The 45,615-nt window shown below is 65.2% G+C and carries 42 protein-coding genes; 9 read left to right on the top strand and 33 right to left on the bottom strand.

Going from position 1 to position 45,615, the window contains the following annotated elements; all coding sequences use genetic code 11:
* Positions 1–341: 341 nt before the first annotated feature.
* From CVM73_RS34545 to CVM73_RS34505, 9 genes are all read right to left on the bottom strand, one after another.
* Positions 342–1,511: a Gfo/Idh/MocA family protein gene (locus CVM73_RS34545; RefSeq protein ID WP_100236234.1), complete on the bottom strand. Its 1,170-nt coding sequence runs from the start codon at positions 1,509–1,511 to the stop codon at positions 342–344.
* Between the two features lie 44 nt (positions 1,512–1,555).
* Entirely contained in the window at positions 1,556–1,873 is a 318-nt protein-coding gene (locus CVM73_RS34540; protein WP_100236233.1) for a septal ring lytic transglycosylase RlpA family protein, read from the bottom strand.
* 103 nt (positions 1,874–1,976) lie between these two features.
* Entirely contained in the window at positions 1,977–2,822 is an 846-nt protein-coding gene (locus tag CVM73_RS34535) for a CmcJ/NvfI family oxidoreductase (RefSeq protein ID WP_100236232.1), read from the bottom strand.
* Between the two features lie 333 nt (positions 2,823–3,155).
* Complete coding sequence (locus tag CVM73_RS34530; protein ID WP_100236231.1) at positions 3,156–4,094, bottom strand: ABC transporter substrate-binding protein; 939 nt, start codon at positions 4,092–4,094, stop codon at positions 3,156–3,158.
* Positions 4,091–5,191 (bottom strand): LLM class flavin-dependent oxidoreductase, encoded by a 1,101-nt coding sequence (locus CVM73_RS34525; RefSeq protein WP_100236230.1) that lies wholly within the window; start codon positions 5,189–5,191, stop codon positions 4,091–4,093. The genes CVM73_RS34530 and CVM73_RS34525 overlap by 4 nt, the downstream gene beginning before the upstream one ends.
* Before the next feature lie 17 nt (positions 5,192–5,208).
* Positions 5,209–6,390 (bottom strand): acyl-CoA dehydrogenase family protein, encoded by a 1,182-nt coding sequence (locus tag CVM73_RS34520; protein ID WP_100236229.1) that lies wholly within the window; start codon positions 6,388–6,390, stop codon positions 5,209–5,211.
* The gene (locus tag CVM73_RS34515) at positions 6,384–7,181 is read right to left on the bottom strand and encodes an ABC transporter ATP-binding protein (RefSeq protein ID WP_100236228.1); all 798 of its coding nucleotides are present in this window, start codon (positions 7,179–7,181) and stop codon (positions 6,384–6,386) included. The genes CVM73_RS34520 and CVM73_RS34515 overlap by 7 nt, the downstream gene beginning before the upstream one ends.
* Positions 7,175–8,197: an ABC transporter permease gene (locus tag CVM73_RS34510; RefSeq protein ID WP_100236227.1), complete on the bottom strand. Its 1,023-nt coding sequence runs from the start codon at positions 8,195–8,197 to the stop codon at positions 7,175–7,177. The genes CVM73_RS34515 and CVM73_RS34510 overlap by 7 nt, the downstream gene beginning before the upstream one ends.
* Positions 8,175–9,275 (bottom strand): ABC transporter substrate-binding protein, encoded by a 1,101-nt coding sequence (locus CVM73_RS34505; protein WP_100236226.1) that lies wholly within the window; start codon positions 9,273–9,275, stop codon positions 8,175–8,177. Before CVM73_RS34505 ends, CVM73_RS34510 begins: the two co-directional genes overlap by 23 nt.
* A gap of 478 nt (positions 9,276–9,753) precedes the next feature.
* Here CVM73_RS34505 and CVM73_RS34500 point away from each other — a divergent pair, with 478 nt between their 5' ends.
* Entirely contained in the window at positions 9,754–10,734 is a 981-nt protein-coding gene (locus CVM73_RS34500; protein ID WP_100236239.1) for an ABC transporter substrate-binding protein, read from the top strand.
* Between the two features lie 123 nt (positions 10,735–10,857).
* Here the strand turns inward: CVM73_RS34500 and CVM73_RS34495 are convergent, their stop codons facing one another.
* Positions 10,858–11,292: a hypothetical protein gene (locus tag CVM73_RS34495; RefSeq protein WP_100236225.1), complete on the bottom strand. Its 435-nt coding sequence runs from the start codon at positions 11,290–11,292 to the stop codon at positions 10,858–10,860.
* 333 nt (positions 11,293–11,625) lie between these two features.
* Between CVM73_RS34495 and glgC the strand changes: the two genes are divergently transcribed.
* From glgC to CVM73_RS34480, 3 genes are all read left to right on the top strand, one after another.
* Complete coding sequence (glgC, locus tag CVM73_RS34490) at positions 11,626–12,888, top strand: glucose-1-phosphate adenylyltransferase (protein WP_100236238.1); 1,263 nt, start codon at positions 11,626–11,628, stop codon at positions 12,886–12,888.
* Positions 12,885–14,342 (top strand): glycogen synthase GlgA, encoded by a 1,458-nt coding sequence (gene glgA / locus CVM73_RS34485; RefSeq protein ID WP_100236224.1) that lies wholly within the window; start codon positions 12,885–12,887, stop codon positions 14,340–14,342. Before glgC ends, glgA begins: the two co-directional genes overlap by 4 nt.
* Before the next feature lie 64 nt (positions 14,343–14,406).
* A complete protein-coding gene (locus tag CVM73_RS34480; protein ID WP_100236223.1) occupies positions 14,407–14,667 on the top strand; it encodes a SemiSWEET transporter in 261 nt (86 codons plus the stop codon).
* Between the two features lie 255 nt (positions 14,668–14,922).
* On the opposite strand, the gene CVM73_RS34475 is transcribed toward CVM73_RS34480, so the two are convergent.
* Positions 14,923–15,717 carry a DODA-type extradiol aromatic ring-opening family dioxygenase gene (locus CVM73_RS34475; protein ID WP_100236237.1) on the bottom strand — a complete coding sequence of 265 codons (795 nt, stop codon included), beginning with the start codon at positions 15,715–15,717 and terminating at the stop codon, positions 14,923–14,925.
* A 156-nt stretch (positions 15,718–15,873) separates the two neighbouring features.
* Here CVM73_RS34475 and CVM73_RS34470 point away from each other — a divergent pair, with 156 nt between their 5' ends.
* On the top strand, positions 15,874–16,053 hold the full coding sequence (locus CVM73_RS34470) for a hypothetical protein (protein WP_027572935.1): 180 nt from the start codon (positions 15,874–15,876) through the stop codon (positions 16,051–16,053).
* Positions 16,054–16,060: 7 nt separating this feature from the next.
* On the opposite strand, the gene CVM73_RS34465 is transcribed toward CVM73_RS34470, so the two are convergent.
* Both CVM73_RS34465 and CVM73_RS34460 read right to left on the bottom strand, forming a co-directional pair.
* Positions 16,061–17,530, bottom strand: coding sequence for a carboxylesterase/lipase family protein (locus tag CVM73_RS34465; protein ID WP_100236222.1), 1,470 nt, complete (start codon positions 17,528–17,530; stop codon positions 16,061–16,063).
* 75 nt (positions 17,531–17,605) lie between these two features.
* A complete protein-coding gene (locus tag CVM73_RS34460) occupies positions 17,606–17,854 on the bottom strand; it encodes a hypothetical protein (protein WP_100236221.1) in 249 nt (82 codons plus the stop codon).
* 190 nt (positions 17,855–18,044) lie between these two features.
* Between CVM73_RS34460 and CVM73_RS34455 the strand changes: the two genes are divergently transcribed.
* Entirely contained in the window at positions 18,045–20,729 is a 2,685-nt protein-coding gene (locus CVM73_RS34455; RefSeq protein WP_100236220.1) for a flavin-containing monooxygenase, read from the top strand.
* 66 nt (positions 20,730–20,795) lie between these two features.
* Here the strand turns inward: CVM73_RS34455 and CVM73_RS34450 are convergent, their stop codons facing one another.
* Positions 20,796–22,112: an MFS transporter gene (locus tag CVM73_RS34450; RefSeq protein WP_245452509.1), complete on the bottom strand. Its 1,317-nt coding sequence runs from the start codon at positions 22,110–22,112 to the stop codon at positions 20,796–20,798.
* Positions 22,113–22,264: 152 nt separating this feature from the next.
* Between CVM73_RS34450 and CVM73_RS34445 the strand changes: the two genes are divergently transcribed.
* From CVM73_RS34445 to CVM73_RS34435, 3 genes are all read left to right on the top strand, one after another.
* The gene (locus CVM73_RS34445; protein WP_245452508.1) at positions 22,265–23,209 is read left to right on the top strand and encodes a LysR substrate-binding domain-containing protein; all 945 of its coding nucleotides are present in this window, start codon (positions 22,265–22,267) and stop codon (positions 23,207–23,209) included.
* 142 nt (positions 23,210–23,351) lie between these two features.
* Positions 23,352–23,624: a hypothetical protein gene (locus CVM73_RS34440; RefSeq protein ID WP_100236218.1), complete on the top strand. Its 273-nt coding sequence runs from the start codon at positions 23,352–23,354 to the stop codon at positions 23,622–23,624.
* 85 nt (positions 23,625–23,709) lie between these two features.
* Positions 23,710–24,015 (top strand): hypothetical protein, encoded by a 306-nt coding sequence (locus tag CVM73_RS34435; protein ID WP_100236217.1) that lies wholly within the window; start codon positions 23,710–23,712, stop codon positions 24,013–24,015.
* A gap of 69 nt (positions 24,016–24,084) precedes the next feature.
* Here the strand turns inward: CVM73_RS34435 and CVM73_RS40545 are convergent, their stop codons facing one another.
* The 19 genes from CVM73_RS40545 to CVM73_RS34345 form a co-directional block, all read right to left on the bottom strand.
* On the bottom strand, positions 24,085–24,240 hold the full coding sequence (locus CVM73_RS40545) for a hypothetical protein (RefSeq protein ID WP_164934324.1): 156 nt from the start codon (positions 24,238–24,240) through the stop codon (positions 24,085–24,087).
* Positions 24,241–24,343: 103 nt separating this feature from the next.
* Entirely contained in the window at positions 24,344–24,862 is a 519-nt protein-coding gene (locus tag CVM73_RS34430) for a septal ring lytic transglycosylase RlpA family protein (protein ID WP_100236216.1), read from the bottom strand.
* 153 nt (positions 24,863–25,015) lie between these two features.
* On the bottom strand, positions 25,016–25,180 hold the full coding sequence (locus tag CVM73_RS40540; RefSeq protein ID WP_167407226.1) for a hypothetical protein: 165 nt from the start codon (positions 25,178–25,180) through the stop codon (positions 25,016–25,018).
* Positions 25,181–25,209: 29 nt separating this feature from the next.
* On the bottom strand, positions 25,210–26,460 hold the full coding sequence (locus CVM73_RS34425) for a DUF1501 domain-containing protein (RefSeq protein WP_100236215.1): 1,251 nt from the start codon (positions 26,458–26,460) through the stop codon (positions 25,210–25,212).
* Positions 26,461–26,462: 2 nt separating this feature from the next.
* Positions 26,463–27,932, bottom strand: coding sequence for a DUF1800 domain-containing protein (locus CVM73_RS34420; protein WP_100236214.1), 1,470 nt, complete (start codon positions 27,930–27,932; stop codon positions 26,463–26,465).
* Positions 27,933–28,048: 116 nt separating this feature from the next.
* Positions 28,049–30,568 (bottom strand): M56 family metallopeptidase, encoded by a 2,520-nt coding sequence (locus CVM73_RS34415; protein WP_100236213.1) that lies wholly within the window; start codon positions 30,566–30,568, stop codon positions 28,049–28,051.
* Positions 30,565–30,957, bottom strand: coding sequence for a BlaI/MecI/CopY family transcriptional regulator (locus CVM73_RS34410; protein ID WP_100236212.1), 393 nt, complete (start codon positions 30,955–30,957; stop codon positions 30,565–30,567). The genes CVM73_RS34415 and CVM73_RS34410 overlap by 4 nt, the downstream gene beginning before the upstream one ends.
* Before the next feature lie 366 nt (positions 30,958–31,323).
* Positions 31,324–32,976: an NAD-dependent malic enzyme gene (locus CVM73_RS34400; RefSeq protein WP_283809978.1), complete on the bottom strand. Its 1,653-nt coding sequence runs from the start codon at positions 32,974–32,976 to the stop codon at positions 31,324–31,326.
* 314 nt (positions 32,977–33,290) lie between these two features.
* Complete coding sequence (locus tag CVM73_RS34395) at positions 33,291–35,621, bottom strand: mechanosensitive ion channel domain-containing protein (protein WP_167407225.1); 2,331 nt, start codon at positions 35,619–35,621, stop codon at positions 33,291–33,293.
* Positions 35,622–36,420: 799 nt separating this feature from the next.
* Positions 36,421–37,458 carry a patatin-like phospholipase family protein gene (locus CVM73_RS34390; protein WP_100236210.1) on the bottom strand — a complete coding sequence of 346 codons (1,038 nt, stop codon included), beginning with the start codon at positions 37,456–37,458 and terminating at the stop codon, positions 36,421–36,423.
* A complete protein-coding gene (locus CVM73_RS34385; protein WP_100236209.1) occupies positions 37,455–38,384 on the bottom strand; it encodes a polyphosphate kinase 2 family protein in 930 nt (309 codons plus the stop codon). Before CVM73_RS34385 ends, CVM73_RS34390 begins: the two co-directional genes overlap by 4 nt.
* Positions 38,344–39,363 (bottom strand): branched-chain amino acid ABC transporter permease, encoded by a 1,020-nt coding sequence (locus CVM73_RS34380; protein WP_100236208.1) that lies wholly within the window; start codon positions 39,361–39,363, stop codon positions 38,344–38,346. Before CVM73_RS34380 ends, CVM73_RS34385 begins: the two co-directional genes overlap by 41 nt.
* Complete coding sequence (locus CVM73_RS34375; RefSeq protein WP_100236207.1) at positions 39,360–40,241, bottom strand: branched-chain amino acid ABC transporter permease; 882 nt, start codon at positions 40,239–40,241, stop codon at positions 39,360–39,362. Before CVM73_RS34375 ends, CVM73_RS34380 begins: the two co-directional genes overlap by 4 nt.
* A 5-nt stretch (positions 40,242–40,246) precedes the next feature.
* Complete coding sequence (locus CVM73_RS34370; protein WP_100236206.1) at positions 40,247–40,951, bottom strand: ABC transporter ATP-binding protein; 705 nt, start codon at positions 40,949–40,951, stop codon at positions 40,247–40,249.
* A gap of 3 nt (positions 40,952–40,954) precedes the next feature.
* Positions 40,955–41,722, bottom strand: a complete 768-nt coding sequence (locus tag CVM73_RS34365; RefSeq protein WP_100236205.1) for an ABC transporter ATP-binding protein — start codon at positions 41,720–41,722, stop codon at positions 40,955–40,957.
* A 158-nt stretch (positions 41,723–41,880) separates the two neighbouring features.
* Positions 41,881–42,585, bottom strand: a complete 705-nt coding sequence (locus tag CVM73_RS34360) for a hypothetical protein (protein WP_100236204.1) — start codon at positions 42,583–42,585, stop codon at positions 41,881–41,883.
* Between the two features lie 29 nt (positions 42,586–42,614).
* Entirely contained in the window at positions 42,615–43,640 is a 1,026-nt protein-coding gene (locus CVM73_RS34355) for an ABC transporter substrate-binding protein (RefSeq protein WP_167407224.1), read from the bottom strand.
* A 130-nt stretch (positions 43,641–43,770) separates the two neighbouring features.
* Complete coding sequence (locus CVM73_RS34350) at positions 43,771–44,559, bottom strand: ABC transporter permease (protein ID WP_100236202.1); 789 nt, start codon at positions 44,557–44,559, stop codon at positions 43,771–43,773.
* On the bottom strand, positions 44,559–45,377 hold the full coding sequence (locus CVM73_RS34345) for an ABC transporter ATP-binding protein (protein WP_100236201.1): 819 nt from the start codon (positions 45,375–45,377) through the stop codon (positions 44,559–44,561). Before CVM73_RS34345 ends, CVM73_RS34350 begins: the two co-directional genes overlap by 1 nt.
* Between the last annotated feature and the right edge of the window lie 238 nt (positions 45,378–45,615).

The raw sequence follows: 45,615 nt of genomic DNA, 5'->3' as shown, positions 1-45,615 counted from the left end.
TTAAGACGCTCGTCGCCGAAATAGCCGATATCCATCTCCGCCATCGCTCCGCTGCTAGAATCACGACGGCCTACACAGAATCACACGCGATTCATGCAATGCAAGAGATCTGTGCCCAAGCTAGCCCTTGTGGGAGAGGGTGGCTTCGCAGAGCGAAGCCGGGTGAGGGGTTCTATCCGCGAGTCCAACTCTCAGCGAGCGCGCGGAGAAAACCCCTCATCCGGCGCCATAGCCGAAGCTTCGCTTCGGCGTTCTTAAGAACGGCGGCCGAAGGCCGCCTATGCCACCTTCTCCCACAAGGGGAGAAGGATTGCAGCGTGCCTGCGGCAAGAGCACACCCCCTACAACGCCACCCGTCTCCCCTCCTCCGCCGCCCAATACCCCGCGTAGTTCACCTTGATCGTCTCATACGCGAGCGCCAGGTCCGACAGTGGCTGTCGTCCGGTCGCGACACATTCCATGAAATCCTGGATCTCTTGCAGATAGCCGCGCGTCCATTCCTCTTCGAGGCAGACATATTGCCAGCCGGTCTTGCGGTCGACTTTCTCGGTGATGTAGACGCCCGCGAGCTTCTCCTCGCTGGTCTGATAGCTCATCAGATGCGTGTTCGGGGTGATGTTGGCGAACAGCGAGCCGCCTGACGTATAGGTCTCGATCAGGTTGCGCACGCCGCCCATGATCATGTCGCCGGAGAGCACGGTGGCCTTGGTGCCGTCGGAGAAGGTGGCGGTGAGCGTGCCCCAGTCCTCGACATCGACGGGATTGGCCTTGATGTAGGCGCGCTCCTCCGGCTTGAGCACGGCAGTGACGTTGCCGACGTCGCAAGTGACGCTGGCGACGCGGATGCTCTCGCCCCGCGCGCTGGCTTCGACCTGTTTCAGATACAGCACGGCCGAGAGCGGATGACATCCCATCCGGATCAGCGAGCCGCCGCCGGTCATCGCCCATTGCGCCGCGTGCGCGGCGTGCGAGCCGGAATGGCTCTCCTCGCCCTTCATGAACAGGATCTTGTCCTTGGTCGCCTTGATGATCTCCGCGGTCTTGGTCACCGCCGGCGCATAGATCCAGTCCTCGGCATACATGAAGAGCTTATCCGTGCGCTCGATCGCGGCCCGGGTCTTGTCCATCTCTTCGATCACGCGCTCATACATCAGCGCCTTCGGCACGTGCTTGCCGATCGGCTGCTGATCGCGCTCGCGGCCGAAATAGCCGGCGAAGGGCTTTTCGCAGATCACATGCTTGCCGGCCTGCATCGCGCCGACGATCATCCCGGCATGAAGATTGGGCGGGGTGCAGATGTCGACGACGTCGAGATCGGCGTCAGCGATCAGATCGGCGAAGCTGCGATAGACGCGCGGGATGTTGTGTCGATCAGCGAATGCAACGACGTGGTCACCACGCGCCGCAACGGCCGCCACCTCGACATCCACGCCATAGACGCGCCGGAACGCATACATGTGCAGCTCCGACACGAAGCCGCAGCCGACGAGTCCCACCCTGATCCTGGCCATAGCGCCCCCTTGCTTTTGGGCGGCACTATAGCGCGCTCGGAGGCCTAATCCACCGAGACCCGCACCACGCCGTCGCTCATCATGCCAAGCGCGCGGGCGGCAGGCACCGAGAGATCGACGATGCGGCCGCGGATGAAGGGGCCGCGATCATTGACGCGGCACTGGATCGTGCGACCGCTATAGGACACCTTGAGCACGCTGCCGAACGGGCGCGTACGGTGGGCGCAGGTCATTTCCCCGCCCCTGCCGGCCTTTCCATATCCGTAATAGGAGGCAAGCCCGCTTTCGGCATGTGCAACAGAAAAAACAGAAAGCGAGAAAACGGTCAGACAACAAAAGAATAGCGTCGGCTGTGCTCGCACGGCACCGCTCCCCGGTTGGCCCTGCCCCGGCGCTGCAAACGTCGCTTGTTCCCCGGAGTTCCCGGAACTGGCGGGCTGCGCCCGCCCGTTCCATCAAAGATTGTTACTGTTTGTGAAACACCAGCGTGCGAACCTCGATGCTTTCGCGGGGCGCCGCATCGGCCGGCGTGGTCGGATCGACGAAGGCAGTGTGCGGCCCGAAGCGAGTGCGGCCGTCGGTTGCGGAATCGTAGCATTTGAGCAGCAGCGCCTCGTCCGGCGTCATCTCCGGGACATAGAACCAACGATGGTTCGGATTGTACTTCACCGAATAGGTCTCGCCGCGGCGGTTGGGATAGATCAGATCCGAAGCCACGAGATCGTCGGGCGCAACCGTCGTGCCGTCGGCCATTGCGAGCGGTGAATCGCGCAACGGGCCGCGGATCGGCCGCCACAGATTGATCACCTGCACGCGCCCCCTCAGCAACTCTTCGGCTTCATCAGGCAAGTGCTCGCGCACGCGGTTGGCTCCAGAGACGGCGGTCTGGTCGACGTGCACGCGTGTCGCCGGCTGGCGCGGGCCTTCACCACGAATGTCGGCGGCGCCATCGACGCGCTTGCGCACGGTATGGTCGAAAATGACGACGCGATCGGCCTTCAGCGTCGCGCGCAGGAAGGCTTCGACAGCGGGGTAGTAGACTGCCCTCACCTCCTCGTCGTTGTAGAAGTCCTTGACCTGCGTTGGATGGCGCACCAGCGCAAAGCCTTCACGATCGAGAGAGAAATTCTTGGCGATCAGCCGCGCATCGAAGATCGGCACCTGATGCGGCTCCGGCAGCGACGTGCTCTTGGGCTCGCCCGGCGGCGGATCGAAGGCGTAGGTGCGCGGCTTGCCCGTAACAGGCGCGAGATAATTGAGTTCGGCGGTGACGAAGGGAAGCGACTCGATTTTTGTTTCTTGCAGGCACATGGCCGGTCTCCCGATGTGGTCGTCGAATTGATTTCTGCGGGGATGCGACGTGGCGCAAGGGAGGTGGTGCAAATAGCAATAGGGGTGTTGTCAGCGCTGAGGAACATAGAAGGATCGTTTCGAGGATAGCGTTTGCGCTGGAAACCTCCTCCTCACCTCACAGGCGCTTGATGAGTTTGTGAGGTCTCGTGCCCCGGACGCAGCGCAGCGCTCCTTCAGCGATGCGCTGCAGAGCCGCGGCCCATCTCACCGAGAGCAATCTGCGCGGCATGGGTCCCGGCTCTGCGGAGCAGCGTTACACGCTGCGCCGCGTCCGGGACACGAGAGGGTACGCTACAACCCCGCCTTGGCAATTGCGTCCGCGAACGAGCGATCGACGATCTCGGCCGCATCGAGCTTCTGCTTGATCAGCCCCCAGCGGAAATAGAGGTCGATCGTGCTCTGCTCGTCCGCGACCACGCCGTCATCGATCGGCGCAATGCGGATCTTGGCGCGCGAGAGCCAGTTCTGCGGCACGGCGGTCGGGATGTTCATCAGCCTGCCCCAGGTCGCGGCGTAGCTGTCGACATTGTTCAGCGACCACGCCCGCGCCGCGGTGAGACGCCGGATGAAGTCGGCCAGCTCGGCACGCTTGTCTCTGATAGCGTCGGGCCTTGCGACCTGGAAGCTCAGACCCGGTGTCAGGCCTTCCGAGGTGATGATGCGGCGCGACTTGAACAGCACCTCCTCCTGGCTCACATACGGCTCCCAGGTCGACCATGCATCGACCGAGCCTTGCGTGTAGGCGATCTTGGCATCCGAAGGCGCCAGGAACGCGATCTGCACGTCGCTCGCACTCCAGCCGTTCTTCTCCAGCGCAGCGAGGATCAGCTGATGGCCGATCGAGCCGCGGCCGGTTGCGATCTTCTTGCCGCGCAGATCGGCAACGCTCTTGATCGGAGAATTCTCCGGCACGAGGATGGCGAGCCCCTCGCGCGTCTGCCGGATGGCGGCGATCGCCTTCACCGGTGCGCCGGAGGCGGCGGCGAAGGTGAAGGGCGCGTCGCCGACGAGCCCGGTCTCAATCGCACCGGCGCTCAGCGCCTCCAGCAGCGGAGCTGCTGCCGGAAATTCCTTCCACTCGATCTTGTAAGGCACGTCCTTGAGCACGCTGGCCGCTTCCATCACGGCCTGCGCATTGCCCTTCTGGTCGCCGACGCGCAAGGTGGTTTGCGCTGCCGCCAGCTCGAACGAGCCGAACAGCAGCGCACCGGCCAGCATGAGGCGGATCATTCCGCGGCCTCTCCGCGAACCGCCCGGCGCTTGGCGACCAGCTCGCGCGTCAGCGGGATCAGCTCCCGGCCATATTCGATGGCGTCAATCAGGGGATCGAAGCCGCGGATCAGGAAATGGCTGATGCCGAGGTCGTAATAATCGCCGAAGACTTCGGCGACCTGCTCGGGTGTTCCGACCAGCGCGGTGGTGTTGCTGTTGGCGCCGGTGAGCTTTGCGATCTTGGTCCAGAGCCGCTTGTCGATCCGGCTGCCCTGGTCGGCGAGGGCGAGCAGGCGCCGCGCACCGGCGGTGGCATGGCCGTCGGCGGGCTTGCGATAGCCGGTCTTGTCCTGCAGCGCGGTGGCGCACGCCAGAATATCTTCTGCCTTTTCCCAGGCCTGCTTTTCGGTCGGGGCAATGATCGGCCGCACTGAGAGACTGAAGCTCGGCGTCGGCCGGCCCTGCCTCACCGCCGCGTTGTGCACGCGCGAGGTGACATCGCGCACCTGCGCATAGGATTCGCCCCACAGCGCAAACGTGTCGGCGTGCTTGCCGGCGACGTCGATCGCCGCATCCGAGGCGCCGCCGAAATAGACGCGGATGCCCTCCGGGCGATACGGCTTCACCTGCGAGAAAGCATTCTCGACCTGGTAATACCTGCCCTTGTAGCTGAACGGCTTGTCGCTGACCCACTCCAGCTTGAGCACATCGAGGAATTCGGAGGTGCGGGCATAGCGCTCGTCCTTGTCGTCGAGCGTGTTGCCGTCCTGCCGGAGCTCGGTGGCGTTGCCGCCGGTGATGACATGGAGCGCGACCCTGCCGCGTGAAAACTGGTCGAGCACGGCGAACTGCCGCGCCAGCAGCGTCGGCGCGGTGAAGCCGGGCCGCTGCGCGATCAGCACATTGAGCCTCTCAGTGTGGTTGAGCACGTGTTGCGCGACCTGGAGCGCATCGGGCGTCGTCGAATGAAACGCCAGCAGCGCCCGATCGAAGCCGGCGTTCTCGTGCGCCTTCGCCACCGTCTCGATGTGGGTGGGATCGAGGACCGCCCCTTCGCGGACGATGGTCTCGGACGAATTGTTGTTGCTGATGAAGCCGATGAACTCGATCGACATGATCGTCCCCCTGTTTTTCAGAAAGGCTGGAGGCTCAATGCGGCATGGCCGAGGCCGATGCGCGTGGAATCGTCCTGCGGGGTGTGCACGCGCCCGCACAGCACGTCGCGATAATGCCGCTCCAGCGGATTGGTACGAGACAGGCCGTGATTGCCCGTCAGCGACAAGGCATCTTCGACCACGCCCACCGCGTTGTTGGTGACCGTCAGCTTGATCACGTTGGACTCGCCGCTGGAGAGATCGACACCGTCATCGAAATCGCGGGCGAACGTGTCGATCAACCGTGCATTGACCGTGAGCCGCGCCTCGATGGCACCGAGGATCTCCTGCGCGCGGGCTAAGGTCGCGAGTGGCGCACCGAGGCCGGCAGGAACGCGCTGCTTCAGGAACGTGATCAGCCAGTCGCGCGCGGCGCGGGCGACGCCATCGTAGATCGCGGCGACGAACACCGTGTGGACGGTCGCCTGCGTGGCGTCGAGCGTGCGCCAGTCCGCCGGCTTGCGCACGTCGATCTCGGCATCGAGCGGGATCACGACGTCGTCGAAGATGACGTCGTGGCTGCCGCTGGCGCGCAGGCCATGATGGTCCCAGGTCTCGACGATGCGCGTGCCCGGCAGGCCCGCCGGCACGAGGAACTGTCCGACGCGCGGCTCGGCCTCGTCCGTCCGCGTCCAGACCAGGTACCATTTCAGGATCGGCGCCCCCGTCGAATAGATCTTGTGGCCGGTGAGACGCCAGCCGGTGTCGGTACGTCGCGCGATCGTCGCCGGCAGGCCGCCGCGCGACGGCGAGCCGAGCTCCGGCTCGACGCGCAGCGCGTTGACGAGCGCAAGGCCTTCGACGCTCTCATGCGCGAGCTTGCGCGCCTGCCGCGCCGGCCAGGTCGGGCTGCGCGCCATGACGAGATGATTGATGTAGTGCATCGACAGCACCAGCGCGGTCGACGCATCGGCCTTGCCGACGATACCGAGGACGCGCGCGGCGTAGCGCGCGCCCGCTCCGCCGCCGCCATGGACCGCCGGCACCGTCAGCGACAGCAGGCCCGCCTCGGACAGTTCGCGAAAATTCTCGAGGGGAAAGCTGCCGGTACGGTCGTGCTCGGCTGCGCGCGCGGCGAAGACCTCGGCCAGCGCCTCGGCGCGCGCGATGTAGTCGGATTCGCTGCGAGCCGTGCGACCCTTGGCTGCAGAGGTTACCATGTGGCGTCCAGCCCCAACAGGCCGAGGATCTGGCGGCGCAGATCGGCGAGATATGGATCTCCGCGATGGCGCGGATATGGACGGTCCACGCGGATGTCAGCCTTCACGCGCGCGGGGCGCTCGCTGAACACGATGACGCGGTTGGCCAGCACGAGCGCCTCCTCGGCGTCATGCGTGACCAGGAGCGTGGTGAACCCCTTGCGCTGCCACAGCGAGACCAACTCGGCCTGCATGGTGATGCGGGTCAGCGAGTCCAGCTTTCCCAGCGGCTCGTCGAGGATCAGGATTTTTGGATCGTTCACCAGCGCCCGCGCCAACGCGACGCGCTGCGCCATGCCGCCGGAGAGCTGGTGCGGATAGGCGTTGCGGAACGACGACAGCCCGACGAGATCGAGCGCGGCGTCGACGCGGTGACGCTGGCTCTTCAAAATGCCCTGGGCCTCGAGGCCCAGGGCGACGTTGTCCCAGACCGACCGCCAGGGAAACAGGGTCGGATCCTGGAACACGACGACGCGCGAGGGATGCGGGTTTCGAATGCGCGCCTCGTCCTCCCGCAATCTCCCCGCCTTGGGCTTGTCGAGGCCAGCGACCAGCCGCAGCAAGGTCGATTTGCCGCAGCCGGACGGCCCAAGCAGCGCGACGAATTCGCCGGGCTCAACCGAGATGCTGACGTCGCTGAGCACCGGCAGCTCGGTCCCGTCGATGTCGAAGGCGTGGCTGACCTGCTCGATGTCGAGCGCGGCGCCCGCCGCCGGATGCATGACCGCTTCAGCAAGAGCTGTGGCTACCATTTGACGGTCCCCTTCTGCCAGACCAGGAGGCGATCGCGGATCGAAAACAGCAGCGTGATCGCGCCGGAGCAGAGCAGCGACATCACGATCAACGCCGCATACATGTTGGCGTAGGCGGCCCAGCCCTGCGCCCATTGCAGGTACCAGCCGAGCCCGGCCTTGACGCCGATCATCTCGGCGACGACGAGCACGGCGAAGGACGAGCCCAGCCCCATGAACAGCCCGACGAAGACGTGCGGCAACGCCGCGGGGATTGCGACCTTCAGAACCAGGAAGGACGGTTTTGCGCCGAGCGTGCGCGCAACATCGTAATAGGCGTTGCTGACGCTCGCGACGCCCGACCAGGTCAGCACGGTGACGGGAAAGCCCGTCGCCAGCGCAATCAGGAACGTCGAGGCGCTCCAGCTCGAGGGAAACGTGAAAAAGGCGATCGGCAGCCAGGCGGTCGCTGGTAGCGGACCGATAAAGCGCAGCACCGGATGCACCCAATAGCCGACCGCGCGCGACCAGCCGATCGAGACGCCGGTCAGGAAGCCGATCGCGACGCCGATCAGATAGCCGCCAAGCTGCAGCTTGATCGAGGCAAAGACGCTGTCGAGCAGTTTTGGCAGATCGTCGGTATAGACATCGATGATCGCCTGCGGCGGCGGAAAGAATGGCAGTGGCAGCCAGGCGAATTTTGCGGTCGCAACCTCCCAAACCGTCAGGAACGCACCGAGCGCGACCAGCCACGGCGCCCGCTTGTGCAACGCTTGTCCCGCCGCCCCGAGATAGTCGGCGCCGACGGTTCCGAACAGCGCGATCGCCGCGATGACGAAGGCGGCAATGCCGAGCGAGTGCGTGCGCGACCAGTCGCCGACGTCCGCCCACCACAGGCAAGACAGGCCGAAGGCGATCCAGGCGATGCTGGCGAGAACGCCGGCGCCGGAGTCCCGGATCCAGGTCGCAAGCAGCGGCGCGCGCGAGGAGCGCGGCGCGCCGGAGGCAAGGCCGTCAGACAGCGAATACGTCGACATAGATGCGCTCCGCGAATTTGGCCGTGTCGGTGCTCGGCTTGAACACCTGCACGCTCTTGAGATCGTCCGCATAGGCCTTGAGCTCGCGCTTGAGCACATCGCCGACGGGATGATGATGGTGGGTGTGGTAGCGCACCATGCCCTCGATGTCGGCGAGCGTCGCCGCCTTGGGCGCGTAGGGCTGGAACGATTTTGCGGCGACCGCGGAGTTCTGCGAGGTGAACATCGCGGCATCGAGCAGCGCCTGGGTGATGGCACGTGCGACCTGCGGCTCTTCGCGCACCAGGCTGCCGCGCAGGCCGAGGATGCAGCAGCTCTTTTCGCGGTACTCTCCGTCGAGATTGGATGCGACTTCCTTGTATTGCGTGTCCTTGAGCCAGAGATAAGCGAGCGGGTCTGACGAGAGGAACGCCTGCACCTCGCCCTTCTCGACGGCGACGTTGAGCAGATTGCCGGGATAGGCGCGCCAGTCGACATCCCTGACCGGATCGATACCGAGCTTGGCGAGCTGGATCGAGAAGAAGTTCTTGTCGGGCCCCGCGAGATCGCCGACCGCGACGATCTTGCCCTTGAGGTCGGCAAGCTTGCTGACGCCGGAGTCGGTGCGCGAAAGCACGCGCATGCAGCCGCCATGGGTGCCCGCGGCGATCTTGACATCAAACCCCTGCTCCAGCGGCTTCAGCCAACGCAGCGCCATGCCGAGCCCGGCATCGCTCTTGCCCGTCGCGATCGCCTCGAGCAGCTGGTCGGTCGAGCCGGAATAATTGACGAGCTCGACGTCCAGATTGTGCTTCTGGAAGAAGCCGTGCTCGATCGCGACCGGCACCGGCGCGAGACAGACGGCGCCGGCATTCCACGACAGTTTCAGCTTGCGCGGCGCGCCGGTGAGCGCAGGCGCGTCGGAGGCGGTGCGGCACAGCGGAAACTCCGAGAGGTCGACGCCGGGCGCGATCCCGCGCGGTGCGAAGGCCTGCGCCCCGAGCGCACCGAGCGGCGCCGCGAAGGCGGCGGCAAGCCCCGCCTGCAGCAGATGGCGCCGGTCGAATGTCGATCCGCTGCGCTTGTTGTCGTTGGTCATCGGCCCCTGGCTCCTGCGCTGGCACGGCTCCGCCATTTGCGCAACGGTTCGCGTTGCGCATGTTCCGTACGGAGCTGCGTTGAGAGAAAATTTTCCCGCCGGCGCTTCTCGCGCCGCGTTGATGCGATGCGCAAATCATGCGGCGCGTTCGCGGCATCGTCAATGAAATGGAATTTCGAATGTGGTGCGGAGCGAAGTCATTCTCTCCATCGGCGCGCGCGGGAACGATGAAAGGATTTTTGCAGATGCATCGACGTGCAGAGCGCGCCGCTCGCCCCTCGCTTGCTCCATCCGTGTGCATCTTTCCACCGTGCGCGCCGCGCGTTCTCGAAAGCACCGGTTCGTTGAAACGTCCTTGCTCATCGCATTCGCAATACGGTTTGCCATTTCATTGACTGCGTATCGCGCGCTCATAGACTTGATCGTCCCGCTGCATCTTTCGCTCACGCCTCATGAGCCAAGCAACAAGACGGATCCAATGAGCATCATCTCTCACGACCATTCCATCACCCGACGGCTCGCCGCATCGCTGCTCGCCGCCGCCATCACCTTGTCGACGGCCGCCGCGTCCTTTGCCGCCGACACCGTCGTGCTGCGCGTCGGCGACCAGAAAGGCGGCAACCGTTCGCTGCTGGAGATCTCAGGCTATGCGAAGGACCTGCCCTACAAGATCGAATGGTCGGAATTCCCCGCGGCCGCGCCGATCCTGGAAGCGCTCAACGCCGGCGCGCTCGACGTCGGCTACACCGGCGACCTCTCCTTCCTCTCGGTCTATGCGGCGGGCGCACCGATCAAGGCGATCGGCGGAACCAGGTCGGACGCCAAGACGCAGGCCATCCTCGTGCGTCAGGATTCGCCGATCAAATCGGCTGCCGACCTCAGGGGCAAGCGGCTTGCCGGCACGCGCGGCGGCTGGGGCCAGTTCCTGATCAACGCGACATTGGAGAAGGCACAGATCAGGCTGGAGGATGCGACCTTCGCGCCGCTCGGCCCGGTCGATGCCAAGATCGCCCTGGTCGCCGGCTCGATCGACGCCTGGGCGGTGTGGGAGCCCTACGTCTCGTTCGCGACGTTGAAAGACAAGGCCCGCGTGATCGCCGACGGCGAGGGCCTGACACCGACCATTACCTTCATCGTCGCCTCCGACAACGCCATCGCCACCAAACGCGCGGCGGTGCAGGATCTGGTGCAGCGGCTGAACAAGGCGCGGCTGTGGTCGCTGGATCACCTTCCGGAATATGCCAGGAACACGGCCGAGCTGACCAAGCTGCCCGAAGACGTACTGCTGTCAGCCTACACCGCGCAGCGCACCAGCCCGATCGTGATCGACGAGAGCGTGGTCAAGGAGGTGCAGGAAGCCTCGGACCGCTCGACGCGCTACGCAATCCTGCCAAAGAAGATCGACGTCAGCAAAGCCCTCGACCGCAGCTTCACGGCTGCGGCCGCAGGATCGAACTAGGTGGAGGCGGCGGGATGCGCGCACCTCGCCTCAAGCCCGGCCCGCTGCATCTCGCCACGATCGTGCTCATGCATTTCGCATGCATGAGCCTGATCGTGTGGCTCTCGTTCTAGCCGCGCGGTCTCACCAATATCTGTAGTAGCGACGGTGATAAACCCGGTACGGCCGGTAATAGCCATAGCTGTAATACGGACGATAAGGCCGATAGTATCGCGGATAGGCATAGGACGGCCCGTAGCCATAGCCGTAATAGGCCGGGGCATAACCATAGCCGTACCCCGGATAACCATAGCCGCCATAGTACGGTCCGCCATAATAGCCGTAGCCGTAAGGGGCGCCGGCCGCGATGGCACCGCCGATGATCGCACCGGCCGCGAGACCACCAAGACCCCAGCCCCATCCGCCGCCGCGCCAATGCACCTGCGCGACGTCGTCGCCGGCCGCAGCCTTCATCGTCGCGACGTTCGTCGGCATCGGGCCCGCCGTGGCCTGCCCGATCTGGGCCGCCATGACCGCGCCGGCCAGCGAACAGGCAATTGCCGTCTTCCAGATCCTCATCGTCGTACTCCCTGTCTGACCTTTCGCTTGGAGAAGGATCGCAGCGTCATGATCGGGCATCCTTGCGCCAAGTCAAAGCCTGGAATTTGCGTGCACTGCACAAGACGCATGTCTCCGATTGATGAACCGGTGCCCGGCGAGGATTGACGACTTCGTCGCCTGTGACACCCGTGCGACGGCGCCTGAGGCCCGAACACCCGGCAAGGCATTAAGCTTCCGGTGCATTCGCAACCAACAACCACCTTCACGATTTACTATTCGTGCCGTTACTATCGGTTCCAATGTGCGCGGCCGGGAGGCTTCTCGCGAGCGCCAGGGTTGTGGGAGGATGACATGAATGCCGCGAGACCCGAGCCGCTTGCCCGTCAGGCACTGGCGTTCGTCCTGGCCGGAGGACGCGGCAGCCGGCTGCTGGAGCTGACCGACCGGCGCGCCAAGCCGGCAGTCTATTTCGGCGGCAAATCCCGCATCATCGATTTCGCGCTGTCGAATGCGGTGAACTCCGGCATCCGCCGCATCGCGGTCGCAACCCAATACAAGGCGCACAGCCTGATCCGGCATCTCCAGATGGGCTGGAATTTCTTCCGTCCCGAACGCAACGAGAGTTTTGACATCCTCCCCGCCAGCCAGCGTGTCTCCGAGACCATGTGGTATGTCGGCACGGCGGACGCGGTGTACCAGAACATCGACATCATCGAATCCCACGCCTGCCGCTTCATCGTGGTGCTGGCCGGCGACCACATCTATAAAATGGACTACGAGGTGATGCTGCGCCAGCACGTCGAGAGCGGCGCCGACGTCACCGTCGGCTGCCTCGAGATGCCGCGGGCGGAATCCTCGGGCTTCGGCATCATGCATATCGACGAGAACGGCTGGATCCAGCAATTCCTGGAGAAACCGAAAGATCCGCCGCCGATGCCGGGCAAGCCGGACGTCTCGCTCGCCAGCATGGGCATCTACGTGTTCGACGCGAAATTCCTGTTCGACCAGCTCAAGCGCGACGCCGAGGACCCGAACTCGAACCACGATTTCGGCAGGGACATCATCCCCTACATCGTCAAGAACGGCCGCGCGATGGCGCACCAGTACTCGACCTCCTGCGTCCGCTCCGGCAGCGACACCCGCGCCTATTGGCGCGACGTCGGCACGGTCGACGCCTATTGGGCCGCCAATATCGACCTCACCGACGTGGTGCCCGAGCTCGACCTGTTCGACCGCGCCTGGCCGATCTGGTCCTATGCCGAGATAACGCCGCCGGCGAAATTCGTCCATGACGAGGAGAGCCGGCGCGGTCAGGCGGTGAGCTCCCTGGTCTCCGGCGGCTGCATCATCTCCGGCGCCTCGCTGCGCCGCTCGTTGCTGTTCACCGGCGTGCGCATCAACTCCTACGCCAATGTCGAGAACGCCGTGATCATGCCCTATGTGAATGTCGGCCGCGGCGCTCGCCTGAGCAACGTCGTGATCGACCGCGGCGTCGAGATTCCGGAGGGGCTCGTCGTCGGCGAGGATCCCGAGTTCGACGGGAAGCGCTTCCGCACCACCGAGCAGGGCATCTCGCTGATCACCCAGCCGATGATCGACAGGCTCAATACATGACGTCTGTTCGCGTCCTCGCGGTCGCTTCTGAAGTCTATCCCCTCGTCAAGACCGGCGGCCTTGCGGATGTCGCCGGTGCGCTGCCGGCTGCGCTGAAGGCGCATGGCGTCGAGATGCGCACCTTGATGCCCGGATATCCCGACGTGATGCGTCTGGTGTCAGGCGCAGAGGAGCTCCGGCGCTGGCCGGATTATTTCGGCGGCCCCGGGCGGCTGCTGGCGGGCTCCCATGACGGACTCGATCTGTTCGTGCTCGACGTGCCGCATCTCTATGCCCGCCCGGGCAACCCCTATGTCACCACCGAGGGCATCGACTGGCCGGACAACGGCGTGCGCTTCGCAGCGCTGTCGCGCATCGCCGCCGATATCGGCCATAGCCTCGTGCCGGCCTTCGTGCCCGACATCGTGCACGCCCATGATTGGCAGGCGGGGCTCGCGCCGGCCTATCTGCACTACGACGATCGTCCGCGGCCCGGCACCGTGATGACCATTCACAACATGGCCTATCAGGGCAAGTTCGCCCCCGAGCTGATCGGATCAATCGGCCTGCCCTCGGACTCGTTCAACGTTCAGGCCCTGGAATATTTCGGCGGCATCAGCTTCTTGAAGGCCGGCCTGCGATTCGCCGATCGCATCACCACGGTATCGCCGACCTACGCGAAGGAAATCCAGAGCGACGAAGGCGGCATGGGGCTCGGCGGTCTGCTGCGTGAACGTTCGGGCGTGCTGAGCGGCATTCTCAATGGCATCGACATATCGGTGTGGAATCCGCAGCAGGATCCGCACATCGCCTACCGCTTCGGCGCCGAGGACCTGACGTTCCGCGCCGCGAACAAGGCGGTGCTGCAGCGGCAGTTCAACCTCGATTCCTCCGACGAAGCACCGCTGCTCGGCGTCATCAGCCGGCTGTCGTGGCAGAAGGGGCTCGATCTCCTGCTCGAGGCCATTCCGACCATCCTGCGCGAAGGCATGCAGCTCGCACTGCTCGGCAGCGGCGAGCGCGATCTGCAGGAGGGCTACCAGGCCGCCGCGCGCGCGAATCCCGGCCGGATCGGCGTCGTGATCGGTTATGACGAGATCCTGGCGCATCTGATCCAGGCCGGCTCGGACGCCTTGATCGTGCCCTCGCGGTTCGAGCCGTGCGGCCTGACCCAGCTCTGCGCGCTGCGCTATGGCGCCGTGCCGATCGTCTCCCGCGTCGGCGGCCTCGAAGACACCATCGTCGATATCGGCGAGGCCGACACATCCGGCCGCGACGCCACGGGATTCAAGTTCGGCCCCGTGACGGCGGATGCCCTCGCCGGCACGCTGCGCAAGGCCAACATCGCCTTCCACGACAAGCTGACCTGGCGCCGGCTGCAACGCAGCGGCCTTGCCACCGACGTCTCCTGGCGCAACCGCGCCGGCGATTATGCCGCGCTCTATCGCGATCTCATGGCGGCGCGCCGGGCGTAGCGCATTTTCGGAACGGAAAAGGCTGAAGGCATGGCCGTCGTCGAATCCATGCTATAGAGCGCGCATGGAACCGTTCGTGATCAAGTTGATCGGCTTTGCCGCCGCCACCTGCACCACCGCGGCTTACGCGCCGCAAGCCATCAAGGTGTGGAAGACCCGCTCCACGGGAGACATCTCGCTCGGCATGTTCCTGGTGATGGTGCTCGGCCTCGCGCTCTGGCTCGTCTACGGCCTGCTCTCTGGCGACGTCCCGCTGGTCGCCGCCAACGCCGTCACCATGGTGCTCGCTGGCGGCATCCTGTTCATGAAGCTGAAATACGGGTGAGGCTTTTCCTCCTCCTCGCGTGCGGCAGGGCAATCGCATATGCTTCCCGGCGACGACGGAGCAAGCGCCTCGTCCTTCGAGACGACCGCTTCGCAGTCCCTCAGGATGAGGCTCGACTGCGTCGGTGTGCTTTGAAACTGCGGCTGCGCACTCCGCCCTCATCCTGAGGGCCCGCCAACGGCGGGCGTCTCGAAGGATGTGCCGCGAGGAAGCTGCCTCAAATGCGATAGCCCGGCCGCGTGCAAGGAGAGGTCGCTATCCAAACACGTACGACGCCATCGCCACATTCGCGACCTCGTCGACGAAGACGCGGCGTCCGGCGTCGCTGCCGGCGGCGCCGGCCGCCACCATCAGCGGCAGCAGATGATCCTCGCGCGGATGCGCCAGGCGGGCGCTGGGAGCGTTCTCCCAATCGACCAGCATCGCGTTGCGGCGCGCCGCATCCGGGCTGCTGATCGCCTCGTTCAGATAGGCCTCGAAATCATACGAGACAGGCTTCGACTCCGGCCGGTTGAAGCCGCGCATGTTGTGATAGGTCAGGCCGCTGCCGACGATCAGAATGCCTTCGTCGCGCAAGGGTGCGATCGCCTGCCCCACCTTGACGTGCTCGGCCGCATCATAGCTCGACTTCAGCGAGAGCAGCACGATCGGCATGTCGGCGTTCGGATACATCAGCCCGAGCGGAACGAACGTGCCGTGATCAAAACCCTGGTTGGGATCCTCCCGGCAATCGAGACCGGCGCGCATGAGCAGTGCCTTCACTTGCGCGGCGAGCTCCGGCTTGCCCGGCGCGGGATATTTGAGGTGATAGGTATGCTCGGGGAAACCGTAATAGTCGTAGACCATCGGCGGATGCGGCGAGGTGGACACGGTGAAGGCGTCGGCCTCCCAATGTCCGGTGATGACGAGCACGGCCTTCGGCCTCGCGGGCAAGAGCTGCGGCAGACGGCCGAACGCCTCGGCGGTCTTGGCATATTGCACCCGCCTGTCCTCCATGAAGGGCCAGGGGCCGCCGCCATGCGACAGGAAGAGGGTCGGAAATCGCGTCATGGGGCTGGTCTCGTTGACAACAAGCGCGTGCGAGCTGTCCGCACGATCTGCGGTGAGCATAGGCAAAGCAGCATGGTTAGCAAGTCGTTAACGATTTGCCGCTCAGAATCTCCGGTGTGGCCGAAGCAGTCGGCCTGAGGACAAGTGAGACGTGAGATGAGGAAGTTTGCGCTGGGGGACGTCGTCAACAGTGACAAGGGCCGCCGCGGTGTCGTTCGCGCTGCCTTCAAGTCCAGGGAAGGCCAGCAGTTCTATGCCGTCGAGAAGGACGGCGCGATCGACTATCTGGAGGAAGACCGGCTGAGCCCGGCGCCGCGCGTCGAGCTCGCGGCTTAAATCCAACTCATTTCCTGCCCTCACCTGCGAGCCGATCGAGCCGCTCCGCGAACGGATCGTCTCCGCTCGCGATGCGATCGTTCGTGATCAGCAGCAGGCGATCACCGCCCGCCGCGTCCCAGCGCGGCAGGTCGGGACCATTGGGATCGCCGCTCCTGGCGAAATTGATCCAGTAGGCGCGCATGCGGATTGCGACCGCACGATCGCGTCGCGACAAGATGCCTGCACCGGGTACGCCCTCCGCACCGAAGATGAATTGCAGCTCCCGCCCGTGGCCGCCTTCCGGATTCGTGCGCCGGGCCTCCGGCACATAGGCGAAGCGGTAGCGAAAGGTCGGCGCGCCGATTGCCGCGTGCAGGCGGGCCAGCAGTCGCACCGGCTCCGAGAAGACCTTGTCGGTGTAGAACCTTGCCGCGAGATCCGAAGGTCTGGCGAGATCGGGATAAAGCTTGCGTAGTTCGTCGCTGGCAATGCCGGACGGCGCAAGCTCCTCCCTGATGTCGGACTCGTTCTCCAAGCCGGTCTCGTCGTCGTTCGAGCCGATGATCAAGGGAATGCGGCTTTGATGTCCGGCCGCGAAACCTGGGGCAAGGTCCTCGGTCACCAGAGGTCCATCCATCATCGGCGCGAAGCTGCGCGGCGATTTCTCCAGCAATTGTTTTTCGGCGGCCAGCAGGCGCCGCGGCTCGGCTGAACGCAAATCTGTCTTCGGCCCAAGCGCGGCCACGAACTGCCGGCCCACGGCCTCCGCCTCCTGCACTGAGCGCAGGCGCGCGCGGCCGGGCAGAGATTGCAGAATGGCTTTCTGGAAGAGATCGCGCGCCTGCGCAGACAGCATCAGCAGCGCGATCGACGTCGCGCCAGCATCGCTGCCGAACAAGGTGACGTTGTTCGGATCGCCGCCGAAGGCCGCGATATTGTCGCGCACCCAATGCAGCGCGGCGATCTGGTCCATCAGGCCGACATTTCCGGAGCCGCCGTCCGACAGCGCGGAATGCACGAGCCAGCCGAGCGCGCCGAGGCGATAATTCATGGTGACCACGATGAGGCCCGCCTGCGCCAGCTTGGCGCCATCGAACAGTGGATCGTTCGCTGTGCCCGAGACGAAGGCGCCGCCATGGATGAACACCATCACCGGCAATGGGCCGTCGACCCCGAAAGGACGGAACACGTTCAGCGTCAGGCAATCTTCGCTCGCCTCCGGCAGCGCCGGCTGAAGGCACGGCGCGCCATACTCATAGGCGGTGTGCATCTCCGAGCTCTCGTCCGTCGGCTGCGGCGGGCGCCAGCGCAGCGCGCCGACCGGCGGCGCCGCGTAAGCCAGTCCCTTGAAGGACGCCACCTCGCCTTCCACGGCACCGAGCATCTGCCCTTCACGCGTCAACGCGAATGGAAACTGCCCGACCGGCTGAGCCACGGCCGATCGTGCGCAACACAGGAGTGCGGAAGCCGCAACAAGTGCAAGCAAGGACCGCATCTTCGAAAGGTCTCGATGGAGGGTCCGGGCAGGTTATGTCCAGAGCCGTCAGCGAAGCAAGCCTCGCGCCCGCGCCTAGCTGCCTTTGCCCTTCAGCTCCGCCAGCGCGCGCCGCGCGATGATGCCGAGCTCGCCGAGGGTGGAGTGGCCGGACTGCGCCGCCTCGATCAGGCGCTCGGCGATGAACCTGCGGCTGTCATGATCGCCGCCATACGGCAGTTGCCGGCACGTCTCCTCGAGGACGACATCCATGTTCGCTTTGGTGCGCTCACTCAACTCAATCATGACGCCCAGCCGGTACGCGTGGCTTGTAAGCGCAAGCATACACAGAAGGATGCGGTCTGATTACCCCGGGCTATCACGGCCATTGTGCATCGCGGTGCGTGTGGTGCCGCAACATTCGCGCGGTCACGATGCCGCCGCAAACGACCACCGGGGATTGCACTTGCTGTAATGACAAGCTGAACCTGCGGCGATAGCCTGCCGGCAAAACAAAACACACGGGAGGAATGCCATGTCTGACGCGATGGTTGCCACACGTGCCTCCGACGAGCGCGGAACCGCTCAGCAGGTCGATGTCGCCCTGGTCGGCGCCGGATTTGCCGGCCTCTATCTTCTCCACCGCCTGCGCAAGGCTGGCTTTTCGACGGTCGGCCTCGAAGAGGCCGGCGATGTCGGCGGCACCTGGTACTGGAACCGTTATCCGGGCGCGCGCTGCGACATCCAGACCATCGACTACAGCTATACGTTCGATCCCGAGCTTGAGGCGGCGTGGACCTGGTCGGAGAAATACGCGACCCAGCCCGAGATCCTGCGCTACCTCGGCTTCGTCGCCGACCGCTACGATCTCAGGCGCGACATCCGTTTCAAGACCAAGGTCACCGAAGCCCGATGGGACGAGGCGTCCGAGCGCTGGCTCATCACCACCGACAATGGCGCACCGGTCTCCTGCCGCCATTACATCATGGCCACCGGCTGTCTCTCCGCACCCAAGCCGCCGGAGATCGATGGCGTCAAGGACTTCAAAGGCGACGTCTATTTCACCGGGCGCTGGCCACATGACGGCGTCGATCTCGCGGGAAAACGCGTCGCCGTAATCGGCACGGGCTCGTCGGCGATCCAGTCAATCCCGCTGATCGCCGAACAGGCCGCGCATCTGACTGTGTTCCAGCGCACGCCGAACTTCGCACTGCCCGCGCATAACGGCCCGGCGCCGTCGGACCGCATGAGCCTGCTGCAGGGCGATCGCGCCGCCTATCGCGAGCAGGCGCGCCAGTCGATGGCCGGGGTGCCCTATCCGCAGCAGACGGTCGTGAGCTGGCAATTGAGCGATGCCGAGCGTCGTGAACGGTTCGAACGGGCCTGGGCAGCCGGCGACCTCGTCCACATCTTGACGCAGCTCTGGGCCGACCAGGCCGTCGACGTCGACGGCAACAAGGTCGTCCAGGACCTGATCCGCGAAAAGATCCGCGCCGCCGTCAGGGACCCTGAAACCGCCGCGGCACTGACGCCGCATGACCATCCCTTCGGCGCCAAGCGTCCCTGTCTCGACACCAATTACTACGCCACCTACAACCGTCCGAACGTCACGCTGGTCAATCTGCGCCAGGAGCCGATCAAGGCGATCACGGCGAGCGGCATCTCCACGAACGGCCGCAGCTTCGAGGTCGACGTCATCGTGTTCGCGACCGGCTTCGACGCGATGACCGGTGCGATCCGCGCCGTGCATCCGATCACCGGGCGCGGCGGCAGGTCGCTCTCCGACGTCTGGGCGCAAGGGCCGCAGACCTATCTCGGGCTCACGGTCGAGGGCTTCCCGAACTTCTTCGTGATCACCGGCCCCGGCAGCCCGTCTGTGCTGTCGAACATGGCGGTGTCGATCGAGCAGCATGCCGACTGGGTGGTCGACAGGCTGGCCGCATTGCGCGAGGCTGGCTTCACCACGATCGAGCCGACCGAGACGGCGCAGGCGGGCTGGGGCCGGCACATGGCCGACTGCTCGATGCTGACGCTGCACCGGCTCGCCAACACCTGGTACACGGGCGCCAACGTGCCCGGCAAGGTGCAGGGCCTGATGCCCTATACCGGCGGCGTCGGCCCTTATCGCAGCATCTGCGACGAGGTGGTCAGTCGCGGCATGCTCGGCTTCAGGCTCACCGGCCCTGATGGCGCCGCGCAGTGCAACGACGGCGAGGTGGTGCGCCTGCAGCCCGACGTGCGGCTGGTGCTCAACCTGCTCGCCTCGCTCAACCTGCCGCCGATCGAGTCGATGGGCGCGGAAGGCGCGCGCGCCTTCGTGGGCGAGTTCAACAAGAGCCGGCCGGCAGGACGGCCGATCGGCGAGATCGTCGACGGCACCCTGCCCGGCGCCGGCGGGCCGCTGCCCTACCGTGTCTACAAGCCGGCAACGCCGGGACCACATCCGGTCGTGGTCTATTTCCACGGCGGCGGCTGGGTGCTCGGCGACGAGCAGTCGGACGAGCCGTTCTGCCGCGACATGGTGCGGCGGACCGGCATGATGTTCGTCAGCGTCGGCTACCGCCACGCGCCGGAGCATCGCTTCCCGGCTGCCGCGGAAGACGGTTATGCGGCCACACGCTGGATCGCCGAGCACGCCGCAGAGCTCGGCGGCAGACCGGGCCCGGTGCAGGTGGCAGGCTGGAGCGCCGGCGGCAACATCGCCGCCGTCACCTGCCAGCTCGCGCGCGACCGCGGCGGGCCCGATATCGCCGGCCAGCTCCTGATATGCCCGGTCACCGACTGCAGCTTCGATCGGCCCTCCTACAACGACAATGGGACCGCCTATTTCCTGACGCGCTCGCTGATGTACTGGTTCTGGGACCTCTACTGCTCGCCGGCGGACCGCACCGACCCGCGCGTTTCGCCGCTCCGTGGCAAGGTCGCGAGCCTGCCGCCGGCCTTCGTCGTCACCTGTGAGTTCGATCCGTTGCGCGACGAAGGCGTTGCCTATGCCGAGGCGATGGCGGCTGCCGGCGTCCCGGTCGAGCAGCTCAGGGCGCGCGGCCATTTCCACTCGTCCTTCACCATGGTCGACGTGGTGATCACCGGCGCGCCCGGCCGGGTGCAGATGGCCGGAGCCTTGCGGCGCTTTGCCGGGCTGCCGGAGGTCAGTCGCGGCGATGAGAGCAGCGACGGATATGCCAGTCCGGGGCACAGAATCGCGGCCGCCGCGAGTTGAACGGCGACGGACCCCCCGGGAGCCATTCTCACGACGGCGCCAGCCGACCTGCATTGTCAGCTGCAGCTAGGGCTGGTAGTCCGGCAACAACATCGAGGCCGCGATCAGGCCGCCTGCGGATGCGAGAGCGGCAAGAAGCCAGGGCCATGCGTAGCTGGCAGCCGTGGCGTCGTACGGCAGCGTTGCACCGAGCGTCGCGATGCCCAGTGCAAAGCCGCCCTGGCGCATGACCACAGTCACTGCCGAGGCCATGCCGGTTTGGTCCGGAGGCACCAACGCGACGACAGCACCCGATAGTTGCGGGTGCGCCAGCACCGCGCCAAGCCCTATCAACAGCATCCCGGTCGCCGCCGCGGCGAGAATAACTCCAGTGTCCGGGAGCCAGCCACTCGCGACCAGCATCAAAGTGAGATTGCCCACCAGCAGCACCAGCATCGCGGTCGCGAACAGCCGGCGCCAGCCCCAGTGTTTCGCCAAACGGGCGCCATAGGGCGGCAGCAGAAGCATCGGCAGCGTCGCCGAAAGCAATGCGAAGCCGACCGACGAGCCTGTCCAGCCAAACGCTGCACCCAGGAACGGCGGCAGGTAGACGAGGACGGCCCAATATCCGATGGAGACGGCAATCAGCAACGACGAAATTCCGATCATGACCGGTCGACCAAACACAGCCGGGTCGAACATCGGCGCAGGCCGGCGCCGCTGCTGCATCGCAAAGGTGGCGAGCAGACACACACTTGCCCCGAGACCGACCGCAACCCGGACCGGTGCTGCACGCCCCATCAGCAGGCTCTCGATCGCCAGACCAAGGGCAAACGTGAGTAGAATGACGCCGCTCCAATCCAGCGGGCGATCGGCAGGACCGCGCGATTCTGCGACCAGCCGCGGGACGGCTAGAATGGCGAGCAGACAAAGCGGGATGTTGGCCAGGAAAATCCAGCGCCACCCGATCCAGGTCGCAACGAGCCCTCCGAGCGTCGGCCCGAGAGCCATCGCCATACCCGAGATCACACCCATCAGCGCGAATGCACGGGCGCGCTCGTCAGGCCGGGTGTAGGTGCTGGCGAGCAGCGCAATGCCTCCGGCAATGACGAATGCTGCACCGAGGCCTTGAACTGCACGAGCTGCCCACAGCACTGGGCCTCCCGCCGCAAAGCCGCAAGCGATCGAGCCGACCAGGAACACGATGTTGCCGCCGAGCAGGGCACGTCGTCGTCCATACCTGTCGGCAAGCGCACCGGCGGCCAGCAGCCCTCCAGTAAAGGCCAGACTGTAGGCATCCATGACCCAAGCATAGGCGGCGACGCCAAAACCAAGCTCGGCTGCCATGGCCGGCATTGCGACGACAACTGCCGTCACGTCGAATTGCACCAAGAAGGCCGCCATGCCGAGCACCGCCGCCGGCTGGAGGTCGCGCCAACGGCTCCACGGCTGCGTCTGGAGTTCGGTCCTGGCCATCGTTTTCCAATCGTGAAGACATCTCTCCCGATATGCATGCCAATGCGGGCTGCATGCCAATGCGAGCTGTTCACATCGTCATGAAATTCATTCATGATAATGCGATGCGCTCATTTCCTCCCTTCGATGGCCTGATTGCATTCGAGGCCGCCCTGCGGCATGCGAGCGTCACGCGCGCCTCGGCAGAACTCGGGCTTACGCAGAGCGCGGTCAGTCATCGCCTTCGCAAGCTCGAAGACTTCGTCGGCATGCCTCTGCTTGTTCGACAGCCGGGCGGCTTGAGCGCCACAGCCGCCGGCATCGCCCTGTCGAACGAGTTGGCCGGCTTGCTCGACCGGATGGCCGATTTTCGTGCGCTGTGCCGCGCTGCCGCGCCGCCCCCGGCCTTGAAAGTGGGCGTCGGTGCAGCACTTGCCGACTACTGGCTCGTGCGCCGTTTGCCGTATTTTGCGGAAGCCCATCCCGGGATACCGGTCGAGCTTGTCATTCTCCAAGGTGACGCACACGCAAGGTCCACAGATCTTGACGTCACGGTGCTGTGGCAACCGACGGCGGGCTCGAGAGCAACCTCGACCCAGCGCTTGTTATTCCGTGAGCACATATACCCCGTCTGCCACCCCCGCCTGCTGCCAGGCCGGCGACCACTGGCCGACATCACGCGACTGAGATCCCTGCCGCTCTTGCACAAGGGCCGAGCGGGCGAAGACAGTGGGGTCGAGTGGTCATGGATGACCTGGTTCGAACGATTGGGGCTGGGCCGCCCTCCACCCGCGGATATCCGTTTTGCAACAATAGCGACTGCCATCGCCGCCGCCCTCGCGGGCAACGGAATCGTGCTCGCGCGCTCGCTGCTGGTTCAGGATGCGCTCAAGGACGGGAGGCTGGTGCGCGTGCTCCCGCAGTCGTGGGATTTGCCATCGAGCAAGACCCAGATCGTGCGCTGGCCCGCGGCAATGGCCCAAGATCGCCGCGTGAAGGCGTTCGTCGACTGGGTATTGCGGATACCGAAAATTCCCGGTGCCTGAGCCTGACGCCGCGGCGGATTGGCGGGGAACAAATTCCCGGCTGCCGCATTGAGCACACGTGGCATTGAGATGCAGCGACACGTGTGTAGGCCCCGGCACGCAAATCCGTGTGCTGGGGTCGACTTTTGCGTGAGGTGGGGCGATGGCGGACCTGGGCGCGGATTCAAAGGTCGATTTCGCCGCGCATGCGGTGCTGCACAAGTGGCCGTCACTGGCCAATCAGCGGAGGCCGGACCGAGACTCTTATCAGGTGAGCGAAGGCACGCTCGACGAGTGCATCTCGGTGTTCATGGCGAAGCCGGCGGCAACCCGGCACCTCTACGAGATTCGCACGGCGGCGCAGCCGCCGCTGGTCACGGAGGTCCTCTCGCCCGAGCACGTCATCGAGCTCTCGCGCTTACGTGAATTCCTCTGACGGCGCTTCACATTTACGCGCGCAGGAACCTTCTTCCGATTTTTCCCGTTGTCAGAGATCGGAAGTCAAATCGTGAGCGCCTCACATGTTTGAAGCTGGCGTAACATCTTCCGTCGTGCCCTACGGCGCAGACCAGACCCTGTTCGTGGTGATCGATCGCCGCGACGAGGCGACTGAAATCCGCATCGAGCGAAGCGATCTCGAAGCCACCATCGGCGAACTCGTCGCCGGTTGTTTCAACGACCCCATCAAGGTGATCTCGTTCAACACGCTCGAGCACTGGATGAAGGACATCTCGACCGATGTCGCCGGCGAGATCAAGGCGCGCTGCGACATCTACGGAATAGAGCTCCCCGATTATCTCAGCGACTTCATGGAGAGCCATAGCTGAGCGGGCGTTGTTTCAATTGCGCAGACAGCGAAGCAAGCTCGGATGCGCTTGCCGCATGGTTCGCCAGAGCTAAGCGCGGCGGTGCTTGCCGGCGATGACCTCGATCTCGCGGCGGCGTTCGCCCGCAAAGGTCAGGAGCTTCTCGATCGTCAGCGTATCCGTGATCCGTTTGGCCAGCCGCTCGGCGCGCGCGGCCTGATCTTCGAGATACTGGATCGTGTTCAAGCGCCGCCTCCCCCGAAAGCCCGGAATTGTGTGGGCAGCCATGGTGCTTGAGAAGCCGCTAACAGCCGGTTAAGCGCACCGCATCGGCGCGACGAGTCGCGCTTTATCGCACGACCTCGAGCCTGACATTGGTGATGCCCTTGTCGACCATGCCGAGCGCCTCGGCCGCGGAAGGCGAGATATCGACCACGCGTCCGCGAACAAAGGGTCCGCGATCGTTGACCCTGACGGTGACGAAGCGGCCGGAGGAGGTCTCGGTGACGCGCAGCTTGGTTCCGAACGGCAGGGTGGGATGCGCCGCGGTCAACTCGTTCTTGTCGAACTTCTCGCCGCTCGCGGTCTCCGTATCCGAATAGAAGCTGGCGACGCCGCGCGAAGCCGTCTGCTTTGCGTCACCGTCGACGGCGCGCGCCCGGCTGATCGGGCGTGGATGCAGCGCCGCCACCCTGTGCGGGCGCTCCACCGCGGCCTGCCGGCCGGTACCGGCGAGATCGGCCCTCTGGCGCCCGACCGGCGATTGCGCGCAGGCGGCGAGCGATGCTGCGAAGACGACGGCGAGCAGCAGCCGGCACGAGGTTGCGAGGGAAATCCGGGCAGTTTCGGCACGTGCAATGCGAGACATGGTACGCCCCTCCGAACGGGGCGGATTTTCGGCGGGCAATGAGGGCAGAACCTTGTCGGAACAAAAGCGGCTCTGGGGCCGCGGCCGTTTCGCATCAGCTGTGGCGATTCCACCACAGTGACGCGGCCTGAATCGGGACAGACTCGCAGGAAATCAGCGCGATACGGTGCGCCAGATGATGGCGCGCGTGTCCGGCTGGTTCTCGTCCGGCTCCGCATCACCCGTCAGGAGCCGCGCAAGCTCGCGCCGATAGAGCCTCCGCCAGCCCGTCTTCAGGCTGGCGAGAAAGTCGAGCTCCAATTGTGTCAGTGTGCACATCCTGAACCCGATCCGGTTGCGAGGCATCGTCAGCCGACGAGGCCTCCCATCGGTTTGACGTCGGCGCTGCCGGGGAAGACCGCATCCGCCAGCACCTTCTCGTCGACACGCAGATGATCTCTGAGCAGGCCTTTCAGCACCGCGCGCAAATCGGTGGTCGGCTTGAGGTCGCGGTCTTCGAACAGCTGCGCCGGCTTCAGGCCCGGCCAGTCCGCGATCACGCGGCCGCCGGCGAGCCCGCCGCCGATGAGGAACGCGACCGTGCCGGTGCCGTGATCAGTGCCCTGCGTGCCGTTGATGCGCGCGGTGCGCCCGAACTCGGTGACGACGGCGACCACGGTCTCCTTCCATGCTTCGCCCATGTTGGTCTCGATCGCGGCGAAGGCACCGTCGAGTGCGCCGAGCAAATTGTAGAGTTGGCCCGAGACCGCACCTTCCGCGATATGCGTGTCCCAGCCGACGAAGCCCATCGCGCCGACGCGCGGACCGTCGGGCTTGGCGAGATAGCGCGCGGCGGTGCCCGCGGCTTCCGCAAAGTAGGCGCGCACGCGCGCGATGCCCGGCGGCGCCAAAGTCGGATCATCCGACATCGGATCGCCCGTGCCTGGTGCGCCGCCGAGCGAAGCCAGCTTCATGCGGGCCTGAAGCACGGTGGCAAGCTTCGGATCGGTGTGCTGATAGAGATCGAGCAGGCGGCTCTGCGTGTCCTCGCTCGCCGGCAAGAGCCTTTGTGGCACCCACGTCATCACAGGCGCGGAGCCGCGCACCACCAGCGGCGTCACCGAACCGATGCCGAGCGCGCGGCTGCCGCGTGGATCGACGCCGCCACCCGACTCCAGGGCAAGCAGCGCGCGGTTGAGCCACCCCGACGCGGTCACGCCCGGTTTGGACATGCCGCTCTCCAGCACGTCCTGGCCGTCGAAATGCGAACGCTCACGATAGGGCGTCGCGACTGCATGGACGATCGCGGCCTTGCCGCTTCTGTAGAGCCGGTGCAGGTTCGGCATCGCCGGATTGAGGGCGAAGAAAGCATCCAGCGGCAGCGCGGGCGGCTTGCCGTCCAGCACCAGCGCGCGGTCGCCACGCAACGCGACCCAGTCGGGATCGCCGACCGGCGCGACCGCGCCAAGGCCATCGAGGGCACCGCGCAGCACGATCACGAGCAGGCGCGGGTCGCGGCCTTCGGCGCGCGCGATCCTGGGCATCTGGCTCCATGCGAACAGCGCGCCGGAGCCGGCCAGAAGCTCGCGCCGCGTGGGCAGGTGATTGACGACACCCATGCTCACCTCCTTTGAAAATCCGAGGACATGAACAGCAGCGCCAACGCCTGCTGCCGGCTCTCGGCGCGGCCGACCGCCTGCTTCACCTCGCTCGCGATCTGCGATGCAAAGACGTCCTCGATGATGGCCTGCGGATCGACCATGCCGACGATGCGCTCGGCAAAATTGTTGGCGACGTCGAGCCGCCGGCCGACGCCGTCGATCCAGCTCGCCTCGTCATCCGGATAACCCTTTGGCGCGGACGGACGCCACAGCGGCTCGCCGAGCAGCTGCTGGCCGCCGGTGTAGAGCACGGGATCGATCTGGGTGATGCCGGTCGCGCGCACCATGCCGACGCCCCATTCGCTCGGCCGCTTGAGCTTTGCCGGCGCGGCGCGCCACACCTCGTCCGACGACACCATCGCAATCGCGACCAGCTTGAGATCGCCCTCGGTGTCGCGAAAAGTCTTCGCCATCTGCTCGACCAGCACCGGCGGCGGCTCGTCGGCGACGAAATGGCGTGCGAGCTTGGCCGCGACATGGGTCGCGGTCGCCGGATGCGCGGCGAGGTCGCGCAACACGGCGCGGCCCTGCTCGACATCCTCTTGCTCGTAGCGCTTGCCGAGCACGGTCTGTCCGCCGGGCTCGTGCAGTCGCGGGTTGAAGGTGAACTCGCCGCCATGCTGGGGATCGGCGCCCGGCGGCACCAGCGTCCAGCCGGTCATGACGTTGGCGAAGCTGATGACGTCGTCCTGGGTGTAGCCGGTGCGCACGCCGAGCGTATGCAGCTCCATGATCTCGCGCGCGATGTTCTCGTTGAGCCCACGGTTGCGATTGATGCCGGCGATCGAGTTGGCGCCCATCGATTCCAGATTGTCGAGATAGAACAGCATGGCCGGATGGCCTTCGACGGCGAGCAGGAGATCGACGAAGCGTCCGAGCGTATTGGCGCGCACGGCTTCGCGTTCATAGGCGCCGGACATGCTCTGGATCTTGTTGGCCGAGATGCAGAAATGATTGGACCAGAACCAGACCAGCCGCTCGGCAAAGCCGATCTCGGCCGCGAGCGCGGCTTCCGTGCGCAGCTTGGCCTCCTGCAAATAGATCGGACGACCGGGATCGGGAATGGCGTCGGCCGCCTGCTTGGCTGCCATCTCGGCGGCATCCTTTTCCTGGCCATAACCCTGCGCCTGCCCGTCGGGCTGCGCCTGAGCTTGATCAGCCGAGGCAGCCGAGGCCATCTGCTGTTTCTTGGCCTGTTGCTGCGCCTGCTTCGCCCGCGCCGTTCGCCGGGCATTGGCGTCGGCCACAGTGCGATAGGCCTTTGCGCTGGTGGGAAGGCTGGCTGCAGCACTCAAGCCGAGCGGCCGGTCGAGCTCGGCGATCAGCGCGCCGCGCGGGTCGCTCCCGAGCGCGGCAATCGATCCCGGTCGCGGTCCCATCCCGAAGCGATGCAGCGCCAGCACGGCCTCGGCCGTTGCGGAATTGCTCATGGCTAATGCCCGATCATGGCTACGATCTGTAATGCTACACATCGTAGCATTCACGAGGCCGGCCGACAAGCGGAGATTGTGGCACTCCGTCAAGACACCAGGAGCCGCGGGCGCCTCTAGAAATTCGGCCCGAGCGCGATCTTCGTGATCGTGCCGCTCCTGACACCGATGCGCCATTCCGCCGAGCCGTTGGCGAACTGGGCGATGTAGATGTCGCTGTCGAGCGCGGTGACGCCGCGGAAGGAGACCGCGCGCAACGCGCCGAGCCGCGCCAGGATCGCTTGATCGAACGGCAATTGCTGACGCGTGATGTCAGCCACTTCCGGCGTCATGGACTCGTAGTCCGGCTGCCCCTTGCCGACGCCCTCGATATAGCGGCGCAGCATCTCTTCGCCATTGGCGATCGGAACGGCGCGGCGCGCGGCGCGCCCTGGGCGCGCGCCAACGTTTGAGGCTTCGACATTGTGGAATCGCGTCTGCCGCCCCGGCACCAGGATCTCCAGGCACCGTCCCGACTTGTCCGCGATCATCCAGGGATTGTTCACGGTGGTGGTGGTGAACCAGCTCATGTTGGACCTGACGATTTGCGTCTTGCGATTGCCGTCCGCATCGAGATTGAAGACCTGAATGTCGTCGCCCATCTCGTTATAGAGCATGATCCTGATCGGCGAGGTCCCGGCACGGCCGCGAACGCTCGCCTCCTCCGCGCAAGGCACGATGCCGCCGAGCTCGTCATTGCCGTCGGCGCGAAAGAACACGTCGCCGGCCTTGCCGTCCGGCTCGATCAACAGGCGGAACTCCGCGGTGCCGTTCTCGAACTTCGCGCCGTAGATGTCATAGCCGCCGGGCCCGACGCCGCGGAAGAATAGCGATTCCACCGCGCCGAGCGCCACGAAGGTCGCGTGCATTTCGTCGAGATACCGGTGGATCTTGGCGGCGAGCGGCGCGCTCATGCGATCATAGTCTGGCGTGCCGCGGCGCAGATCTTCGATGCCGCGCAGGACCATCTCCTTGCCGCCGGGCGCCGGCACCTGCTCTCTGAATCGGTCAGGCACTTCCGCGAGGCGGCGCGCGAAGTCGGCCTCGACCGCCTGTGCCACCGCCGCATCGACGCGGGTCGCGAGGCGGGCGCCGAACACCGCGCCCTGCAGCAGCACGCGTGACACCTTCGCCTGCTCATCGCGCAGGAAGATCACCAGATGATCGCCGCGGAAAGAGAAGGCGTCAGCGCCCTCGGCGAGCACCTGCATTGCGCCCTGGCCGGTCTCCCGCAACCAGAGACGGTCGCCGTCGCGGCGCACGGTGAGCACGCGGTTCGGCGCCAGCCTGTACCAGCCGACATACTGGTCGAGCGGCGCGGACTCGGCAGCCGGCGTCGGCATCTCGGCGACACGAACCGCGCGAATGTCGCGGCCGTTCATGCGCAGCGTCAGCTCGGCCGAGCGGCGCTCGGCATCAAGCGCGAAGGTGATCTCGCCGGACGAGGCCGCGTAGGACGCCGTGCCGTCGCGGCCCATAGTCAGGCGCGATTTGCGCTGCCCGGTCAACTGGCCGTAGAGATCGTCGCCCTCGCGGAAGACGGCGAACACCGAGGCCGGACCCATGGCGTAGAAATTGACGAACGGGCGGTAGTGCTGGACGGACACCTCCTCGGCATCCGCAGCGACAGGCGCCGGGTCCGGCGTTCGGTAGGCGATCATGCCGGCGGACACGATCACCACCGGCACGATCGCTGCCGCGATCCACAATCGCTTGCGCCAGCTGACCACGACGGGCATCGCGGCAGCCGCGATGATGCGCTCGACGCGGGCACGCACGGTCGAGGCCCGCGCCATCGCAAGCTCGACCGGCCTCGGCTTCACGGTGCTGGCGAAATCGAGCAGGATTTCCGCGTAGGAGAGCCGGTCGTCGATGATCTCTATCGCCTCTGCGTCGCTGATGATCTCGGCGAGCTCGGCGAGGCGCGCCAGCTGCCACCATGAGAACGGGCTGAACCAGAACACCGCGCGATTGAGCGACGCCAGCAGGAGAACATAGAAGTCGCGATTGGCGACATGCGCGCCCTCGTGCGCGAGCACCGCGAGGCGCTTTTTGGCGTCCCAGCTGGCGAACTGCGGCGGCACCAGGATGGTCGAGCCGAAGGTGACGGGACCGCCGACGTCGCGGCTGACGCGCACGTCGGCCTCGAGCATCTGCGGGCCCTTCATCGGTTTTGCCGCGCGCGCCAGCCGCCAGGTCAGGCAGAGCCCGATCACGAGCCGCAGCAACAACAGGCCGGCGACGCCGGCATAGACGATGGTGGCGATCAGCCACCAATTGATCGACAGCCCACCTTGGGTCAACGACGGTGCGACGACGACCTCGGGCGCGACGGGCAGCGCGGGCTGCGGCATCTCCAGCACCGAGATGTCGGCCGGCAGAAAATCAATCGGCACGGAGACCGGCAAAGGCAGCCGGTTGATCGTGAGCGTTGGCCAATGCATCACGAAGGGCATCGCCAGCGAGGCCAGCAGCACGACGACCCAGGCCGTCATGTGAACGTGCGGATTGCGCACGCGAAACAGGTTGAGACCGAACCAGACGACGCCTCCCAGCACAAGGGAGCGCAGTGCCGCCTCCGCCAGAGTTGCGATCATTCTTTCTTCACTCCCCTCGCCTTCTTCGCCTTGGCCACATGGTCGGCCAGCGTGCGCAATTGCTGCTGATCGAGCATCGCATTGTCCACCATGCCGACGAGGACTTCCTCGATCGAGCCGTTGCAGAACCAGTCGACGATGCGCTGCACCGCCTTGGCCGCCACCTTCGCGCGCTCTTCGGCGGCCTGATAGACGTAGGTACGTCCGTCCACGGTGTGGTTGGCATAGCCCTTTTCCTCGAGCCGACGCAGTACCGTGCGGACAGTCGATTCCTTCAGACGCCGCGACAGACGTTCACGCACGATTTCGGCCGTGACAGGACCATGGGCCCAAACCAATTGCATGACCTCGCGCTCGAGGTCGCCCAGTTCGGGCAAACGGTCGTCCATGGGCATCTAACCTTGCGACTGGAGCTCTTTTTGTAACGCTACAGACTGTCGCATATGGGGTCGCGCGGCACAATGGCGATTCCACCTGAGATGGTGGCGCGGGGCTGACCTAAAGCAAGATGAGATCCGGTTCGAAGGCCGCAGCAAGGAAGGTGTGCTCCCTCCCCCGCTTGCGGGGGAGGGCTGGGGAGAGGGTATCTCCGCGTTGGGGTTGTTGAGAATTTGCCGAGTAGATCCCTGCGCGGAAAGAGCCCTCACCCGCCGCGCTTTGCAAGCGCGTCGGCCTCTCCCGCAAGCGGGAGAGGCGGAGCAAGCCCGCAGGCCGCCCCTTGAAAGCAAATGCGATAGCCCGCGCTAGCGGCTTCCTCAGTAGTGCGGCTCGTACATCTGCGACTGGACCAGGGCCCTGACGTCGTTGGGCGCGGGTCCGTCCGCCAGCCCGCGCTGATAGGCGACGTCGGCAACCGCGGCGGCGATGCGGATCGAGACCTCGCGGATGCGCGGCAGTGCCGGGTAGAGGCTGCCTTGCGCGAGATCCTCCTTGCCGACGCAGTCGGCAAGCGTATGGGCCGCCGCCATGAACATCTCGTCGGTCACCAGGCGCGAGCCGCTGGCGATGACGCCGAGGCCGACGCCGGGGAAGATGTAGGAGTTGTTGCCCTGACGCGGCACGAAGCTGCGGCCGTTGAGCTTGACCGGATCGTACGGGCTGCCGCAGGCGAACAGCGCGCGGCCCTCGGTGTAGCGATAGGCATCCTCCGCCGAGCACTCGGCCTTCGAGGTCGGGTTGGAGAGCGCGAACACGATCGGCTGCTCGTTGAGCTCGGCCATCGTCTTGAGCACTTCGGGCGTGAAGGCGCCGCCGACCGCGGCGACGCCGATGATCGCCGTCGGCTTCAGCGTCTTGATCGCGGTGAGGAAGTCGGCGATCGGCGCCTGGTCGGTGTGGGCATAGCGCAGCTTGTGGCCAGAAAGGCCTTCGCGGCCACTGACGACGAGACCGCGGGAATCCACCAGCCAGTTGCGGCGCAGCGCCTCGGCTTCCGACGCGCCCTCCGCCATCATGGCGGAGACCACGAGATCGGCGATGCCGGTCGCCGCCTCGCCCGCGCCGAGGAACAAGATGCGCTGATCCCTGAGCTTGCCGCCGGAGATACGCAAGCCTGAGAACAGTCCGGCAAGCGCCACCGCCGCGGTGCCCTGGATGTCGTCGTTGAAGACGCAGGCTTCATCCCGGTACTTGTGCAGCAGCTTGAACGCCGAATGGTTGGCGAAATCCTCGAACTGGATCAGCACGCCCGGGAACGTCTTCCGCGCAGCTTGCATGAACTCGTCGACGAAGCTGTCATAGGCCTCCCCGGTCAGCCGCCGCTCGCGCAGGCCGAGATAATAGGGGTCGTTCAACAGCTCTTCGTTATTGGTGCCGACATCGAGCACGATCGGCAGGCACGCTTCCGGATGCACGCCGGCGCAGGCCGAATAGAGCGCGAGTTTTCCGACCGGAATGCCCATGCCGTTGGCGCCGAGATCGCCGAGACCAAGAATGCGCTCGCCATCGGTGACGACGATCAGCTTGGCCGGATAAGGCCAGTTCTTCAGAAGCTCCGCGATCTGGCCGCGATCGTGCGAGGAGATGAACATGCCGCGCGGCCGCTGGAAGATCAGGCCGTATTTCTGGCAGGCGAGCCCGACCGTCGGCGTGTAGATGATCGGCTGAATCTCGTCGATATTGTCGACGACGACACGAAAGAACAACGCCTCGTTGCGGTCATGCAGCGCGTTCAACGCGACATATTTTTCGAGGTCCGTCGGCAGCGCGCGCAGATTGGTGAGAACTCGCTCGACCTGGGTCTGCATCGTCAACACGCAAGGCGGCAGGAGGCCGCGCAGGCCAAGCGTCTCGCGCTCCGCTTCCGTGAAGGCAGTCCCCTTGTTGAGCAAGGGATCGCGCAGCAGCGTCATGCCTTGCTGCGAATTGGCCGACGTCGATTGGGCAACGACCCGGGCAGGTCTATTCACGAATTCCCCCAAGAGCTTCGCATTGAATCGCGGACATTGTCGGCCAGCGCTCCATCGAGATCAAGGACGGAGAGACCGAGGCACCGATTGTGATCTCGCACCGCAGCGAGATTTTCGCGAACGCCTGGCAGTTGCGCACGAGAAAAGGTTAACGCGGCGAGGCTCTCTCACGTCGTGGCAGGTATTGGGAGCAGCGCCCGCTCTCTCCCCCCGTCATTCCGGGGCGCGCGTCAGCGCGAACCCGGAATGACGAGAAAACCTCGAATCTTTCAGGATGAAGAAGTGCTATGAGGCGGCAGTACTATTCGGCCTGCCTATCCAGCCACCCGCCGCGGCGTCAGATTGGCGGCGCCATCCGCCGGTGGCGCGATCTGCATCAAGATGGTCTGGGTGGCGGATGCGACCTCGATGCCGTTCTGCTGGAAGCGCAGCTTCATGCGCCGGTTGAATTCGCGCTGGACCGGCCAGCGCCCGGCCTCAGTGCAGCGGATCTGGCCGACGATCGATACCATTGCGCCGTCCACCTTGTCGACGCCCCACAGCTCGAGGTCGCCGCGGATCAGAGCGCGGAATTCCGGTTCGCCTCGCATCTCGTCGACGATGTCCTTGAGGATCTGGCCGGCGCGGTCGGTGTCCTCCTTGTAGGCGACGTTGACGCTGACCGAGGCGTTGCCGGCGCCGCGGCTGGCATTGGTGATGGTCGTGACCGCGCTGAACGGCACGATGTGCACGGCGCCATCACCCGCGCGCAGGCGGATGGTGCGGATCGAGACGTTCTCGACGACGCCGGAGAGCCCTGACACGCTGACGTTGTCGCCGACCTGGACCGTGTTCTCCAGCAGCAGGAACAGGCCGGTAATGAGGTCCTGCACCAGCTTTTGCGAGCCGAAGCCGATCGCGATGCCGACGATGCCGGCGCCCGCGAGCAGCGGCGCGACATTGACGCCGATCTCGCTCAGCGCGGTGAGGCCGACGACGGTTGCGATCAGACAGAGCAGCGCCGTGCGCAGCATCGGCTGGAACGTGCGCAGACGCGCGGCACGGGCATAATGGCCGTCCCGGGACAGCGTATTGATCTGGCGATCCAGCAGCGCATTGCTGGCTTCCCAGATCGCGGCAGCGATGAACACGGCGAGGCCGATCGTCACCATGGCCGAGATCAGGCGGCTGCCGATCTGGCCGCCATAAAACCAGACGATCGCGTCGACGCCCCAGACTTCGAGCACGGCCACGAAACCGATGAAGGCGATCACGCTGGATACGATCCTGCGCAACAGCGGTAGATAGCGGTTGGCGCGGATCTCGAGGCCGGGAAAGCGCTGGAGGACCTCCGGCTTGATGCGGAAGCCACGGTCGATCAGGCTCAGCGTCACCATGATGACGACACGCGTCACCAGCGCCACCGCGATGGTGCCGATGAAATATTGCAGTAGCAGCGAATAGCCGTTGCGGATGTTGAGGGCCCACACCGCCCACAGCGCGAGGTCGAGTGCGATGGCAAGATAATGCCAGCCGCCGGCGATGCGGTTACGCAAACGGGCCGCAATCCCCTGCCGCTCGGCCGGCGCGCGGATGGCATCGGCCACCTGGCGGCGGCATTGCAGGATGATGACGACGATGAAGAGGTGCACGACCAGCATCACCATGCGGAGCAGCGCGGCATAGCCGGCTCGGTGCAGCCCGAGCAGCAATGCCACGTTGGCAAGGGCGATGCCGGAGACGCCGACGCCGACGATGCGGCGCGCCCAGATCTCGACATAGGCGGCGGTCTCCGCGCGCACCGGAAACAGGCCGAACGGCCCTGCCAGCGCCCGGACCATGCAGATGAGCCCGCGCGAGAATGCATAGGCGTTGACGACCGCGAGAATCACGAGGCGGACGGTCGTGGGCTCGCCGATCACCGTTCCGAGCAGCGCCGTGGCGAGGCCGACGAAGACGACCACCGGGAGCAGCTCGAGCACGAGGCGTCCCAGCACGAAGGGCAGCCGCGACAGGACCTGCCAAACCCGCGCAAGGCTGTGACGGCGCTTGTTCAACTCCGGTGCGGGAGTGACATCGGTCACCGATGACGGCGGGTCGGCTATGGGCAGCGCCTGTGCCGGCAGATGCGCGGTTTGCGGCACGCGTCCCTCCAGGAACGCGACCGGACGGCGGATCACGCGAAAGATCACCCACTCGGCTGCCAGGGCGCAGCCGAGCACCAGTGCCAGCTTCCAGGCGATCTCGATCAGGAGGTTGTAGGCCGCGGGATCGTTCGCGGTCCGCATGATCCAGTAGTAGAACGCCGGAAAGTGCGTGAGCGTCCGCGCCATGGCGGCGATCTCGCCCGAGATCTCGCCGATTTCCTCCGACACCGTGAGCAAGAGCTGCGCACCGAGGCCGTCGGCCGAGAGCGGGATCGGTGATTTCTGTTCGGGCGAAGGTTGCTGCGGACCGGACGCGTTGGCGATCGCGCGGAGCGTATCGATCATCTGCGCGCGCTTCTTGTCGTCCTGAAGAGTTTCCAGCGCGCGCTTCGCCTCGTCAGGCGACAGTGCGGCAGTGTTGTTCGCCGCGGGCGGAGGCGGCGCGGCACGGGCACCGGAGAGAGATGGAATCGTGAGGAAGAGAGCGGCGAGGAGCGCCGCGGCCAGCTTATGCGACACGAGGATTCCCTGAAAAAATGAATGCACCGGCGGCGTCGGGAGCGTCACCGCCGAAGCAGATGCGTCATGTCGGATTGCCGCTATTCGCCCCGGCCCTGTGTCGGAAGTTGGCCTTTGAGACGACATTCTCTTGGCATTTGCCGCATGCAGGATCAGGAGCCGCGGCATCACCGAAGCGCTGTGATGCGCCAAAGGACCTCTCGCGCCATTGCGGAACACGGCGAGGAGAATGGGAACATCAGGATGTCAAAGAAACTCGTTGCGGCGGCCTCGTCGCGGCCATCCGACTCCATCGATGTGATGCAAATTACAGCGCCGGGAAGGTAGGGGCCTTGCCTCACTGATGCGGCCCGCTAAACCTTGTCCCGGCGTGCCGTTCGCGGTTTTCGCCGCTATGCGATAGTCCGAACGAGCTCCATCGCACTTAACGCGGCTGGATTTGCGGAGGTGGCGTCATAGACCTCCCCTTGCTCATGAGGTGGACGTTGCGCGTCGCATGTTTGCGACCACTACGATGCTCCACCTGAGACACAAAACTGTCAAGCGGGATCGATGATCTGAGGATCACATTTGAACGCGCGAGTTCCCTGCAACCTCCGCCAAATGGCAAGCGCTTTCGCGTGGGGTCGCAGATAGTGAGGGGCATGTTGACATCATGCTCCTGTTTTGCCCGACGAGTCAAACGAGATTCGTAAAATCAGCAGCAGCATGACGGATCGGCAAGCCATTGATTCCGCTATGCTCGGCTACTGTGCATGGGGTTGTTTTCGCGTTTTTTATCCATGGCCGGCTCAGCCGCCTAGAGAAACATGTGCGCCAGGTCGACCGTCGAGGACTTTCCGATCTGGTCGAAGTTTCGCGCCAGCCAGCTTCGCGCCGCCTCGCGGCCCTCATCGCGCAGGCGGCACAACAGGCTCCATTCGGGGTGGAACTGCGTGGCCGTGCCGAGCTGCGACATCAAATCATCGTTGCCGATCCAATGCATGTACATGCGGCTATGCTTGTCGTTGTCGAGCTCGCCGTCGTCGATCAGCCGCGTAGCGAAGGCGATCGCGCGCATCTCGCGCATCAACGACGAATTGAAGCTGATCTCGTTGATGCGGTGGAGGACGTCGGCTGCGCTGGCCGGCAGCTCGTCGCGCCGGATCGCCGTGACCTGCACGATGATGACGTCGTGACTGCCCTTGCGGTAGATCAGCGGAAAGATCGCGGGATTGCCGAGATAGCCGCCATCCCAATAATGCTCGCCGTCGATCTCGACGGCCTGGAAATAGGGCGGCAAGCAGGCCGAGGCGAGCACGGTTTCCGCCGTGAGAAGCGGGCTCTGAAACACCTTGATCTTGCCGGTGCGGACGTTGGTGGCGTTGAGAAACAGCTGCGGCGCCTCGGGCGAGGAATTGAGCCGGTCGAAATCGACCACGCGCTGCAGCAGCGCGCGGAGCGGATTGAAATGAAAGGGATTGAGCAGGCCCGGCGGCAGCGTGTGCGTCAGCGTATGGATGACGGCGTGAACCGGATGATACTCCGGCGGCAGCTTCAGCGCCTGGATCCACTGGTTCAGCGGCGACATAAAATCGTACGCCACGTCCATGCGCGACACTTCGTACCAGAATGCGTGCAGGCTCTCCCGCGCGGCCTCCGCGCCTCCGTGCGCCATGCCGGAGGCCATCACCACCGCATTCATGGCGCCGGCACTGGTGGCGCTGATCGCCTCGATCGCGAGCCTGCCGTCTTCGAGCACCTGGTCGAGCACGCCCCAGACGAAGGCGCCGTGCGCGCCGCCGCCCTGGAGCGCGAAGTTGACGGTCTTGCGGTCGGCGATCGGGTTGGCTGTCACTTTGCTTGCTTCTTGCCTCCCGTCCCCTCTTTCTCCAGCGCCTTACGCACCTGCTCGAACTCCTCCAGCGAGGCCTTGTCGGCGCGGGGGAAGCGCAGGTCGAGCTTTTCGAGCGCTGCATTGATCACCGAGCCGATCACGACGCGGGCGAACCATTTGTGATCGGCGGGCACGACGTACCAGGGCGCATGGGAGGTCGCGGTGTGGCGGACGATGTCCTGGTAGACCGCCTGGTAGCGCGGCCACAGCGCGCGCTCCTTGATGTCGTCCATGGAGAACTTCCACTGCTTGGCCGGATCCTCCAGCCGTTCGAGGAAGCGCTCGCGCTGCTCCTCCCTGGAGACGTTGAGGAAGAATTTCAGCACCACGGTGCCGTTGCGGCAGAGATAGCGCTCGAAGGCGGAGATGTCCTCGAACCGCTCCTTCCAGATGTTCTTGGTCACGAGCTTTGGCGGCAGCTTCTCCTTGGCGAGAATCTCCGGGTGCACGCGCGTCACCAGGCATTCCTCGTAGTGCGAGCGGTTGAAGATGCCGATATGGCCGCGCTCGGGCAGCGCGATCGCATGACGCCAGAGGAAGTCGTGGTCGAGCTCCTTGCTGCTCGGCGCCTTGAAGGCCGTGACTTCGCAGCCCTGCGGATTGATGCCCTCGAAGATCGCCTTGATCGCACTGTCCTTGCCGCCGGCGTCCATGGCTTGAAACACGATCAGCAGAGACCAGCGATCCTGGGCGTAGAGCTTCTCCTGAAACTCGATCAGCCGCTTCTTGTTGGCGTCGAGAAGCACCAGCGCTTTCTCCTTGTCGAGGTCGCCCTTCTCGTCGGTCTTGTGGTCCTTGAGGTGAAACTTGCCCGAGCCATCGTAGCGGAATGGCGTGATGTAGCGGTCAAGCTCCTGGGCGAACGACTTGGACGGCTTCTTGTTCATGAGCGCGGGGCACCTTGCGTTGCGGCTTCAATCGGTCGAGCAAGCTACCAAGGATGCCCTTGGGAAGGAATATGATGAAAAGCACGAGCAGCACGCCGTAGACGAGGTTGTCCCAGCCGACCGCCTGGGTGCCGAAGCCGATGCGCAGCGTCTCGGCCAGTAGAATGGTGATGATCGCGCCGACAGTCGGGCCGAGCGAGACGAACAGGCCGCCCACGATGGCCGCGAACACCATCTGCAGCGACACCGCGATGCCGCTGACGGTGTCGGGCGTGATGAACATCTGGTACTGGCAATAGATCGCACCGGCGAGCGCCGTCATCAACGCGCTGAGCAGCGTGATCTTCAGCTTCTCGGCGGTAACGTCGACACCGGCCGCGGCCGCGGCGTCCTCGTCCTCCGAGATCGCCTCCAGCGCATAGCGGGCCATGCTGCGGTCGACCCAGTGCCAGACCACGATGCCGAACAGCCAGACCGCGAGCGCGATGAGGTACCAGGTCGTCTTGTCATCGAACTGCAGCGCCAGCAGCTTGTTGCCCGAGGTCCGGTTCGGCGTGTAGCCGAGCGAACCACCGGTATAGTCGCGTGTCGCGGTGATGACCTGGAGCACGATGCCTGACAGAGCCAGCGTCACCAGCACGAAATAGTGCCCGGTGATGCGGAAGCGGAAGCAGGGATAGCCGACGATCAGCGCCAGCGCGCCGGCCGCCGCCATGCTGATGGGAATGCCGATCCAGGGCGACAATCCGAGATGATTCCAGAGCAAGGCGGTGACATAGGCGCCGATCCCCATGAAGCCGCCATGGCCGAGCGAAACCAGGCCAAACCGCCCCATCATCGACCAGGAGGTGTAGGCGAACGACCAGATCAGGATCAGCACCAAAATGTGCAGGTGATAAGGATCACGATAGACGAAGGGCAGCGCGGCCAGCGCCGCCAAGCCCAGCCCCCATGCCGCAAGCCGTCCCCGCCCCATCATCGCCGCCTCGCGAGCAGGCCCGCGGGCCGGATGAACATCATGACGATGAAGAAGGCGAAGGCGAGCACGTAGCCCCATTCGAGGTCGGAGAACAGGCCGCCGAGCGAGATGATCTCGGCGAACAGGAAGGCGGCGATGAAGCCGCCGATGAAATTGCCGAGGCCGCCGAGCACGCAGATCAGGAAGGTGATCGGCCCGAAGGAGAGACCGACGAAGGGATGCACGTCGTATTGCAGCACCAGCAGGCACGCGGCGAGGCCAGCGAGCGCGCCGCCGAGCGCCGAGGTAATGAGATAGATGCGCTTGGCGTCGACACCCATCAGCGCCATGATCTGCCGGTCCTGCGAGATGGCGCGGATCGCGGTGCCGGTGAAGGTGCGCGTCATGAACAGATAGACCGCGACCATGCCGACCAGTGCCGCCACGAAGGACAACAGCCGTGCATAGCTGAAATTCATGTCGCCGAAGGCGAGCACCGGCAGGCGGATGCCGAGGTTGCGGAAGTCGATGCCGAAGGCGACGGTGGCGAAGCTCTGGAGCACGAACAGGACGCCGCCGGTCGCGAGCAGCTGGTTGATCGGAGGCGCCGTGAGCAGCGGCGCGATCACGAGGTAGTGCAGCGCCGCGCCGAGGAGCGCGACCAGCAGGATGGTGAGCGGGGCGGCGACGAAATAGCTGACGCCATAATACTGCACCATGAAATACATGGCGTACATGCCGATCATGACCAGCTCGGCGTAGCAGATCCAGGTCACGTCGATGACGCCGAAGATCAGGTTGAGCCCGAGCGCGAGCAGCGCCAGCACGCCGCCGAGCAGGATGCCGTTGATCACGGCCTCCAGCAGATAGATGTCGAAAACGTCCAGCAACGCCTGCATGCCCGTCACACCCCGAGATAAGCTTCCTTGACCGTGTCGCTCGCCAGCATCTCGGCCGAGGTGCCGGAGGCCCGGATCGTGCCGGCCTCGATCAGATAGGCGCGGTCGACCACCTTCAGCACCTGCTGCACGTTCTGCTCGACGATCAGCACCGTCAGCCCGCTGGCGCGGATCCGTTTCACTAGCTCGAACACCTGCTGCACGACCACGGGCGCAAGCCCGGCGGAAGGCTCATCCAGGAGCAGCAGCTTCGGATTGGACATCAGCGCGCGGCCGATCGCGCACATCTGCTGCTCGCCGCCGGACATGGTGCCGGCCATCTGGTGCCGCCGCTCCTTCAGGCGCGGGAACAGGCCGAACACGACCTCCAGCCGCTCGGCGTAGTGGTCCCGCGCCTCCTTCAAGAAGGCGCCCATCTTGAGATTGTCGTCGACCGTGAGCTGTGGAAACAGCCGCCGGTTCTCCGGCACATGCGCAATGCCGAGGCTGACGATCTTGTGCGCCGGGGTCGCCACGACATCGACGCCTTCCATCTTGATCGACCCGCGCGCGGGCCGGATCAGGCCGGAGATGACGCGCATCAGGGTGGTCTTGCCGGCGCCGTTGGGGCCGATGACGCCGACCGCCTCGCCGGCCTTGACGTCGAGATCGAGGTCGAACAGCGCTGGGAACGTGCCGTAGCCGGCATTGACGGTACGGAGCTCCAGCATCGCCTAGCCTCCCGCCCGGCGGCGCGCTTCAGCGGCCGCGGCCTGCGTGGTCTCGGCATCGGTGCCGAGATAGACCTCGATGACGCGCGGATCGCCCGCGACCGCGCTCGGCAGGCCTTCCGAGATCTTCTCGCCGTGATCGAGCACCATGACGCGATCGACGACGCGCATCAACACGCCCATGATGTGCTCGACCCAGATGATGGTGACGCCGAGCTCGTCGCGGATGTTGCGCAACATGTCGGCGGCCTGGTCCATCTCGGCCTCGTCGAGACCGCCAAGGCTTTCATCTGCCAGCAGCAGCTTCGGCGCGGTGGCGAGCGCTTTCGCAAGCTCCAGCTTCTTCAGCCCCGCTGCGCCAAGGCCATCGACGCTGGCATGGCGATCGGTCGGCAGCCCGACCATCGCCAACGACCGCTCGGCCGCCTCCTCGGCCTTGATGCGACTGCGGCGGCCCTGGCCGTAGAAGCCGGCAAGCGCGACATTCTCGAAGATGGTCAGGCGACGGAAGGGACGCGGAATCTGGAAGGTGCGGCCGATGCCGCGGTTGATGATCCGGTGCGGCGCAAGGCCTGCGATCTCGTGCCCGGCGAACAGGATCGACCCGGAGGTCGGCGCCAGAGTGCCGGAGAGCATGTTGAAGATCGTGCTCTTGCCCGAGCCGTTGGGCCCGATCAGGCCGAGGATCTCGCCCTGGTCGACCCTGAACGACACATTGTTGACGGCCGTGAAGCCGCCAAACCGCTTCACCAATCCGTTCACCTCCAGCACCGCCGTTCTCCGCCGCTACCGGTTGCTGTAGGTGGTGCCCTTCGGCAGTGGCAGCACGGCCTTGCGCATCAAAACCTCCCGGACGATTGTGCGTTGCATTCTCGTTCTTGTTTTCGCCCATCACATGGGCTGCGCGAAGCGATGTCAAGCCTCGCGCGTCAGCGAGAGGCGAACTGCTGCGCAATAAAGGCCGTGACAAATCGCGGCATGGTCGGCGTGAGATCGCTCATCCCGCGCACGAGATGAATGGCCGACAATTCGGGCTCGGCCTCGCGCGCGAGATTGGCTTCGATCCGGGCGCGGGCTTCATCGCCCGGCATGTCCAGATTGAGGACCTGAATCATCGCGATCGCGCGGCCGGAGACGACGCAATGCCAGTCCGCCTCCGCCGCGTAGTCCTCGGCGGCCAGCCCGGTCTCTTCCTCGATCTCGCGGACGACGCTTCCGGGAACGTCGAGGACGCCGTCCCTGACGTCGTCGAGGTCGGGCGTGCCCGAAGGGAAATAGATGCGGCCCGCATTGGCGGTGTGCTGCGCCATCTCGCCCATCACGAAGGCGCCGTCGGAGGTGCGCAGCGCGCCCATGCCGAAACCGTTGAACACGGCCGGATCGGGAAAGCCCCAGTCGCGCCAGGCGAGGAAGCTGGCGAAGTCGGTTTCGAAATAGGTCGCGGCGAGATGGCCGCCCGTGAACACGGCATCGCGCCCGAGCAGGACGGGGCCGTTCCAGATCTTCGGCCGCTCGCGCTGCTTCTCGGCGAAATGCGCCGCGATCTCGGCGCGGCGCTCCTCGGCGAACGGCCACACGATCGGCCGCACGGCAAGATCAAGCGTCGTGACGCGATGAATGACCGGTGACGTCATGACGCCTGGTTACCACGCCTTCGCGTCAGCTATTTGGCATTTCCTGTGGTCTTCTTGGCCTGGTCGACGAATTTGTTGGTGAAGGTCTTGCTGACGTCGATCTTGGCGTTCGCCACCTCGGGCGAACCGACGCTGAACACGGCGAGCACGGCGTCGGCGCCCTTCGGGTCCATCTTGCCGGTCTCGGAATACATCGGGATCGTGTTCTTCAGAGCGGCGAGATAGAGATCCTTGTTCTTGCCGACCGTCTCCTCCGGCATCTTCGCCATGATCTCCTCAGGGCTGTGCGAATGGATCCAGGCGAGCGTTGCCAGGATCGCATTGGTGAGCGCCTGAGTCTCCTTCTCGTGGCCGTTGACCCAGGCCGCCGTCGAGTACAGCGCACCACCAGGATATTCGCCGCCAAACGTCTCGAGCGTATCCTTCTGGGTGCGGGTGTCGCTGAGGATGCGCAGATCCTTGTGGCTGCCCTGGAGCACGGTGACGGAGGGATCGAGCATCACGGCGGCGTCGATCTGCCCCTGCTCCATCGCGGCCACCGCGGTAGCGCCAAGGCCGACGCCGATCACGGCGGCGCTGGTGGGGTCGAGCCCGTTCTTCTTCAGCATATATTTGAGGAAGAAGTCGGTGGAGGAGCCGGGCGCACTGACGCCGACCTTCTTGCCGGCGAGGTCCTTGACCGACTTGATGTCATTGGTGCGCGAGGGCGCGACCACCAGCACGAGGCCGGGATAGCGGTCATAGACCACGAAGGACTGCAGCTCCTGCTTCTTGGCCGCGAGATTGACGCAATGGTCGAAATAGCCGGAGACGACGTCGGCGCTGCCGCCGAGCACGGCCTTGAGCGCGTCCGAGCCGCCCTTGAGGTCGACCAGCTCGACATTGAGGCCGGCCTTCTCGTATTCGCCGAGCTGCTTGGCCAGCACCGTGGGCAGATAGCACAGGCAGGAGCCGCCGCCGACCGCGATGGTCACCTTGCTTTGCGCCGCGGCAAGCGAGGTGGTGAGCGTCAGCGCGAGCAGCGCGCCGGCGAGCCTGGCAATCGTGTTCTTCATTGGTTTCCTCCGTTCGGCGGGCGGCACCATAGGCCAGCGGGGGTGGCTTGAGAAGCACCGCCTGAGCGGCTGGCCATCGGCCGTTCGGCGCAATAGCATGCCCAGACGCGGATCGCATCGACGATTGCTCCTACCCACGCCCATCCGACGCAGTCGGCCGCCACACCAGCAGCCTCCGCTCCACCAGCGTCACCCCGAAGTCGATCAGAATGACGAAGGCCGACAGCACGAACATGCCGGCGAATACGCCGGCAACGTCGAACACGCCCTCGGCCTGCTGAATCAGATAGCCGAGCCCCGCCGCCGATCCCAGATACTCGCCGACGACCGCGCCGACCACGGCGAAGCCGACCGACGTGTGCAGCGAGGAGAACATCCAGGACAGCGCCGAAGGCCAATAGACGTGCTGCATCAGCTGCCGCTCGCTCATGCCGAGCATGCGGCCATTATCGAGCACGGTGCGGCTGACTTCCTTGACGCCTTGATAGACGTTGAAGAACACGATGAAGAACACCAGCGTCACGCCGAGCGCAACCTTGGACCAGATGCCAAGCCCAAGCCACAGCGCGAAGATCGGCGCCAGCACGACGCGCGGCAGTGCGTTGACCATCTTCACGTAGGGGTCGAACACCGCGGCGACCAGCGGCTGGCGCGCGAACCAGAAGCCGATCAACACACCACCGGCCGATCCGATCACGAAGGCCAGGATCGATTCCGCCAGCGTAATGCCGAGGTGCTTCCAGATCACGCCGGAGGCGAACCACTTCACGATCTGGCTGAACACGTCGAAAGGGTTGGAGAAGAAGAACGGCGGCAGCAGGATCTTGCCGAACACGGGGACGGTCGACAGCACTTGCCACAGCACGATGCAGACGACCGCGACCAGGACCTGCAGCGCAAACAGCGTCGGACGCGACATCAGACCGCCTCCACCGCGTGAGTGGATTGCACGTAACCCTTCATCACCTCGTCCTTCAGCACGCTCCAGATCTCGCGATGGAGCGCATGGAATTCCTTGTCCAGGCGCACCTCGAAAATGTCGCGCGGTCGCGGCAAGCTCACGCGCCAGTCGCCGATGATGCGCGAGGACGGACCGGCCGACATGATCACGACACGGTCGGCGAGCGCGATCGCCTCTTCCAGATCATGCGTCACGAACAGCACGGCCTTGCGGTCGGCGTTCCACAAGTCGAGCAGCAGGTTGCCCATGACCTGGCGCGTTTGTGCGTCGAGCGGCCCGAATGGCTCGTCCATCAAGAGGATCTTGGGATCGCGGATCAGCACCTGCGCCAGCGCCACGCGCTTGCGCTGGCCTCCGGAGAGCATGTGCGGGTAGCGGCCCGCGAAGGCGCCGAGGCCGACGGAGGTCAGCCATTTCTGCGCCTGCGGCAGCGCTTCGGTGCGCGGCGTGCCCTTGATCTCGAGTCCGATCGCGACATTGTCGAGCGCGGTCTTCCAGGGGAACAGCGCGTCGGCCTGGAACAGGTAGCCGGCCTCCCGGTTCAGCCCCGCGAGCGGCCGGTCGAATATCCTGACGCCGCCCGCCGCCGGCTTCAGCAGGCCGGCAGCGACGTTGAGCAGCGTCGATTTCCCACACCCGGTCGGGCCGACGATGGCGACGAACTCGCCCTGCGCGACCGCAAGGTGCGCCTTCTCCACCGCCGTATAGACCCGGCCGTCCCCCAGCCGGAACGCGACCTTGGCATCTTCCAGCGCCACTGCCGTGGGCGTCGTCATGTGTTTCCTCCGAACTCAGGCCGATGCCTTAGCCGCTCGCGCGGCCAAGTTCAATCAAGCCGCCAAGCGTGCTACGCATGGGATCAGACCGTGCTCTTACCCTCCCCTGGAGGGCTAGCTTGGGCACACATTTTCGGCAAGGAAGAAGCCTTGCGCGATGGCTCGGAAGCGTTCGAGCCCATCGCGCATTGTGATTGGGCCGTTGGATTTGTCGCTAGAGTAGCCGGTCCAGCCCCCG

Origin of the sequence: Bradyrhizobium forestalis (assembly GCF_002795245.1) — a bacterium.
Lineage (GTDB): Bacteria > Pseudomonadota > Alphaproteobacteria > Rhizobiales > Xanthobacteraceae > Bradyrhizobium > Bradyrhizobium forestalis.
This window is presented reverse-complemented; position numbering and strand designations above follow the sequence as displayed.

Coding starts and splice junctions, on each gene's coding strand:
- CVM73_RS34455 (WP_100236220.1), top strand. CDS start 18,045: ATGTCTGACGCGATGGTTGCCACACGTGCCTCCGACGAGCGCGGAACC.
- CVM73_RS34370 (WP_100236206.1), bottom strand. CDS start 40,951: ATGCTGGAGCTCCGTACCGTCAATGCCGGCTACGGCACGTTCCCAGCG.
- CVM73_RS34445 (WP_245452508.1), top strand. CDS start 22,265: ATGAAATTCATTCATGATAATGCGATGCGCTCATTTCCTCCCTTCGAT.
- CVM73_RS34510 (WP_100236227.1), bottom strand. CDS start 8,197: ATGTCGACGTATTCGCTGTCTGACGGCCTTGCCTCCGGCGCGCCGCGC.
- CVM73_RS34530 (WP_100236231.1), bottom strand. CDS start 4,094: ATGATCCGCCTCATGCTGGCCGGTGCGCTGCTGTTCGGCTCGTTCGAG.
- CVM73_RS34535 (WP_100236232.1), bottom strand. CDS start 2,822: ATGTGCCTGCAAGAAACAAAAATCGAGTCGCTTCCCTTCGTCACCGCC.
- CVM73_RS34500 (WP_100236239.1), top strand. CDS start 9,754: ATGAGCATCATCTCTCACGACCATTCCATCACCCGACGGCTCGCCGCA.
- CVM73_RS34410 (WP_100236212.1), bottom strand. CDS start 30,957: ATGGACGACCGTTTGCCCGAACTGGGCGACCTCGAGCGCGAGGTCATG.
- CVM73_RS34470 (WP_027572935.1), top strand. CDS start 15,874: ATGAGGAAGTTTGCGCTGGGGGACGTCGTCAACAGTGACAAGGGCCGC.
- CVM73_RS34515 (WP_100236228.1), bottom strand. CDS start 7,181: ATGGTAGCCACAGCTCTTGCTGAAGCGGTCATGCATCCGGCGGCGGGC.
- CVM73_RS34505 (WP_100236226.1), bottom strand. CDS start 9,275: ATGACCAACGACAACAAGCGCAGCGGATCGACATTCGACCGGCGCCAT.
- CVM73_RS34525 (WP_100236230.1), bottom strand. CDS start 5,191: ATGTCGATCGAGTTCATCGGCTTCATCAGCAACAACAATTCGTCCGAG.
- CVM73_RS34375 (WP_100236207.1), bottom strand. CDS start 40,241: ATGCAGGCGTTGCTGGACGTTTTCGACATCTATCTGCTGGAGGCCGTG.
- CVM73_RS34495 (WP_100236225.1), bottom strand. CDS start 11,292: ATGAGGATCTGGAAGACGGCAATTGCCTGTTCGCTGGCCGGCGCGGTC.
- CVM73_RS34430 (WP_100236216.1), bottom strand. CDS start 24,862: ATGTCTCGCATTGCACGTGCCGAAACTGCCCGGATTTCCCTCGCAACC.
- CVM73_RS34420 (WP_100236214.1), bottom strand. CDS start 27,932: ATGAGCAATTCCGCAACGGCCGAGGCCGTGCTGGCGCTGCATCGCTTC.
- CVM73_RS34385 (WP_100236209.1), bottom strand. CDS start 38,384: ATGAACAAGAAGCCGTCCAAGTCGTTCGCCCAGGAGCTTGACCGCTAC.
- CVM73_RS34545 (WP_100236234.1), bottom strand. CDS start 1,511: ATGGCCAGGATCAGGGTGGGACTCGTCGGCTGCGGCTTCGTGTCGGAG.
- CVM73_RS34520 (WP_100236229.1), bottom strand. CDS start 6,390: ATGGTAACCTCTGCAGCCAAGGGTCGCACGGCTCGCAGCGAATCCGAC.
- CVM73_RS40540 (WP_167407226.1), bottom strand. CDS start 25,180: ATGTGCACACTGACACAATTGGAGCTCGACTTTCTCGCCAGCCTGAAG.
- glgC (WP_100236238.1), top strand. CDS start 11,626: ATGAATGCCGCGAGACCCGAGCCGCTTGCCCGTCAGGCACTGGCGTTC.
- CVM73_RS34460 (WP_100236221.1), bottom strand. CDS start 17,854: ATGCTTGCGCTTACAAGCCACGCGTACCGGCTGGGCGTCATGATTGAG.
- glgA (WP_100236224.1), top strand. CDS start 12,885: ATGACGTCTGTTCGCGTCCTCGCGGTCGCTTCTGAAGTCTATCCCCTC.
- CVM73_RS34480 (WP_100236223.1), top strand. CDS start 14,407: ATGGAACCGTTCGTGATCAAGTTGATCGGCTTTGCCGCCGCCACCTGC.
- CVM73_RS34380 (WP_100236208.1), bottom strand. CDS start 39,363: ATGATGGGGCGGGGACGGCTTGCGGCATGGGGGCTGGGCTTGGCGGCG.
- CVM73_RS34360 (WP_100236204.1), bottom strand. CDS start 42,585: ATGACGTCACCGGTCATTCATCGCGTCACGACGCTTGATCTTGCCGTG.
- CVM73_RS34355 (WP_167407224.1), bottom strand. CDS start 43,640: ATGAAGAACACGATTGCCAGGCTCGCCGGCGCGCTGCTCGCGCTGACG.
- CVM73_RS34435 (WP_100236217.1), top strand. CDS start 23,710: ATGTTTGAAGCTGGCGTAACATCTTCCGTCGTGCCCTACGGCGCAGAC.
- CVM73_RS34440 (WP_100236218.1), top strand. CDS start 23,352: ATGGCGGACCTGGGCGCGGATTCAAAGGTCGATTTCGCCGCGCATGCG.
- CVM73_RS34450 (WP_245452509.1), bottom strand. CDS start 22,112: ATGGCGGCCTTCTTGGTGCAATTCGACGTGACGGCAGTTGTCGTCGCA.
- CVM73_RS34425 (WP_100236215.1), bottom strand. CDS start 26,460: ATGGGTGTCGTCAATCACCTGCCCACGCGGCGCGAGCTTCTGGCCGGC.
- CVM73_RS34350 (WP_100236202.1), bottom strand. CDS start 44,559: ATGTCGCGTCCGACGCTGTTTGCGCTGCAGGTCCTGGTCGCGGTCGTC.
- CVM73_RS34345 (WP_100236201.1), bottom strand. CDS start 45,377: ATGACGACGCCCACGGCAGTGGCGCTGGAAGATGCCAAGGTCGCGTTC.
- CVM73_RS34415 (WP_100236213.1), bottom strand. CDS start 30,568: ATGATCGCAACTCTGGCGGAGGCGGCACTGCGCTCCCTTGTGCTGGGA.
- CVM73_RS34475 (WP_100236237.1), bottom strand. CDS start 15,717: ATGACGCGATTTCCGACCCTCTTCCTGTCGCATGGCGGCGGCCCCTGG.
- CVM73_RS34465 (WP_100236222.1), bottom strand. CDS start 17,530: ATGCGGTCCTTGCTTGCACTTGTTGCGGCTTCCGCACTCCTGTGTTGC.